The organism is Mycoplasma sp. 3686h (genome assembly GCF_056781225.1).
Map to the genome: position 1 here is coordinate 634388 of NZ_CM165562.1, position 57671 is coordinate 692058.

The following is a 57671-nucleotide window of genomic DNA, read 5'->3' on the forward strand; positions in this document are numbered from 1 at the left end:
TCAAGTGGAAAAATTTCTAGAAACTAATTCCAGATCTTCTTTGATGTTTTTCGAAAATCAAGCTCACATTTTAATGTCTTTGTTTGTGATTCGTTCTTTTCCTAAAACTCTAATTGCTTCAATTAAAACCGACAATTCTAATGAATGTGATTTGATGTACTTAGCTGGAGTGTGCTTAAATTGAATTTTTCGGTTTCGATATTGATATACTGAAGTTTTACCATCTGATATATACACATATTCACTAGGAACTTGAGTTGATACACCTGTGTAATTTAATGTAATTTGTCCTCCAGGAGCAATGGTTCAATCAAATTTTTCTGCTATTTTCTTTGCAACCTCTTTTACTGTAGGATAAAAATGTTGATTTAATTCTTTGATATATACAGGTTTAGTATATAAACCTTCCATAACTCTCACAATAACCCCTTTTTCTTTTAGTCTTTTTAAAATTGATTTGATGGTATTTTTAGTTGCTATTTCGTAAAAATCATTAATTGCGTAAATTTTTCCTGGATTGTTAATCATAATGTTTTCGATTGTACTAGTGATTGTTTGCATTATTCCTCCTTGCACCCAAAATTATACATTTTTAGTTGCAAATAATTAATATTTAGGTCTATAAAAACGATAATACTCAGCAATATGATAATAAAAAATCATCAATTTTATTCAAAAATGGACTTTTAACGAAAAAGTCCATTTTTTTAAACTCTGATAATGAATTTTTGTGAGAAAAATCTCACAAAATGAAATTTTTAAATAATAAAAAATATAATTTTATTATAAAGATTAATCTAAAGGAGAATATTATGAAAAAAATTCTAAATGATCCTAATCAAGTGGTTTCTGAAATGATACAAGGAATTACTTATGCAAATGCCAATGTTTATCAAGTTGAAAATTATAATGTAATTGCGCGTAAATCAATTGCTCCAAAGGTAGTATTAATCTCAGGTGGAGGAAGTGGTCATGAACCTGCACATGCAGGATTTGTGGGTTATGGTATGCTTGATGGTGCTGTATTAGGAGAAGTATTCACTTCCCCGTCAGTTGATCAAGTCTATGGAGCTATTAAAGCAATTAATCAAAATCACGGTGTTTTGCTCATTATTAAAAATTACACCGGTGATGTGCTCAATTTTGAAATGGCAGCTGAAATGGCTCTAGCTGAGGGAATTAATGTCAAAACAGTAATTGTTAATGATGATATTGCACTAGAAAATAGTTTATATACTATTGGACGCAGAGGGGTTGCTGGAACTGTGTTTGTGCACAAGATTGCTGGTAGTGCTGCTGAAAGCGGACATGAGTTAGATTATGTCCATGCTTTGGCTCAAAAAGTAGTTACAAACACCAAAACCTTAGGAATGAGTCTGGGTGGAGCTACCATTCCTGCCAGCGGAAAGAAAAGTTTTGAGCTTGCAGATAATGAAATTGAAATGGGTTTAGGAATTCATGGAGAACCTGGAACACACCGTGAAAAACTTTTAAGCGCTCATGAACATGTAGCTAATATGCTTGAAGCTCTGCTTAAGGAAAGCCAAATTCAAAATCAACCTATTGCTGTGTTAGTTAATGGTTTGGGTGCAACTACATTAATGGAATTGTATATTATTAATAAAGAAGTTAATGAACAATTACAAGTAAAAGGAATCAAAGTTCATAAATCCTTAGTCGGAAATTATATGACTTCGCTTGAAATGCCAGGTTTTTCGATTACATTAGTCAAATTAGATGAACAAATGATTAAATATTTAGACTTTGAAATTAAGAGTACCTTATTTTAAAGAGGACAAATGAAAACTGAATTAATTATTAAAATTATTAAACAAATTGCACAAGTAATTGATCAAAAAGCTGACGAACTTACTGAATTAGATCGTTTGATCGGAGATGGTGATCATGGGATTAATCTCAAACGAGGGTTTGATGCAATAATATTAACTATTGATGATTTTAAAGATAAATCAGCTAAAGAACTTTTAAATCATATTGCAATGACTTTAATGAGCAAAGTGGGTGGTTCTAGTGGTCCGTTGTTAGGGACTATCTTTTTAAAATTAGCTCAAAGTGAAAATTTTGCTCAAGGAATTTTACAAGCAGCTAATGGTGTCCAAATGCGTGGTAAAGCAAACGTGGGAGATAAAACAATGGTGGATGTATTAACTCCATTTGCAAACACTTACAATGAACAATTAGCAAACGGTATTGCAAATGAGCAAGCTTTACAAATAGCCCTTGAGCAGGCTCAAACTCATTTACATGAATCTAAAAATATAATCGCTAAAAAAGGACGAGCTTCATATTTAGGGGAAAGAAGTTTAGGAGTGACCGATCCAGGAACTCAAAGTATGTATTACATGCTTGAAATTGCAGTGAAGGAACTAATTAATAATCGTTAATTTTGTAGTTGTATCACATAGCAAAGCATTAGCACACGAAGCAATTAAATTAGCTCAACTTATGAAACATGCTAATTTTGAAATTATCAATGCTTCTGGGATTCCTCAAAGCCAAGAATTCGGGACGGATGTTTCTTATATTGTAAATGCAATTAAACGAGCTAACCATGGTGATGGAGTGATTGTCTTTTGTGAAATTGGTTCATCACTAATGAGTTCACAAATGGCTATAGAACTAATTAATGATCCTCAGGTAATTTTAGCAAACGCCCCTTTTGTTGAAGGACTTTGTGTAGCTACTTCGTCTAATTTTGAACATGCTACACTTGCTCATATTGTCGAGCAATTAAAGCAAGTGCAAAACTTTGATAAACAAATCGCTCGGTAAAACGTGTAAAAAAGTAGCAATAATTCGCTACTTTTTGGTTTGTGAATTTTGAATATTAAAATGCTGATGCGATTGCTCCAACAAAAATTGCTCCAAGAATTGGTGAAAGCACTGGAACTAATAAACCATATTTAAAGTCAGGTGAAACAATTTCTCCACTCATTTTTTGAGCTAATAATTTAACTGTTACTCAATAAACAAATCGAGGAGCTAAATCACGAGCAGGATTGATAGCATATCCGGTAACGCTACCAAGAGAAAGACCGATTCCCATAACAGCAAGCGAAACAATTCAGCCAGCTTCCATTTTAACAAGTGATCCAGCACCAAATACAACCGATAAGAGCACTATTGTCCCAACAATTTCATACGACATGCTATGTAATCATGATTCACGGTGAGTTGATCCGGTACAGCTTGAAGCTTTCAATAATCCTGAAGGATTTTCGATAATGTGTTTATAGTTAATAAAATTAAGAATGGTTTGACCTAAAGCTGCTCCAAGCAATTGAGCAATAATATACACAATTGCTAATCCAAAGTGTGATCCAGTAATTTGTGAACCATTTTTTAAGAAAACAGCAACAGTAACCGCTGGATTAAGATGTGAGAAACCCAAAAACGAATTTTCTCCAGCAATTGCTTTAAAAAGTGCTGACGAAACAACCACACCAACTAGAACAGCAATACCTCAACCCATAATAATAGCTACTCAATTCCCACCGACATTTTTAGCGTACATTTTTGGGTAATTAAGTGAAGCACAAACTCCATTACCGAGCAAAATTAAGAACATTGTTCCGATTAATTCACTGACAAAACCTGCTCCAAATTGAACTGAAACATCCATTATTGCACCTCTACTTCTTTAACTCAGTTGAATGTTCTCTTAACAGCTACATCTCATCCATGAGTAAGTTTTTGTACTTCTTGCTCGGGTAATTGAGGAGCGAATTCTTGATCTACTTCTAATGATTGTTCAATTTCATTGAGTGATTTTCAATATCCGCTTGCTAGTCCTGCTAAAAAGGTAGCTCCAAGAGCTGTGGTTTCTACGTTTTTTGGACGAATAACTTTTACACCTGAAATTGATGATTGGAATTGCATTAAATAATTTGAATTACTTGCTCCACCATCAACTTTGAGCACTTTAATTTTTTTATTTACATCATTTGACATAGCTTTAATTAAATCATTGCTTTGAAAGGCAATTGATTCAAGAGTTGCTTTAATAATGTGTTCTTTTTTTGTTCCACGTTCTAGTCCAAAAATAGCTCCGCGTGAATACGAATCTCAATAAGGAGCTCCAAGACCGGTAAATGAAGGAACTAGATAGACTTGGTGAGTGTTATCTTTGCTTGCTAAATTAGCGTAAAAATCTGATTCAGCAGCATTATAAATTAATCTAAGTCCATCTCTGATTCATTGAATTGCAGCTCCAGCAATAAACACAGATCCTTCAAGAGCATAAATTGGTTTTTCGTTTCCAAGTTGTCATGCAACTGTGGTAAGTAGTTTATTTTTAGATAAAATTGGTTTTTCACCAATGTTCATTAAAGTAAAGCAACCGGTTCCATAAGTATTTTTAACCATTCCTGGTTTGGTGCATAATTGGCCAAATAAAGCTGATTGTTGATCTCCAGCTACTCCAGTAATTGGGACTTTCCCAAGTGCTTTAAGCGACCAATGGTGTGGGTCGATAATTCCATATTCTTGTGAAGATGATTTAACTTGTGGAAGAATTTTAGCAGGGATTTCAAAAAGATCAAGTAATTCTTGGTCTCAAGACATTGTATTAATATTAAATAACAATGTTCTTGAAGCGTTAGAAACATCAGTAGCGTGAACTTGACCATTAGTTAATTTTCAAATTAATCATGTATCAATAGTTCCGGCAAGTAAATTTCCCTCTTTAAGCACTTTTTGTGCTTGTGGAACATTTTTTAGAATCCAACGAATTTTAGTTCCTGAAAAATAAGGATTAATAATAAGTCCAGTTTTTTCGCGTACTTTGTCTACATGTTGACTAAGAGTTTCGCAATATTCGCTGGTGCGACGATCTTGTCACACAATGGCATTGTAAACTGGAAGACCGGTTGATTTATCTCATAAAACTACGGTTTCGCGTTGGTTGGTAATTCCAACTGCTTGGACATCAGTAGATTTAATTCCAGCTTTATGTTTAGCAGCTTGCATAGTTGAAAGTTGGGTATTCCAAATTTCAAGGGCATCATGCTCAACTCAACCAGATTGTGGGTAATATTGTGTAAATTCAGATTGCGATGTTGCAACAATTCTTGCTTTATGGTCAAAGACGATAGTACGACAAGAGGTTGTTCCTTCATCAAGGGTGATAATATATTTATTTGAGTTCATGCTTTCTTTCTTTAAATAAAAGACTAAAATTGATAAGTTAAATCTTTAAGTTTTTAATTCAAGCAATGAAACTAATTTAAATTATTTAAAAGGTAAGGTTTTTATATATGTCAATGATTTAATTGTTTTCTAGTTCACGTCAACGATAATTAGTTTTTCCTAAGCTTTTTAATTCAGCTTTGTTTGATAAAAAGACAATTAATCCCGTGATTAGACCAATGAATGCAAAAGCAAGGGCAATTAAAATAATAATTTGATACCCAGTTACTGAAGCATGATCTGATTCTTTATATATTCTTCCAACATAACCTGAAATTTGGAAGAATCAAGCATCTGGAGAAAAAGCAATAAAGCTAATCAATCCAACTGATGAAGCATAAGTTTTTTTCTCGATATGTACTTCAGAAAGTTGAGTAAATCTCAGAGTTACAATTACTCAAGTGAGAACACCACCCAAGATAAAACAAATAGAGAAAATTGCTAGGAAGAAATATTTTAGTGCTGAATCTTGTGTAAAGTCAATTCCAAAAAATGGGAAAATGGCAAAGACTGCTAATGTACCCATTCCAATTATTAAAGTAAAAATGAGCAATAAAACAGTAGATTTGAATCGATCACCTAGGCGACCAATTGGACCTGAAACCATCATCCTTAAACCGTATGTTTTAAAACCGGTTAAAATAGAGACTAGGATTACAGGTGCAAAATAGATATTCTTCATCATATTTAGAATGTAATACCCTAAAACTGCTTGGAAAATGTAAGTTCCCATCACAAAGAATGCTAAAGCTCACAATTTTCAGTTTTGCATAGCTTTAAGAATACTAATCATATTCTTTTTAAGCTTATGAAACAAACCATCAAAAGTGATTTTTTCAGTGCTTTTAGTGTGCTTTTCTTTAACAAAGAAAAGCACCATAAAGCTAGTAACAACTAAAAATGTCGAAAGTAAAAATTGATATACTGCAAATGGTGTTTTATCATTTGAATCAACACGTGGAATTCACACAAAAGTGATAATTGCACCGATTAATCAGACGAAAAATCAACCAAGAAATCCATTTGCAGCACCCTCGATTCCATAAGCAAAGCCTTGATTTTCTTTTTTGGCTTGTTGAGAAACTAGTTTTCAAAGTGGAGTTCAAAAGATTAGTGTGGAACTAATTCCTCAAAGACCTCAAATAGCTTTATAAGTATTAACTAATGTTCCATGATTATTAAAACTTTGTTGTTCTAAGACAGTGATTCCAAATCAAAGTCCAAGTAATCCAGTTGATAAAACAGCTATAAAAAGTAATCACCGAGACGAAAACTTATTAGCTAGGAAACCCCCTGGGAGTTGAGTAGCCAATGCCACTCAGCCAATGACTGCTGTTATTTCAGCAAGTTCATCCTCTGAAACACCTAAATAACGATATAACTCTGGTATAACGTTTTTAATATAATAAGGGGCAGCGATAACAAAAACATCAGCTGCTCCTAATATAATTAACGCAAAGATTTGATTAAGAGTAAAACCTTTAGATGTTAATTTGGATGTTATTTTTTTAAACATACATTCCTTTTAAAAATTATAGTTTTTTGCAAAAACATTTTCGATTTTGCGAGTTTACTTAAATTAAATATTAAAATAGATTAAATCAATATTAGTTTGTATTTTTTTATAAGTTTTAAAATATTTTTCAACTAATGTTACTTTTACTTGCAAAATTTGTGCAAATTTAAAGTTTTAAATAACTTATTTTCTATATTTGTGATTGCTGATTTGAGCAAAAACTTTATCATCTTGTAGGTATTCTTTATATTTTTTGTCTGTATTTAATGTTCAAAGCATGAATGGCAACCCTAAAGTTTTATACTCATCTTTGTGTTTATCGTATAAAACAGTTCAAGGGTTTAGATATTGACAAACTTGCTTAATTCTTTGAGGAGAAATTTTCTTAAATTCTTTTTTCTTTCACCATAAGAAAGCAAGTTTGTACCTTGAATCTAAAGAGTGCATTTTTTCTAATGATTTAAAATTAAATGATGAATAAACTACTTTATCTAGAATTTGTGGATAAACGTCTTTAAGTTTGTCAATTTCTTCTTCAATTCCAGGGTAAAGTTTAACATCAGTTTTAATTTCTACATTAATAACCTTAAATTTATCTAAAAATAATTCAAAAAACTCATCAAGGGTTAAAATAGTTTGTTTTTGAACTTGGAAACGAAAGAAACTTGCATAATCGTCTTTTTTAAGTTGTTCTAAAGTTGATTTTTCAACGTCTCTTTTTGTCAAAGCAGTACGATCTGTGGTTTCATCATGAATAATGACCAAGTGTTTATCTTTGGTCATGTGAACATCAAGTTCAACACCATCAAAACCATACTGATAAGCTAAATCAAAAGCCATTTTGGTATTTTCAGGAGCAATTCCTGAATACCCACGATGAGCTAAAAGTAATTGTTTTTTTCTAGTCATTTTGCAATTCCCTTCAACGATAATCAGTTTTCCCTAATCTTTTTAGTTCGGCTCTATTTGATAAGAATACAATTAATCCAGCTAATAATCCAACAAGAGCAAACCCGATTGAAATTAAAATAATTAATTGATACCCAACAACAGAAGTATTTGAAGCTCCTGCTGGAGTGTAAACTCCTCCAATATATCCTGCAAGTTCATAGAATCAAGCATCTGGCGAAAAAGCAATAAAGCTAATTAATCCAATTGAAGAAGCGTAAGCTTTTTTCTCAATGTGTACTTCTGAAATTTGAGTAAATCTTAAAGTTACAATGGTTCATGTAACAATACCACCCAAGATAAAACAGATAGAAAGTATGATTAAGTAAAAGACCTTTAAGACTGAACTTTCAGCAAAATTACCTCCAAATGATGGTAAAACTGTAAAGACAATTAATGTTCCCATCCCAGCAGCTAAAGCAAATACTAATAAGAGAACGTATGATTTAAATTTATCAGCAAAACGACCAACAAATCCTGAGACAAGCATTCTGAGTCCGTATGTTCTTAAACCAGCTAAAATTGAGACTAAAATAACTGGAGCTAGATAAACATTTTCCATCATGTTAATAATGTAATACGCAAGGACTGATTGGAAAATATATGAACCCATAACAAAAATTGACATAGCTCATAATTTTCAATTTCCCATAGCCTTGAAAATACTAATTATGTTGGTTTTGAGTTTTTTAACTAAGTTATCAAAGGTTACTTTTTCAGAATCTTTAGTGTATTTTTCTTTAACAAAGAACAATACCATAAAACTTGTAGCAACTAAAAAACCAGAAAGTAAAAAGGCATACACGGCAAAAGGTGTTTTATCCTCTTTTGCAACTGCTGGAATTCATACATAAGTTACTATCACACCAATTAGATATACAAAAAATAATCCAATTAGTCCATTTGCAGAACCTTGAATTCCATAAGCAAAAGCTTGATTTTCTTTTTTAGCTTGTTGAGAAACTAGTTTTCAAAGTGGAGTTCAAAAGATTAGTGTGGAACTAATTCCTCAAAGACCTCAAATAGCTTTATATGTGTTAACTAAAGCAGGTTTTTCAAAACTTTGTTGTTCTAAGACAGTGATTCCAAATCAAAAACCGATTAATCCAGTTGATAAAACCGCCATGAAAAGTAACCAACGAGAGGGAAACTTATTGGCTAGGAATCCCCCTGGGAGCTGAGTAGCCAATGTCACTCAGCCAATGTCACTCAGCCAATGTCACTCAGCCAATGACTGCTGTTATTTTTGCTACATCATCTTCATGAACACCAAGATAATTGTGTAAATTTGGCACAATGTTCTTAATGTAATATGGTGCAGCGATAACAAAAACATCAGCAGCTGCTAAAATAATTAACGCAAAAATTTGACTTTTAGTAAAACCTTTTGCTTTTAATTTAGCACTTAGCTGTTTAAACATAAATACTCCTTTCAAAATATTTATTAAAGAACTTGTAATAGATTATTATTAATTAAAAAATTAAAATACATCAATTGAATATTTAGGATTGTAATTTGTTCGTGGTTTTAAATCTAATTCTAATAATTTGACGATTTCTTCAGCTATAGCAGGAGCTGAAGAAAGTGCAGGAGATTGCATCCCACCAGCAATAACAAAGTGCTTATTGTTTTGGGCTTGTTTAATAACAAAATCATTAGTTTTAATATCAATAGGACGCGAGCCAGAAATGGTCATTATTGTGCGTTCAAGTTTTAATGATGGAATTATTTGTTTTCCAATTTGACCAATGTAATCATATTTTTCTCGAGTCACTAATCGAGTATCTTCTTTTGCTACGTCTTCTTCAGCAGTGGGTCCAACCAAATAATGTCCATCTAATGTTGGAGCTACAATCACTCCTTTACCGTGAATTGTAGGTACTTTAAATAATACTGACGAAATTAAATGTGGATCATAATTATCTAAAATACGGTATTCTCCACGTCGAGTGGTTTGTTTAAAATTATCAAATCCATTTTCGTTTGCAATGGTATCTGCATAATGACCGGCAGCATCAACAACTTTAGTAGTATAAATTTTATTTGTATCATTAACTGTAATTTCAAATAAATTATCTTTGTACACAATTTTTGAGACTTTTGAATTCACAAATAATTCTGTCCCATTTTGTTTAGCAGCTCCAATCAGTGCTTTAGTTGCTTCTACAGGGTGAATTGCTGATGATGAGGTGCATAATAATGCTCCACAAACTTGAGGATTGACATTCGGTTCACGTTCTAGCACTTGTTCTCTAGTTAAAATTTTTAAATCTTTAGGATCAAGTTTATTTTCAATTCCACGATTATAAAGCATTTTGACATGCTCCATTTCTGCACCATTATCAAATGCTAGCACCATTGAGTCAATTTTAACTCTTGGAAATTGCAAATCTTTAAACCACTTATTGTGTCATTTTAAATTCCCTAAAAGATTTAATTTAGCTTCAACTTTATGTGGTTCAGGATCAAATCCACCGTGAATTAAACCCGAATTACCAAGCGAAGTTTCATTAGCGACCTTAGGATTGCGTTCTAAAATTACAACATCAAGTTGATATTGTGATAATTCATATGCAATTGAAGCACCAATGATCCCTGCTCCGATTATTGCAACGTCATATTTTTTCATTCTTCCTCCATAATTACTATCCTTATTTAATTATTCATTAAATATATTTTGAACAAGCTAAATAGATTAAAAAAGTTATAATAAATTTGAATAAATATTTTAAAGTGCTAAAAAAGAGATAATTTATTAGCTTTTATTTATGTAAATGTTTCCATTTTTAACTTAAAAAAATAAAATTTTTTTATTTTTTAGCAAAAAAAGTTATTACTAAAGCGTGGAGGAAACATGGAAAAGAAAACTTTTAATATTTTTGAAATTAATAAAGAACATACTAAAAAGATTAAGTATCTATTAACATTATTTGAGATTGATGATCGCATTTTCTTTATTGAATTAATTAATGATTTATCAAAACTTTCTGATCAAGAATATCAAGAAGCAATCAAATTATTTACCAAAGATAAAATGAATGATTTTTATTGCAATTTGGGTGCGATTTATATGTGTTCAAACAAAGAGTTTGAACAATTTACCACCAATGTCACTGATAAATTCATCAATGGACGAATTGATGATCTCTTTAGATTAAGAGTGCTAAATTTAATTAATGAAAACATTTCGCAAAACAATGAAAAAATTAATCTAATTTACTTAAGTAATAATGTTAACAATCAAAATAATAATATCAATAATTAATAAATGGTATAATTTCCATTATTAACTGACAAGATCGATTACACACTAAAAAAAGAGGAATTGAATATTCATTTTTCTCGAAAAAAACTTTTTTATCAAGTGTTACCAGTAGTGTAGCGTTCTTTGTTAGTTTTATTACTTTAATTATCTATACTCAACTAAGTCATCTAAAACTAGAGACTCGAATTATTTTCCTAATTATTTCGCTATTATCTTTACTCACTTCGTTTGTGTTATTGTGAAAAGATGCATATTTTTATTTAAGTAATATTAGGTTAAATAACCTGAAATTAATCGACCAAAGCAAGTATACGTATTATTGATTATTTTTAACAGGATTATTTTCACCAGTTTACTACTTTTTTGTACAAAAAAACATTATTGAGAATTTGATTTTAGCAAAAGCGTTTTACTGGAGTGAGAAAGACCAATTCGTTTATTTAACCGGAGTCTCTTCAAAATACACAGTCCAAAAACTGTCAAACTATAAAGAATTTTTTAAGCTCGATATTGTCGATATAGCTATTAGTGGTTTATTATTAGGACTTTATTTAATTGTTCATGCTACTGCAGGAAGAGCAGGATTATCGTTTGAATTTTTATTTTATATTGTTGTTTCATATTTTTTAAGGTACTTTAAAGCTGCTTTAGTGGGATTTTTAGCTGATTTTTTTGGGTTATTAATTAACGGAAGTATTGCAACATGGCATTGAGCATATGGAATTGTTCCAATTATTTCTACCTTTATCATGTCAATGTTTTTTGATTTGTTTGAAAGAAATAAAAAAGTAGCTGTGATTATATCTAATTTCTTTTTATGATTAGTTTTAGCACTAATGTTCATTGTTTTTTGATGACAAGTCAGTACAAAAGATTTAAATTCAATTAAAATTTCAGCAACTTTTGGATTTAAGCAAATTTCAATTACAACATTTGTTGTTATGGGGGTTTTTTCGGTAATTATTGCTGGAATAATGTCTTATTTAAGTTTTCAATATTTATTAACCAAGAAACAATCAATTGCAAAAAATAATTTATTAATTGCTCTAATGTCATTTGCTTCGGTTGTGATTATAATTGTTCTTTTTAGATGAATATGAGGTCCATTTGCTTATATCAGATGGAGAACTTGAATCAGTCCTAAATCCAAACTTTCTTTAGAACGTAGTTACGTTATTATTATGCTCCCAATTTTATTCCGTTCAATCATTAGCATTCCAATTTACACTATTATACTAGTAGCTCTAATGATTCCTCTTCTTCATTTAAGGAAGAAGTATATGGAGAAAAAAATTATTGGTAAATACTAAAAAGGCACAAAGTTAATTTGTGCCTTTTCGCTTGCAAAAATGTGTAAAAAATAAAAGAAAAAGTGCCCTTAAGACACTTGATATTTGAAGAAATTATTCCACTGAAACTTCAGCACCAGCTTCAACAAGAGCAGCTTTAATTTGTTCAGCTTCTTCGGGCTTGATGTTTTCTTTAATAACAGCAGGAAGGTTGTCAACGATTTTTTTTGCTTCCATAAGTGAGTTCCCAAGTAATTCTTTAACAGCTTTAATGATTTGAACTTTTTTACCATTATCAGCTTTAAGAACAACCTTTACGCTTGTTTTAGCTTCTTCTCCACCTTCAGCAGGAGCTGTAGCTACTGCAACAGCAGCACTTGGATCAATTCCAAACTCTTCTTTCATTGCGTCAACAAGTTCCATAACTTCTTTAATTGACATTTCTTTTAATGATTCAATAAATGTTTCTTTTGTTAATTTAGCCATGTTATACCTTTCTATGTATGTGTATAAAATTTAATTATTCTGATTTTTGTTCACTTAATAATTTAAGTGATAATGAGATTTGTTGTAATGGTGCCATAAGTGAACGCGCAAGAATTCCAAGTGCTTCTTCATAGGTTGGAAGTGATGCAACTTGTTTAACACCACTTGCATCGATAACTTGTCCTTCGTATGTTCCGGCTTTAATAACCATTAGTTTGTGAGTTTTAGCAAATTTAACCAGTAATTTTGCTGCAGACATATCATCTTGTTTTGAAAACGCAAAAATGTTTGGCCCTACTAAATGTTCAGCAAGGTTTTCAAATCCTGTTTTTGTTGCTGCTAATTTAAAAAGTCTATTTTTATAAACTTTAATTTCAACTCCAACTTGTTTTGCTTGGATTCTTAATTCTTTAAGATCAGCAACTGAAAGACCACGATATTCAGCAAAAGCAATGGCTCTTGATTCTTGAACTTTTTGTGCAATTTCATTAACTGTGTTTCTTTTTGCTATTTTGAAATTTGATTCAGACACTGTTATGCCTCCTTTCAAAAATAATGCAATACAAACTAACTTTAAAGAGATACACTCGGCAACATAATTAAGCTTAACGCCGTTGCTGTCTTTATGTATTGCCTTTTTATTTTATCAAATAAAATTATTTTTATAAATAAAAAAGACCGTATTTGGTCTTTTAATCTAAATATGACTTTTTAATTGGAAATTCTTGGGTTCAAGTTTTGATTTGAGCTAAAATTTGAGATTTTGCTTGTTTTGATTCACGCGTATTTGACTTGTAAAATTCATAATTTCGTAGAACTTGATCAATTAAACGAGCTAATTCTTTTCATTTAGTAAATCCACGACTAGTCATAGCGGCTGTTCCGAGTCTAATTCCACTGGTAATCATTGGTGAAAGACTGTCAAATGGAATTGAATTTTTGTTAATAGTAATATTAAATTGTTCTAATAAAGTTTCAGCTTGTTTCCCAGTGATTTTATATGTATCATGGACATTAACCAAAAATAAATGATTGTCAGTTCCACCTGAAATAATATTTGCTCCTAACTTTTTGAATTCATTGGCAAATTCTTGAGCATTTTTAACAATATTTTTAGCATATTGCTTGAACTGCGGTTGAAGTACTTCATAAAAAGCAACTGCCTTTCCAGCAATAGCGTGAAATAATGGTCCACCTTGATAACCCGGAAAGACTCAGCGATCAACTTTTTTTGCAATTTGTTCATCATTGGTCATAATTACTCCACCACGACCTCCACGAAGAGTTTTGTGAGTAGTTGAAGTAATAATATCTGCATACCCTACTGGTGAAGGGTGTACACCTCCAGCAATTAATCCAGCAATGTGAGCAATATCAGCTAGTAATTTAGCACCACATTTATCAGCAATTTCACGAAAACGTTTAAAATCGATAATACGAGGATATGCTGAATATCCACAAATTATCAAGTCAGGTTTTTCTCTCATTGCAATTTGTTCGATTTGATCATAATCCAAATATCCATTCGGACCAACATCATAAGTAATTGAATTGTAAAAAATTCCACTAAAAGAAATTTTATATCCGTGAGTTAAATGTCCCCCTGAAGAAAGGCTAAGTCCCATTACTTTTCCTCTTTCAGGAACTACTGAAGCAATGGCAGCAGCATTAGCTACAGACCCTGAATACGATTGTACGTTTGCATATTTAACCTTAAATATTTCTTTTAAACGTTCAATCGCTGCACTTTCAACTACATCAACATTTTCACAACTTCCGTAATATCTTTTTCCAGGGTATCCTTCACCATATTTGTTAGTTAAAACACTTCCTTGTGCTTTGAGTACTTGTTCTGAAACATAATTTTCTGATGCAATTAATTCAATGTGATCTTTTTGACGTTGCAATTCTTTATTAATTGCTTGCTGAACAATTTTATCTTGTAAAGTTATTTTTTTGTACATGTGGCCTACTTATTAAAATGATTATCAATGATTTGAATTTGTTCTGAATCTCCAATAATTCTTAAAGTTACAAAATGAGTATTAGTTTCTTTTTTATAAAAATCATCAATTTGCTTAATCTCAAACACTTCAGCTAGTTGATGAATTTGCTCAATTTTTGAACTAATATGTTCATTAAGTTTAAGTTCAAAAGTTAAATCTAAAGTCTTATATGGTTCAAGTAAAATTGGATCAAATTTTGCTCGTGAACTAAATGGGGTATCTAAAAATTCAGCATATAAAGCATTTGTGCTATCGAATTTAGGATGTAATTTTCCAATTCATCCAATCATTTTTCCTTCATGCATAATTTTAGCGCTTGTATTGTAGTGAATTTGTTCATTATCGCTAAAAGGAACTAATTGAGCTGGGTGGTTAATAATATCTAGTACATCGCTAGCAAATTGCTCAAACATTTTAGTTGTACTTGCCATTCCAATTACCGAAATGTTCTCATTAATCATCCCTTGCTCAAAAATATTAAGATGATTTAATTTTCTTTTTTGATTATATTCAACTACTTCACTAAGCGAACTAATAATTGAATTTCGAATCACTTCTCTTTCTTTGGAAACAAAAGTCATTAATGAAATATTTTGCTCAAAATTAAAAGGATTAAATGAAGCTTTTTCTTGTGAAACTAGTGTGAATGTTCTTGCTTCATCATACCCTTTAAAGGCAAGAATATTTTTGATATTATCTCTTGCTTGAGTTTTAATTGGTACGTTTTTAAACTTAGTTTCTTTAAAATTATCATATGAATAAAAACGGAATAATTCTTCAATAATATCAGCAAAAATAGTGACATCATAACGATAATTTGGAATTTTAATTATTTCATTACTAAATTCAAATCCTAATAAACTTAATTGTTTTTTTGCTGATTCAAAAATAGATAAATCACTCATTCCACTGTAGAGTTCAAGCATTTTGTCATCATTTACAATTTGTAATTTTTCAAGCTTATTAATTTCGTTAACAATGTTTGAATAACTTAAACCTTTGCATTTTCTTTGTAAATATTGCATTCCTCTTAATGCAATTTCTTTGCTAATTTTCCGTGATCCTTGGTTAGCTGAATTAGATAAAATCTTTACTTCTTTTGCACCATGACGGATTAATTGAGGATTAAAAACTCCTATTTCAAAAACAAACTGTTCATCCTCTTGATTTACTTTGTAATTTTCTAATCCCATTACACTAGCAAAAGAAATTGGTTGATGATCATCAAAAATAGTTAGAACATTTTCAACATTAATTTCTTTATTCCCTAAGATTACTTGTGTCCCTGTGTATAAACTTGCTTTCAAGTTTCCTTTGAGCTTATTACGTGGATATACGTGTGCAGGTGCTCCTGTTTCAAGTAAGCAAAGATTGGTTAAATTTATAGCTCAATTGAATTTAGAATCCATTCCGTGTTTAGCAAGTAGTAGTTTTTCTTGTAAGCTGGTTTGCTTTTTACCTAAAACTTCCAAAAACATCAACTCATCAGCTTGGTCTTTATTTACTATTAATTTTGAGCTAAATGATGGATTTATTTGCTCATCAGGTAAACATAATTTTGTTTGATAAAAAGCGGCTAATTCACTGGCAATTGTAAAGTACGAGTTAGCATCATTGCGGTTTGCTGTTGGACTAATTTCGATTAAATAATCATTTAAATTTAATTTTTCTTCAACATTGTCCTCAAGTGAAGCAAAATCACTCGGAAGAGTTAAAACTTGATCTTTATCAGTTAACAATGAATAGTCATATCCAATTTCACTCCAAGAAGCAAACATACCTTGTGAAATGATTCCGCTTAATTCAATTGGAGCAAATGTATGTTTTCCTTTAATTGAACCTGCAATAAAACAAATAGTTAAATCACCAGGTTTTAAGATTTTATTATTAGTTTGAATGGTTAGTTTTTGGTCAGATAATTCAAGTTTTACAACATCAAGTTTAGAGTTATTTGGATTTGATTGTACTTTAACAACTTTTGCAAACCTCAATCCCTTAACGTCAGAAAAAGGTTTAAATGATTCAACCTCAAAACCCAGTTCATTTAAATGCTTTTCAACTTGATTTGTCAATTTATATTCTGGCAAATACTTGTTTAAATGTTTTAACGATAGAATCATAATTATTTAACCTCTTTTAATTCTCAATTAATCGGACTGATGTTATTTTGTTTTAAAAGTTCATTGGCCTTAATAAAAATTCGCGATCCTAAGAATCCTTTGTTTGCGGAAAACGGACTTGGATGAGATGTTTTAATCACATATTGTGGGACTGGATGTAATTTTGCAATAAATTCTTGCGCATGTCTTCCTAAAGCTAGAAACACCACATTTGGATTTGATTGTACAATTTTCTCACAGACAACTTGAGCAAATTGCTCTCATCCTAAATGTTTGTGTTCAAGCGGTTTATTAATTACAGTGGTTAAATAGACATTGAGCAATAATACTCCTTGTTTGGCTCATGGAGTTAAATCATTACTATTTAAGCTAATATTTGGAAATTCATCACTTAATTCTTTGAAAATATTTTGTAAACTTGGTGGAGTTTTTTTTGAACGAGTCGAAAAAGCTAAACCATCAGCAACATTTTTACTATGATAAGGATCTTGACCAAGAATAATCACCTTAGTTTCGTGAACTTGAAAAAATTCAAAAGCTCTAAACATATCTATTTGATGCGGAACTATGTCAAAGGTGCTGTAATTTCTCAGTCCATTAATAATGTTTTCAAAATATGGTTTTTTACCTTCACTTTGGAGAATTTGTAAGAAACTATCTTTCATATTTAAATTGCTCCATAATTCTTAAATCATTTTTATATAAGTCCCTAATATCAGTAAATCCATATTTAATCATAGTGATTCGTTCCACTCCAATTCCAGCTGCAAATCCAGTAAAATCTGAATTAAATCCAGCCATTTTTAAAACATTAGGATGGAGCATTCCAGCACCTAAAATTTCAATTCATTTATTTTTATAAAACACATCCACTTCAACACTTGGTTCAGTAAATGGAAAATACGATGGACGCAAACGAATTTGTACTTGTTCCTCGAGCACATACGAAAGCATATCTTTGAGAGTTCAAATTAAATTAGGAAATGACACTTGACCCACTGAAACAAAATCAATTTGAGTAAATTGATGTGAGTGAGTGGCATCATCTTCATCGTTACGATACACTTTTCCAATTGCAAAAGTAGATACTTCTTTATTAGGGTTTTGCTCTAAAACGCTTGCAGTAACTCCGGTATTGTGAGTTCTTAATAATGTACTTGCGTTAATATAAAGCGAATCGTGCATAGCACGAGCTGGATGATCTTGAGGGATGTTTAAACGTTCAAAGTTATATAAATCTGAAACAATTTCTCCAGCTTTTTGCTCATAATATCCATGTCCATAAAATCAGTCTTTAAGTCTATTTTCAATGATTGTAATTGGATTTAATGAGCCTTTAGCTTTAAGCGGAATAGTCACATCAACAAATTCATTTTCCAGTCTTTGCTGAATTTGTAAATCTTGAATTTTACTTTCGGCTTGAGCAAAAAAAGCTTCATATTCTTTTTTTAGAACATTTATTTCTTGTCCAATAAACTTTTTTTGTTCAGCTGGAGCATTTTTAAGTTTTTGTTGTAATTGAAAAATTTCACCTTGCGAACCATAAAATTGATTTTTGGCTTTTTTCAGATCTTCAAGAGTTTTAATCTGATCTAGTGTTCATTTCATTGTTTACTCCTTTTTTAACTCTGTTCAATATTTATTAAGTGCTTGTTCTCTTTGATTTAATCCTGGTGTGTAAAAATGTTGATTGATTAACTCGTTTGGTAAGTATTGTTGCTTAACTCAATTATTGCGAAAATCGTGTGGATATGCATATCCAATTCCATCACCTAATTTACTAGCTGAAGCATAATGAGCATCTTTTAAATGCTTAGGAATAGTATAAATATGCCCTGAATTAATCAAATTTAAGACTTTATCACGTGCTTGAACAACTGAATTAGATTTAGGGGCTAGTGCTAGTTCAATTAATGCATAAGTAATTGGTAATAGACCCTCAGGTGCTCCCAAACGTTCATAAGCATTAATAGCATTATGAACCTTAAATTGAATACTTGAGGATGCTAATCCAATATCTTCATAAGCTACAGCTAGCATGCGACGAAATAATCCGTCAAAATCCCCACTTGTTGCTATAAGCATTCCGTAATATATTGAAGCATCAACATCACTTCCCCGAAGTGATTTATGCAAAGCTGATAAATTATTATAGTGTGCACTTCCTTTTGCATCAGAATAAAATTGTACATTAGGAACAATAATCTTAAGGTCAGCTTGAGTAACTGGGGTAGAATTATTTTTCAAAAATCCAAGCATTTGCAAATTATTTAAAGCAATTCGATAATCTCCACTGGACATAAATGCTAGTTGACTTAAAAGTTCATTAGATATGTTTAATTGCGAAAAATGTTTATCTATGGTGTTTCTTAATCCTTGAATAATTTGTTCATTACTTAGTTTGTAAAATTGTAAAATTTGCATTCTGCTTCGTAAGGCTGGATTGACCTTAAAATAGGGATTTTCAGTAGTAGTGGCATAAATAGTGATTTTATCAAACTCTAAATACGGGAGTAAAATATCTTGCTTATCCTTATTCAGTCGGTGAATTTCATCAATGATAATAATTTGACAAGTATTGAGTAATTCGCTGAGTTGTTTTTTTGAATCAATAGCAGCATTAAAGTATCCGTATTTTTTGTTTAATTCTTTAGCACAAGCAAAAGCAGCTGATGATTTTCCAATTCCGCTTTCGCCAAATAACAAAAAGCTAGTTGTTAAATTATGTTTAACAACTTCTTTAAACAAAAGTTTAATGTGTTCTTGTCCTACAATCTCATCAATTGTGTTTGGACGTAATTGATTAGCTAAATTTTTCATGCTTGCAAATATACTTTTAATTATACTTTTTTATTAATAAAACGCTTTTAAGTTTTAAAAAACATAGCCATTATGACTATGTTTGTGGAAGATTTAAATTATCTAACCCTCATATTTAGTAGCTTTGTGTTCTAAATATAAATATGAGAAAGCAAAGGCTCATGGAGTAATTGCTTCATCTCCTGGGGTATCAGTAAATTGTGAATCAAAGAACTTTTCAGTTTCTTTTTCACTTGGATTCCCTTTATCATCTTTAATTAATTGCCCTTGTAAAATTGAGTTAATATGTGAATCAAATACATGATGAGTGAGTAAATAATCAATAGTAAAAAGAAGAGTTGAAATAGCGTAAGTAAAACTTTTATCTTCTCGTGTTTCTAGTTTTGAGAGAACATTATACAGTGCAGGGATTTTGTTGCTAGTTGAGGGTATCAATTCAAAGAAATTGTTAATGATTCTTTCTCTTAAAGCTAAAAGTTGATTTTTAGCATTCTTTTGATTAATTGATAATTTTGATTCATCAACAGGATTTTCAAATTTAAATTCATGTGGAATTCAAACTGCTATTGTTTGTTCTCTAGGTTTTTCACCTTGTCTTGTAAAAGTTCCAAGTGTTTTAAGCACAACTCCTAGATTTGTATCGGTAGGGTTATAGCTATTAATTTTAGCTCTAATAAAGAATTTTCTTAAGAGCTTGAGTTGTTCTAAATTATTTATTCTTTGTGTGTAATCTAAAGAAACTTTTCTCAATTCTTTAACAAAATCATTTACAGATGTTCCTTCGTTCCAACCTACACGATCTAGTTGAAAAGTCCCTGTAGAGACTTTTCTAATTGGAAAAGCATCACCAGCAATAATTTCTGAATTAGTTTGATCTAATTCAGATTCAATTTCAGAATCTGATCCATTGTTACCAGGGTTATTATTTATTGGTTGTGATGGTTGTTCATTAACTGGTGTAACAGGAGTTGTATTATCTCCATTATTACCACCGATAGGACTAGAATCAATGTTATTTGGAGTACTTGAACATTGAGCAGCCAGAAAGGTCGGTGTTACCGCAGTACCTAAGAGAATAATCCATCGAGTAAGTTTGTTTTTCATTGTAATTTTAATAATTTCCTTTTTGTCAATTTTCTACTTCTTCAAGAGTTCCTAAAACATAGTGATCATCATTAATTTTAACTCATTGAGGTTGTATTTGATCATTATAATTATGCATTGCAGGATCGTAAACATAACCAATCAAACTTCCTTTTTCTGATTCAATTGAAGGAACAGCATCTAGAAGTGATTTAGTATATGGATGTAATGAACGATTCATAATTTCCTCAGTTTTACCAATTTCAAGTAAAGTTCCTTTATTCATAACCGCAATCCGGTCTGAAAGATATCCAACCATCCGTAAATCGTGAGCAATGAATAAAATAGTAAGATCAAATTTTTCTTTGAGTTCATTAAAGATATTAACCACTTGAGCTTGAATTGACACGTCAAGTGCTGAAATTGGCTCATCAGCAATTAGCAATTGTGGACGTAAGACCACTGCCCGAGAAATTCCAATCCGTTGTTGTTGTCCTCCTGAAAATTCAAGTGGGAAACGCCCAAGAACCGATTCATCAAGTCCAACACTTTTTAAAATTTCGCGAACAAGAATTTTTTTGCAATCTTTTTCTGAAAGCTTCATTTCAGTTTCGCGAGTTTGTTTAGTACTTAATAAGTATTCATAAGCTTGAGGTTCGTCTTTAAGCATTGGTTCAAGATCTTGATACAAGGCTTTATACCCTTCATACTCATTAATTGCTACTTGTTTATTTAGTTTGTCAAACAATTGTTCAGTAAAAGTAGATTGTTTACCTTGCTCAGAAATCTTAGCAAAGGTTTCTTTTAATACTTCTTGGTCAATGTTATATAAGTAAATTTCTTTAGCGTTTTTAGTATTTTCTAATCCTTCGGAAACTACTGCTTCCACATTAATGTGTGGGTTAAGTGAGTTAGCTGGATCTTGGAAAATCATTTGTACTTTGTTGGTTAAAAAGTTATCAATAGCTTTATATTCTTCGAGTGCTTTTCCGAATTTAAAACCTCTTTTAAGAACTTTGGGTAAGGTTTTATCCAGCAATTGGATTTGACCGTGTGAGTAAGGAACTAACCCGACTAATGCTTTACCAGTAGTGGATTTTCCTGAACCAGATTCACCAACTAGTCCTAAAACCTCACCTTTATAAATGTTTAATGATAAATCTTTAATTGCTCGAAATGATTTAGAACCGCTTCCATAGGTAATATCAACGTTTCTCATTTTAACCAGAATTTCTTCACCATGCTTAGGTTCAAGCATGTCTTCGGTTCCTTCTAAAATAGGACGATATGTGTGTCTTTTAAAAAAACCAAATCTAGTATAACTATCCACAATCACCCGTTTTGGGTTCATCGGTGTTCCATACACGGAATTTTCTGAATCTAAAGTGATAGTATTGTAATATTTTTTATTTTTCATAACTAATTTTTACTTTCAGCAAATTCCTTTCATAATTTTTGGATTAAGTGTGGTGGTTGATATTCTGGTGCACGTTCATCAAGCAGAGCTGATTTGACGCGATGAGTTTCTGACACTCAGTAAAATTGCGATTCTTGTACAAAATCAATATCTAAAGCATAATCATTTCTAACTGCAAAAGCTTCTCCAACAATGTTATTTAATGATGAAGGAACACTTCCACGAATAGTTGCAAGTCTTTCACCAGTATTAACATCAGGCATAGAAGCAATTAAACCTCAAGTATAAGGGTGTTGTGGGTTTTTCAAAATTTCTCTTGCAGTTCCTTCTTCAATTATTTGTCCAGCGTACATAATTGAAATGTAATCAGCAATTGAGGCTACAACTCCTAAATCGTGGGTAATAAAGACAACAGAGAGTTTAAGTTCATGTTGAAGTTCTTTAATAACATCAAGCACAAGAGCTTGAACAGTTGGGTCTAGAGCTGTAGTTGGTTCATCCATAACTAGAATTTTTGCTTCTAAAGCTACAATAGTAGCAATGACAACCCTTTGAATCATTCCTCCGGACATTTCGTGAGGATAAAGCTTCATAACAGCTTCTGGGTCGTTAATTTTGGTACGTCTTAAATAATCAACAGCACGTTCATAAGCTTCCTTTTTGGTTTGAACAATTTTATTAACCAACATCCCTTCCATGATTTGTTTTCCAACTTTCATGGTTGGGTTTAAGGTTGACATAGGATTTTGGAACACAGCTGAAACAGCTCTTCCACGGTACCCTGAGCGTTCTCAATCTTTAAAGCTAAATTTTTCAACATTATTATTATAAAGTTTGACTTGACCTGAATCAATCACTGCATTATCTCCGGTTAATCCGTATAAAAGTGAAGTCAGCACACTTTTTCCTGATCCTGATTCACCGATAATAGCGTGAACTTTCCCTTCATAAATTTGAATTGAAGGTCCCCTAAGCACAAGGTTTTTTTCTCCTGGACGTGCAGGGTTGGTAAAGCTTAAATAAAGATCATTAATTTCAGCTGCAATAGCTAATTTAGTTCCATCGCTAAAAGTTTTATATTGAACATTTTTATAAAAATCGTCTCAATTAAAACTTGTAAATCTATTTTTATTAAATGGTAGTTTATCGATTAATTTATGAAATAGACATGGTCTTTTTGGTTTTTCTTGGTCTTGGAAGGTTTCTTGGACTGATTCTTCCATTAATTGTGGATTTTCTTGAATTTGAGTCTCTGGTTGAACACTTTCAACTTGTGATAAAGTTTCTAATTGTTCAACTGGTTGTATTTCTTGGGGTTCTTGGGTTAGTTGAACTGGTTTTTCAACTTCTTTAACTGTAAGTATTGGTTGTTTAGCTTGCTCTACTTGTGCTTTGCACTTAATCATTGAGTGATTTTCTTGGTCTTTTGAAGTAATAAATCTAATTCTTCTTTTTAATTTATTAAACATTTTCAACCTCTTTCCTATCTTTGTCTTCTAAGCGAATCTTGCACGCTAGCTCCGATAAGCTGAATACTTGTAGTAATTAGAACAAGTACAGCTGATGGAACAAAGACATATCTTAAGTATTGTGGGAAGATTTTTTGACCATCTGAGATTAAGTTTCCAAGTGTAGCAGTGTTTTCAATATTTAAACCAATAAATGCAAGTGATGTTTCAGCAAGAATAACCCCAGGAATTGAGAATACCAGTTGAGTAATTAAAATGGGTAAAATTACAGGAACATAATTTTTAAGCACTTTTCAAGTTGGAGTCCCTAGTACCCTTGAAGCTGATACTCATTCAAAATTTTTCGCTCTTTTAACTTGAGCACGAATTTGATTTGCCATTCCTGTTCATGAAGTTAACGAAAGTGCAAAGACAATAACTCAAAAGCTTGGACTGATAACAACAGTCATAATAATAAGGATTAAAATGGTTGGAACAATTGAAAGAATTTTGATGAAAAAGGTCATAATTTTGTCAAAACGATCAAATTGACCCATCATAATTCCAATTGTTACCCCGATAATAACCTCAAAAAAGACAGTTACAATTGAAAGAGCAATTGAGTACCGTAATCCTCATCATAATCTAGCTCATAAGTCACGTCCTGATTGATCAGTTCCAAAGAAATGATAAATTCCTACATTATCAGTTTGTGCAAAACTCAAATTACGAGCATTAACATTAGGTAATAGTGGATCTAAAGTAAAAAAAGGAATAAATAAAGCTAAAATAACCAGAAAAACTAAAATTCAAAATCCAAAGACTCCCCCAGTATTTTGTGAGAATCTGTGAATAAATTCTTTAAAAGGTTTAGTTCCTTTTCCTAGAGTTTGTGATTCGGCATATTCAAACGCATCACCAATTAATTTTCACTTTTTATGATTAATTGGTTGCAATAAAGCATTTGGAGCAAGATCTAATGTTTCTCGATTAGTATTTGATAAAACTTGATTTTGTCTAAGTTTATGAATTTTTTGATTAACTTTATCTTTAAATTGATTTCAAAACTTAGCCATTATGCTCCTCTCCTTCTGATTCTTGGATCAATTGCCTCGTATAGTAAATCACGAGAAGCATACGATAAAATGGTTAAAATAGCAAAGATAATAATTAAGAACAAGATAACATTATAATCTTTTGATTGGATCGCTTGGAGTAAGGTTGCACCTGAACCAGCAATGTTAAAGATTTGTTCAATAAAGATACTTCCTAAGAATGAACCAAAAATAACTCCAGGGAAAAAGGTTGCAATTGGGAAAAGTGAAGGTTTAAGTGCGTGTTTTCACACAAAACGACTTTTCGAAACTCCTTTAAGGTATGCAAATTTAGCATGAACTGAATTAAGCTCACGGTTTAATTCAGTACGGATATATTTAATATAAACAATAATGCTTCCGAGCGAAAGAGCTAGACCTGGTAAAATGTAGGTTAATAAGTCAGTTTCATTAAATAAGTATGGGATTCCGGTCGCGCGTCCAATAAATACAAGCATAAGTGCAAAGACAATTGATGGGACTGAAGAAAATAATGAAACAATTACTGTTGAAACATTATCGATTAATTTTCCTGGATTTTTTCCAACTCAAATTCCCATCGGAATTCCGATAATAAGTGTTAAGAAAACACTGAAAATTCCAATATAAAACGATCTTAAGAACCTTGGACCAATTCAATCAGAAATTGGTTGCTGTGGGAATAGAGATAATGAAATTCCAAAGTCTAATCTAGTTAATCCAGCTAAATATCTTCCATAACGAGTAAAAATCGGTAAATCGAGTCCGTATTTAGCTTCAAGTGCTTTTCTTTGAGCTTCGTCTAATCCAGCAGTTAATGAATTAGAACCTGGAACTGCGTTAATTAGAAAGAAAGTAATACTAATAACAATAAATGCGATAATAAAAAACTCAATAATAATTTTAACAATTCTTGAAAGAGATTTTGCAACTGGGTGTTCTGCAAATGAGAAAATGTCTTTAAATGAGAATTCAACCTCACGTTTATTGGTAAAATAAACTTTATTTGAACTCTCACGACACAAAATTTTAGTTTGCGTTTGTGGGTTTAACTGTTCGTTCATTTATTTATCTCTCTTTCTAGGTAATCCTGGTTTTGGTGGGTTAGTTACATCATAAGCATATTGAAGCGAGAAGGTATATAGACTGTCAACTCCACCAATTTTTGTAATTTCTCAGTTAGTATCAACTTCCATAAGTGGAATGATTGGAGCTCCATCACGAACTACTTTTTCTAATAGTGCAATTAATCTAAAGGTTTCAACATCTGATCATCCTTGAGCAACTTGTTCCTCGGTAAAGTTACCGCTAAAGAAATCACTAATTCGATTTTGATATTCAATTCCTGTTTCACTTATTCCTGTATATTGACCTTTGTTATCTTTTTGATCCACATGCACAAGAGCTAAATCAATGAATTTAGATCAGTGTCTTAGTTCTTTGAGTTTAAAGTCAAAAAGTAAGCCAGTGGTTATTCTTTGATCATTATTAGCTTGAAGTGCATCAATAAAAATATCTTTCATTGGTTCAATATCGGTTTGTTCTTGTAATTTTGAGTTAAAATCTGCTTTTTGTGCATCTGTAAGGCGACTTAATCTACTGATTGCTTGTTTAAAGTAAGCAATTCTTTCAGAATAATCACTAAATGGAACAATCATTCCTTCTAATCTTTGAACTGTATCATAAGTAGCCAGTGCATATTTTTCACTTAATGAAAGATTGTAGCTTCTTCCAGTTTTTGGATCAAGTGGTAATGAGTCTGATTTTAGTGTTACGCTCATAGATTTAACTTGACCATCTTGTCCTTTTGAACCTTCAAAATCAACTTTAAATCCATTAAGAGCATCTAAACCATTAGTATCAATTAAATAATAAAAGTATGATTCAAGGATTTTTTGTAATCTTGAAGCTTTAATGTTTGGTTTTTTAACTACTATATACTCAAGCACATTTTTTGCAATGAAATTGTTTTTAAACATGCTAGTATAAATTAATTTATTTTTAATTTGCGAATCGTTTGCAACTGATTGAACAGCTTTTTGTTTGAATACTTGTAAAATTTTATTAATTCTAGCGGGAATATCGCTATCACTAGTAGCTTTAGCTAATTCATCTTTAATTTGTGGAGTTTGTTCATAAATTTGAGTTGCAATATTAATAAAATCTTTAACTTGATCAAGTTTAGCTTGTGAAAGATTTTGAATTTGATCATTATTTAAAATTCTTTGTAATAAGAGATTTGAAAGATAGGTTTGAAAAGTTCACGAACCAACTGGATTGTATTTAAGTCCAATGCTTTTTTGTGATAAAGAATCAATTTCATCAGTTTTAAAGAACGAAGACACATAATCTTCAGCAGTATTTCCACCAATGTAGTCATAATTACGGTAAATAATGTCGTATTGACCAGTTTCAATAAATGAAGCATAAGTGTTTTCAGGAAGGGCTTTAGTTTCAATATTAACAAAGCCATTCGAGTTTCTTTTTAAACGATCTTGTAAATCTAACCCAGCTTTTCTTTGTTCTTCTGATGAGTTATTCAAGTATTTAAGAGTAACACCTTTTAGACCTGGGTGTCTTTTCTTAAATCTTTCTAAATAAAACTGAGCAGTTTTTGGTGAATAAGTAATGTCTCTACGGTCAGTTCTTTCTAATTCGTATGATTTTCCAAGGTGAACTAAGAAATCATAGTTTTGAAGTGGGAATTCTTGTCCATTTTTAGCTTTGGATTCTTGTGAATCAAAGAACATTTCTAATGAACGTCCATCGTCAAGTTTATATTGACCAAATGAAGTTCAAGTGTTAACTGGGAATGAGAAATCTCAGTTAACAGTTTTTAATAAATCTCCACGATTTATCGAGTAATAAATATAGTTTCTTAAGTCTTGATCATTAATGTAACTATTTGCATTAGTTTCGGCATCAAGGTTAAATCCAAATGCAATAGTTCCAAATCCTTGGTTTTTATTTAAGTATTGTTTATACAATGGATTTGATCAGTATGAAACAATATTTTGAGCTTGAATATAAGTTTGTGAAATATATCCATCTTCAAATAAAGTTGAATTTGCAGTTTTATCGGTTGAAAAGTATATTTTAATTCGATTTGAAATGGTATTAGAAGCATCAAAATAATCTTGGTTTTTGGTAAGGATTATAAATCCTTGTGGTCCTAACACAACATCATTTGGGCTAGCGATTTTAAACGCTCCAGTGGTAAGGAATTTTGAAACTTCTGCTCCATATTTATCAATTCCACCAACTTCTGTTTCAATGTATCTACGGTTAATTGGATATAATGAAGTAAAAACATGTCCAAATAAATAATTTAAACCAGCACTTTTATTCGATTCAAAAATCAAAGTAAAAGCATATTCATTTCCGGAAAGAGTTCCAATTTTAGGTCTTAATTTATCAAATTGTTGGAGTGGGTTTACATATTCATTTTTAACTAGTCTAACTAAAACACCTTCTTTATCATCTTCTTTTAGTCTGATCTTGAAATCTTGAACTTCTTTGTTTGGATCAAATTCTTTGTTTAAATCCAAACTATTAATAATTTGTTCATTTCCAAAATCTAAATAAACTTGACCAGTGTAAAATCCAAATTTAAGAGCAGCTTTATGAATATTATCAACTTCTTGTTTATCTAAAAACTCACCAGTTTCAGTGTTTTTTTGTAGATATTGTCATACTTGATACTCTTTAGCAACTTCTTCTTCTTTTTTCCCTTGATAAATATCGGTAACTTTATCTAAAGCTTTATATCTGTTTTTTTCTTTATCTCCAGGTTGTGGAACGTATTGAATGTATTGTTTAATTTGTGAATCTCACACATATTTTCTACGTCCTCAAGGATTTGGGTATGGTTTATTAAATTTAGTAATGTAATCTTTTTGAGCATTAATAAATTCTTCTGAACCTCTAATTCCAAGTTTAAGGATTTTGTCAAGCTTTTGTGAACCAGTATTTAAGTCCAAAATATACTCAAGAAAATCACGCATATCTTGTGCTGAGACTGTGTCTCCGTTTGATCAAACATTATTTCCTTGGTTGAGCAATCCAGTAATAGCTGAATAATTATTTGGATTTAATGGGTTTGAAAAAGCATAAATAGATGATTGAGATTGAACATTATTTCCTGATGGTTTTCCAAGTCCTCCAAGAATTCCAAAGTCAACTAGATTATAGTAACGTCCTGGAACTTGACCAAATCCACCTTGTGCTTCATATTCTCTTCTGTTTTGATTAATATTATCATCAAAATTTGGAACTCTTCCTTGATTTGTTCCTGGTTCTACACGTGAAAAAATAAAACTAGGTACTGAAATAATTGATTTAAGCGATGCGGTTGGCCCTGATTTAGTAAACGATTCAACTAATGATGGAAGAACCCGATCAACCGAATTATATCTAACATAGTTCAAGTTGTTAAGTGGGTCAGTTGCTAAACCAAAGTCATAATTTTTATTAAAACGACTAGTTAAAGTTCCTTCGAGGTTTGGAACAGCTGAACAAGATAATGCTGTTGCTGTAAGTGCCCCTGAAAGAAGGGTTCCTGATAAAAGAAACGCTGTTTTTAAGTGTATTTTTCTTTTCATAATGCCCTCCTATATTATCTAATAACGTTAAATTGTAAGTCTACGTAAATTGTAGCTTTATCAATTTCTTTGTTGTTTTTGTCTAAACCTTTAGCAACGATTTTAATTGGTGCATTATCTTGGTCTTTCCCATTTTCTGAAAGACTTTTTCCTGTTCCTAAAGTGAATAATGATTTACCATTTGCATCAGTAAGTACTTTTTTATTTGCATCAACAAAATCAATTGTGTATGCGTATCCTGGGAATAATAATCCATCACGATATTTACCCATTAATGCATAATCTGAAATTCAGGTACTGTACCCTTCATCAGCAAGAGTTACCTTGTTTTCAGGTGAAGCATCACCTTGTTTTTTAAGGTAGAAAATATTGTTGGTTTTAGCAATGTTTACATCAAGGTATTTGACTTCTCCAGTATCAATATTAGTGAATTTAAGTTGTTTAATTTTAGCTGCATCTTCATTTTTAACATACCCATAAAGCGCTAGTGCATCAAATTTTTTGTTTCTATAAAGTCCTGAAACAGTTCGATCCCCGAGTCCAAAGTTATATAGTTGAGATAAGAAGAATGCTCTTGGACGTGAGGTAACTTTTTGTCCGTTTAAATCTAATAAACGAATGCTATCATCATGTACTGCTTCTCCAGTTTTTGGATCATATAAGTTAGTTCCAATGGTCTCTTTTTCTCATCTGTCTTTAAAATATCCATTGTTTTTAACATCTAATTTTCCAAAGTATGAAGAGTCAATTCTACTTTGGAGCTCTAAATTACTTTCGTCTAAATCATAGTTATAAATTTTCAACAATTCTGCCAATTCTTTATCTCTTTGTGTTTCAAAGGCTTTTTTCTCATTTTGGAGTTGGTTTAAACCAAAGATATATGTATCTATTTGAGCTTGAGTGATATTTGTTCCTTGTGGTTTGGTTTTGATAAATTCACTCATTCTTTGTTCAACATCCTCGAGGAAATCTTGAAATTTTTGTTGAATTTTTGATCTTTGAGCAAAATAATCTTTTGAATCGCTAGTTCTTTCCAATGTAAATAAGATTGGATTAACCATATCTTCTTTTTTAATTGTACGTTCTTTTCAAACTTCTAGTTCAGACATATCATTAATAAAATCTAATCCAGTGTTTCGTTCATTAACGTTTGATAGATAACTTGGTAAATTACCAAAATTTTGATTTGAAGGTACAAATGTAGTTTGTACATAATCTCTAGTTAATGTTTCAGGCATTGTGTAGACATAGTCAGTGAATTTATCTGCTAATTGTGGTTCGTTTTTAGTTGCAAAATAATTCTGAGCATCTCTAGTAGGAGTTCCATCGGTCATTTCGGCAACTATATATCTTTTAAATCTTTCAAAACTGTTATCAGCATATTTACTGTAATCATCACTATCTGGTTCAAGGTAATATACTAAACCTAATAGTACGAATAAATCGTTCAGAGAAAGGTTTTCAACAGCTTTTTGAGTTGAATCTTCAGGATATTTACCTGGTTCAAGTATCTTAAAGTAAGTGTCCATAAGTGAAGGTAAATATTCAACTAATTTTTTAGCGTTAAATTGAAAGTTTTCTAAAGGAGCTGTGGTACGAACATAACTTCTTCTAAAAGCTGGTAAGTAAAAATCTATTCCGTAATCAACACTAAAAATTGCTTTATTTTGTTCAAGATCTTTAAGTTTAAACTCTTTAATTGATATAAATAATCCTGAATGAATAAATCTTTTCATTGCTTCATTTGCAAGAGTTTGTTCATTTTGAACAATGAAATTTCTTTGTCGTGTTTGAGGTTCTTTAAGAATTTGAGCTTTAAATTTATCAAGATCGAATTTAGTTTTAACATAATCTATATTTCAGTTGTAAGCTTCTCTTTGATCATCACCTGAATATGTCGCTTTAGAATAATCTACTGAACCAAATTCCATGAAATCTTCAAAATTATTAAATACAGGGATTTGTTTATTGTTTACACTAATCAAACTGATTGTGCTAGCAAGAGATTGATCAAGTTTGGTGTTAGGTATATCAGCAAGAGTTTCTGAAAAGTAGTTATATCCTATTTTTGATACTTTATTGATTTTGCTATAATTAAGAATTGGTTTGTCATGTTCATCAAATCCAAGAAAGACTCTCAATTTATCATTTAATGATGTCTTATCATCATCGAAAACAAACGCAAGGTCCATTGTGGTAGCAACTGATAATTGTAACAAGCTTCCATCAATGTTTCTTCTTAAAAATCTCTTAAACAAAGAATCAAGTCCTGGGTTTGATTTGGAAGCCATAGCCTTAGATAGACCATAATTATGTCCTGAAGGAAAAACATAGTTATGTTTTTGATTTTTGCTCTTGTCTACAATTGAGAAAACTTTATTCTGATAGAATCAAGCTTCTCCAGTTCCTGAAAATTTTGCTCCTTCACGTTCTTTTTTTCCTCAGAAGGTTGACAAATACATTTTGTGAAGCACATCATAATTGCTAGTTGTGCTGTCGATTGCATAATAAAGATTTGATTTCCTGTCTTTATTAAATGGTTTTGGAGATGGATCATCTGGCCCTCCGTCAATTCCATTTAAATTTGGATTAAATTCATTTTCCTCATCATCTGAACGATAAAGAACACTTTCAAAGAAGGATTTAGGTTTAATCGGATCAGCAACTAAGTTATTTCAAAATAGCGAAGGTTTTCCACTAACTGATGTTGTAGGGGTATTTCATCCTGAATCAAAATCATCTAAGTTATAGATTCTTAAAATATTTCTATCAATTTGCTTTGTTTTAGTTTTTAAATATTTTTCTTCTTGTTCGCTTAAAGGTTGATTTAATGGTACTTTAATAACTGGAGAACCATCTTTGTTAAAAATGTTAAATTTAGTAACTACTAATTTACCATCCTTATCAACTTGACTATCAAAGAAATGTAATGAAGCAATTTGTTCAACTCTTTCAGTTCCACCACGTATAATTGTCCCGCTTAAACTTAAAGGATTTCCCATTCCGTCTTTAAATTGTGAAAACATTTCAGGAAGTGAAACGGTTTTAAAGATGGTTTGTCCGTTTTCAGTGGTAATTGCTTTTCCTTTTCCGAAAATAAATGGATTTAATGTTCCTGAATTTGAATCTAATGAGTTAGCAAGGAACAAATCTCCAAGACGAATATTTCTCTTTTGTGCACTTGCTTTGAGTCCGTCAAAAGTTTGAATGAATCTACGGTCTGGATTTTTAACAGTGTCTATAATTTTGTCACTTTTTGATCCTCAAACATCTTCGTAAGTTTCTCATCTAGTTTGAGTTCCATCGTTTTTAATGTATCCAAATTGTGTAAAGGTTCCTCTAGGATCTGGGTTTCCAAGAGCATCCACTCTACGCACCAAAAGATTAGTTCTAGCCTTAATGTAGTTTTCTAAAGCTTTGAATGAGTAGTATGAACTATCATTAGCTCCACCTCTAACATTAATTCCACCAACTAAAACAGCACTATCTTTTTCGTCAATAGCTGTTGATTTTTCTAATGTATAGTGGTGTCCATATTCGTGTGTTCCAACATATTTAAGGAAATCAGTTGAAATTCCTTGGAAGTTTTTCACACTATTAGCTAAAATAAGCGGAATTCCAATGTTATCATCAACTGAAAAAGCTGAATAATCACCTTCTTGAATTTCATATTGGTACACACCATTTTGGTCAATGGTTTTAACCAAGTGAGGTCCATTCTGTTTTTTGAGTAAGAATGGAAATTTTCTCGAGATTTGGTCTAAAAGTCCATTATATGAGTCAGTGTAAAATTGGAATTTTCTTGAATCAAGTCCTTTTAAAGGTTCTCCTTTTTTATCTTTAGCATTTAAATCTTCAGGAGTAGAGGTCATAGTTCTAGGAACAATTGCTCCGGCATAACCAATAGCATATTTAAATGAACTAAATAAAGGAAATTCTTGATCAGCTTGATTTGCATCAAATTTTTCAACTCTTGGATTATTATCTTTATCTTTAAAAGTAATTGAAAGAACTTTATTTTCCACTTGGAAGTTTTCAATAGTAAGTTCACTTAATTTAGACTCATCAAATTTATCTTCGCTATTTCTAGCTTCAACTGAGCTTGAGTAATAGGTTTTGATATTAGTGTTTTTATCTTCGTATAAGTACACTTTTTTGTTTAAGTACTGATCTATGTCATAAAAGTCAAGGAAGTTCTTAAGCGATGAATTTACCATTTTTTCTAGGACTTGTTCAGCATAGTATTGAGCAGGACTTGTTTCTGAATCAAAGAATGAAACAGCTAGTTCATCATTATCATTTTTTACATTTAAAGCTAAAAATGTTGCATTTGGAGAATTGTTATCATCAGCACCTTTTTCAGTTCCGGTACGTGCTTGAGTAATGGTGTACTCAACTAAATCTGAATATGAATAATCTTTATATTTATCACCAAATTCTTTAAGTTTGTCTTTAAATTCTTGCTCGGTTACATTCACTGGAAAAACAAGATTTTCAAATTTTGTTTGTTTAGGTTTTGGTAAATTACCAGCTCTTCTTTTGCTTTGGTCGTATTCTGTTAGTTTCTCGTTATATTCTTTAAGTTCATTAATATTGTTTTTGTTAATAAGAAGTTTTACTTTTTGTCCTTTAAGTTTTCCAACAAAGAAAATATTTTTAAAACTTCTTAAATTTTCATTTGCATAAAGAGCAACACCTTGAGAATCTAAAAGATTCTTAGCATTTTTAAGAATTGACATATTTACTAAATTTTTTAATACACCATCAGCCTGATATTTGTTCACTGGTGAAGCAAATACAGGTTCAGTTAATGAATCTTTAGCATTACCTTCTCCACCCGCACTTGAATAAATCGGAGCAACTCCAAAGAAACCATCTGGGAAGAATTTAATTTCACTTGATTCTTTGTGTAGAGTTGCGTGACTTCCTAAAACAATTGAGTTCCCGTTTCTTTCAACACCAGGAACAATTCTAAAGCTATCTAGTGTTAAAAGATCTGGCCCTCAAGCAACATTATCGATAAATCACTTGGTAAATTCTAAGAATTTTTCAGGTTTAACTGCAAGTACATATTCATTATAAAAGTTAAATGAACCATATGTAACTTGTTGAATAAAGCTTTCTTGATATTTTTCATAGTAAGCACTAAAAAATTCAGTAAAGTTCATTTTTTGATTTGGGTTACTTAAAAATCAATATTGTGAACCATCTTCAGACATTCCACCAATTTCTTTGGTTTTTAATGGGTCAACGATTGAAATCTTAGCTTCTAAGTTTCCCTTATCGTCTCTAATTGAACTATAATCATTTTTGAAAAGATTTTTGTTAAATGCTGAATATGAACCTTTAACTTCATCAGAGTTTGAGGCGTATCCAAGCATTGAACCAACGGTAATACCCGTACCAACAAGAATTGTAGAAACAGCCAAAAGCGTTTTCTGCAATAATGTTAATTTTCTTTTTAATTTCATAGTCGCCTTTCTTTATATATATTAAATATATAAGTGTATTTTACCACAATATTCGCATATTTCTAGTGGTGAAATAGTATAATATTAGAACGAATATGCACTTAAAAATATTTGAAAAGTGCATATTTTTTTCTTTTTAAACATAATTTTTTTTATTACTTAAGTGTTATGAAAAAAATTCTGTTTAAATATTGAAAAATAGCTTTGTTTGGGTTAAGTTTTGCTGCTGTAATTGGAGGAGGAGTTTATTATTTTCTCAGTCAAAAAACAAAAACTATTAATCAAAAGAAACAGGAATCTGGTAATCCAGAATCACAAGAACAAAATCCAGAACAAGGTGGAGAACAAGAAGGAGTAGACTCTCCACCAAAATCAAATCCAATTAATCAAGATCCACAAATTAAGCAAACAGTGGATGTTTTAAGTGTATTTGATAAATTTAAATCATCAGCACTTGAAAACTCAGATAATTTTCGAAAAATCGCTTTTCGTTACGATCTCATTAAAAACGATTTGTTATTAAATGATTTTTATAATAATCAAGATATTTGAGACGTTATTTACAATGATAAAACAATTTCTGAATACTTAATTACTACAATTTTAGGTGATGAAAATGCTTTGAACAATTTTGATTCTAATGATGACAAAATTGTTTCTAAAATTAAAATTACTAGTATTGTTGAAATTATTAATCATTTTGTTAAAGCATTTCGAAAACAAAATGAAACATTAATAAATTCAGTGAATATTCATTATTTTGAATTAGCAAATAATTACATAACAAATTATTTAAATGAATTTAATCAACAAACTAACTTTGGTGAGCAAGATGATTCATTAAATCAAGAAAATTTAGAAATACTTAATAAAAGTTTTATTAATTTAATTTTAAATTTAATCAAACTTAAATCTGTGCTTTTACAAATGGAGCAAAATCTCCGTTCGCTCACACAAATTGAGCGTAAAAGAATTTCTTTAGCACAAAACTTCATCAAAGACTATACATTTTATGTCTATGAAGATATTGATCTTTTATCCGAACAAAAAGCTAGTGAAATAGTTGAAAAAATCAATTTATTTAATGATTTAAAGACTCAAATTCAAACCCTAAAAAATGACCAAAGCGAATTATTGAAATCTAAAGCTTCTGTTTTGGAGCAAACTTCTATTATTAATTTTTTAAAGAGTGAATTTAATTTTGAATTAATTAGCAAAACCTTAAATTTAACAACTGAGCAGCAAAATACTTTTCAATTACTAATCAATCAACTAATTGAAAATAAACATTCTTTTATTACATTAGAGAGTAAGAAGTTTGATTATTTAGAGCAAAAAATTCAAAATACAATAAAACAAATATCCACAATTTACAATCAACTTGAAAGCTAATAATTGATTATTGAAAAATAATAAAAAGATGACTAAATAAACTCTTGTTTTAAGAATTTATTTAGTCATCAAATAAAAATTATAATTTTATTTTAAATTTGCAGCAGCAGCTACTTCTTCAGCAAAGTTAGATTGAGCTTTTTCAATTCCTTCTCCAACTTCAAATCTAATTGATTTTACTAAAGAACTTGAACTGTTAGCTAAGTATTTAGCTACAGTTACCCCATCATCCATAACAAAAGGTTGTTTTTCTAATACAAACTCTGATAATTGTTTGTTTAATTGACCTTCTAAAATCTTTTCTTGGACTTGTAATGTTTTTTTATCAAAATCCAATGGTTTTTCTAGACCATTTTGAATTTCTTCCATTCTTTCAGTCGGTACTTCTGAAGCAAGGGTATATTCTGGGTTCATTGCAGAAACATGCATTGCAACATTTCTAGCTGCTTCAACATTTTTACCATTTACAACCACAACAGCTGCAACTTGGTTATTTGTATGAACATAAATTCCTAAAACTTGATCATTTGAAGCATTAATATTCATAATCCGTCTAAGAGAAATCTTTTCTCCAATTACAGCGGTAGCATCAATAAGAGCTTCGTTAACTGTTTGACCATCATTTAATTTAACTGATAATGCTTCTTCAAGATTCCGAGCTCCGGCATTAAAAATAGCAGGAGTAATTTCGCTAACTAACTTCATAAATTTTTCGTTCTTAACCACAAAGTCAGTTTCTGAGTTAACTTCAACAAGAATTGCATTCTTTTCATTACCATAAGCATTTACAACACCTTCAGCGGCAATGCGACCTGCTTTTTTGGCCGCTTTAACAATTCCATTTTCCTTTAACCAGGCAATTGCAGCATCCATATTATAGTTGGTTGCTTCAAGAGCTTTACGTACATCAACAAGAGCAGAATTAGTTCTTGCTCTTAATTCTTTAATTTTTTCTAATTTTGAATCAGCCATGATTACTCCTTAGTGCTATTTTTGTGTATCTTTAATATTTTTAATTAGTTTGAACTAACTACTTCTTCAACTTTTTTAGGTTGAAATTCTGGTAAAACAACTTTTTCATCTGGTTGGTATGCATAAAGTTGTTCTTTGTTTTGAGCTTTAGCAATTGCATCAGCTAAAATTGTGATAATAAGTGTAATTGATTTTGCAGAATCATCATTTGCAGGAATTCCAAAATCAACCGAATCTGGATTTGCGTTTGAATCAAGAAGTGAAATAACTTTGATTTTCTTTCTTCTTGCTTCTTTAACCGCAATTGCATCCTCGATTGGGTCAGCCACAATCATAATTTGTGGTAATGACTTCATATTTTTAATCCCATCAAGGTTTTTATGAAGTTTTTCTAATTTTTTATCAAACTCAAGAGCTTCTTTTTTAGTGTAACCTTTGTATCCTTGTGCTTTTTTAGCTTCAAGTTCATCCATTGTTTTTACACTTGACATAATGGTACGATTGTTAGTTAATGTCCCACCAAGTCATCTTTCTGAAACATAATGTGCTCCAACTCTTTGAGCAGCTTCTTGGATTGCTTTTTTAGCTTGTTTTTTAGTCCCAACAAAAATAAATGAAGCGTTTTTTGAAGCTAATTTATTTACTAATGAATAAGCAAATTCTAAATATTTTTGGGTTTTAGTTAAATCAATAATGTGAGAACCCTTGTTTCTTTTATTAGGAACTAAGTATTCTTTCATTTTTGGATTTCAATCTTTCACTTTGTGTCCAAAGTAAGCTCCAGCTTCTAAAAGTTTATCTTTTGAAACGATAGGATTTTGTGGTTTAACTGGCTTTTCAGCAACAGTTTTTTTACTTTCTTTGTTTTCTTTGTTGTCCATATTGTCCTTTTAGTTTGTTATTGATTGATAATTGCTTCTAACACCTAGCACTCAAATTATTAGAGCACACCCAAGCGAATCCACAATTACATTTATGCGTTTAGTTTATATATGTTTTATTTTAAATAATAAAACTCTTTCATATTTTAGCACATAATTTGCAAGTTTAATGTAAAAAATTATTTTTTGCGTTCCTGTAAAACTTGCTTTTAATATAGAAAAATTATTTAATCCGATTGAATAAAATAATTGAATTTAATGTTTGAACTTTATCAAACTTGCTAAAATCACTGATTAATTCTAAGTTTATTTCTGATAGGTTTAAAGCTTGTAATACTTCTTGTGATTTTTCTTTTAAAACAACACTTAAATAAGTATTCACTGCATAAATTCCGTTTAAAAGTCTAATTAAAATTTGTTCTAATCTAGGTAAATCTTCTTTTAGAGTTCAAGGTTGAGTAAGATCAATATATTTGTTTAGTTCACTTGATAAATTTATTGCTACTTTTAAAGCTTTATCAGTTTGAAAATTCTCAAAATACTCTTGATAAGAATTTAGTGAACTTAATATTTGTGTTTCAATTTGTTGATCAAGCTCATTTTCTGTTATTTGATAAACTAAAGGTTGATCAAAACTATTACTAATCATTTTTAAAGTTCGTGATACTAAATTACCAAAATTATTAACTAAATCAGCATTAATTGTGTCAATAAATCTTTTTTCATCAAAAATGCCATCTTCTCCCAAACTGATTTGACTAACAAAAAAATATTTAATCATTTCTCTGTGATATTTACTCAATAAATCATAAGGATCAATGACATTGTTTTTAGATTTAGACATTTTTCCAGTAGGAGTAATAATTCAACCGTGTGATTGAATTTTGCTTGGTTGTTTAATATTTAACGCTCTAAGAAAAATAGGTCAATAAATCACGTGAAAACGAGCAATTTCTTTCCCGATTATATGCACAATTTGTGCGTTTTCGTTTACTCAATATTTTTCAAAGTTCTCACTTTGGTTTGATGAAAACGGTTCATAACCAAGAGCAGTAATATAGTTGCATAATGCATCTAATCACACGTATAAGGTGTGTTTAGGATCTTTATCAATCTTGATTCCTCATTGCACATTTGTTCGTGAAAGCGACAAATCTTCAAGTCCTTTGAGCAAAAAATTATTCTTAATTTCGCTTTTAATTTTTTCTGGTGCAACAAAATCTTTATTTGAGTCAATGTATTCTAAAAGCCATTGCTCAAACATACGCATTTTGAAAAAATAACTTTCTTCAGAAACTCACTCTAATTCATGATTGCTAGTTGGATGATAATATTTTCCATTTCGTTCTATTGCTTGTGTTGAAGTTAAAAATTCTTCATCACTAACCGAATATAAACCTTGGTATGAACCCTTGTAAATAAATCCTTTTTCTAAGAAATAATTAAAAATTGTTTGAACCTTTTGCTTATGTTGCTGATTAGTAGTTCGAGAATAAAAATCATATTCAATTCCAAAATCGTTCCACATTTTTTGGTATTGAACACATAATTCATCAACATATTGTTGTGGGGTTTTATTTGCTTGAAGAGCTTTTTGTTGAATTTTTAAACCATGCTCATCACTTCCGGTTAAAAATTTAACATCATATCCATTGAGCTTTTTGTAATTAGCAATTACCCAAGCTAATGTAGTAGTATACAAGTGTCCAATATGTAAATTTCCGCTGGCATAATAAATTGGAGTTGTAATAAAAAAAGTTTTTGACATATAAGCTCCTAAATTTTAATCGGTTTATACAATGCTTTAATTTCAGGTAAATATTCATGATCATTTTTATTGTTATGATCATGTAAATATAAATTAGGTAAAAAGTGCGAACCTCAACCAGCTTGATAACGGGCTTCTAAAAGCACAAATTTAGCTTTATCTTGAATTCTTGTGTAAATAAATTGAATTCTTTTCGGTTCGAATTTATATTTTCTTAATAATTCAAAAAGATCAACTAACCGTTCAATAGGCATTACTAAGGTTAAAAATCCTTTTTGTTCAATAATCTTGGAACATCCTTTAATGAGTTGTTCAAGGGTTAATTTAATTTCATGGGTTGCAATAAGTTTTTCGCTAGAAACTTTTTGTGAAACTTTGGTTTTATCAAAGTGATAAAAAGGAGGGTTACAAAAAATGCTTTGATATTTGGGGGCGACTTTTTGAGTTAATTGTTGATAAAAATCATTAAAATCTGCATGAATGACATTTATTTGTTCCTGCAAATTATTTTCTTGTACGTTAAATTGTGCAAGTTGTGCAGCTGAAGCTTGAATTTCAAGAGCATCAATTTTTAGGCACTCACTTCGTGAAGCGACAAAAATTGAGAGAGCTCCATTGTTAGTTCCAATTTCAAGAGCACGAGTGATTCTTGGATTTAAATAAATAAAATTACCAAGCAAAATTGTGTCAACTGAATAATTGAACATATCCTTGTCTTGGTAAACTCATAAATTTGCGTCAAACCCGAGTGAATTTTTAATTAGCTTTCTATTTGAGAACTTTTTTGGCAATTCTTTTATCACGTTCTTGCTTGTCCTTTTTGAGTTTATTTAAATATTGCTCATATTGGTCAGTTAGCACACAGTCTACTTTTCCTTCAACTAAATCAACATTAATCACGGTAACTTCAACAATATCTCCAATGGTGTATATTTTATTTTTTGAAACTAACTTAGTTGAATTCTCATTAACTTCAAAATCTCCATCAAATAAATTGCTTTTATGTACTAAACCACTTGCTTTAAAGTCAAATTCAACAAAAAATCCAAAATTTAACACACTAAAAATTTGAGCTTTATAGCTTTGTCCGATTTTTCCTTTTAAATATTCAGCGAACTTTAAATCATTCACTTTTCTTTCTACTTGAACTGCTTTTTGTTCGCTTGCAGTATTAAGGGTGGCAAAATGTTCTAATTTGGCAGTCAATTTTTCAAGATCAAGTGGTTTTCTATCAATAATATAGTCTCGAATAATGCGGTGAATGACCAAATCTGGATAACGACGGATTGGTGAAGTAAAATGACAATAAAAATCGCTTGCTAGTCCAAAGTGTTTAATATTATTGTGTGAATAAATAGCCTTTTGCATGGTTCGTAGAAAGAGTAATTTAACAAAATCATCATCACGATTACTTTTAACCTGTTCAACAAAATCAGCAAATAATTTAGGAGTGATTTGATAATGTTTAAATTCTGGAGTTGGTAAATTAACTACTTCAAGTGAATTTGCAAGGATGCTTAATTTCTCTTCGTTAGGAATTTCATGTACCCGATATAAAAGTGGTAGTTGAGCATTAAAAAGTGTTTGAGCTACTGTTTCATTTGCTCGCACCATAAAATCTTCAATTAGCACTTCACTAAATCCCCGTTTGTTAATGATAATATCGCTTACAAAACCGTGCTCATCAAGTTTAATTTTGGGTTCATCAATTTCAAAGTCAATGTATCCTTGCTTCATTTTTCAAGCATGAATGATTAAACTTAATTCTTTAGCTTGATTGAGCATATTTGTCAAATCTTCACTTAATTCGCTATGATTAGTCGTATCGATAAAACCATTTTGGTAAAAATAGTTTACTTTTTTATAAGTTAATCTGAATTTACTATTAATAATTGCAGGAAAAATTTTGCTATTAATATTTTGACCATTTTGATCAATTTCCACTTCACAAGCAAGTACAAAACGATCTTGATCTGGGTTAAGTGAGCAAATTCCATTTGAGAGTTTTTCAGGTAACATTGGGATGACGCGATCAACTAAATAAGTACTAGTTCCTCTTGAGAGTGCTTCACGATCAAGTAAAGTATCTTCTTTAACATAATAAGAAACATCTGCAATATAAACGCCTAGTTTTCAATTTCCATTTGGAAGTTTTTGCACATTTATTGCATCATCAAAGTCTTTAGTATCCTCACCATCAATTGTTACAATGAGTTCATTTCTTAAGTCAATGCGACCTGATAAATCCTCATTGTAAATATCATCAGGAATATGAGCAATTTCTTGTGCTAAGGATTCAGGAAAACCATCTGGTGATTTAATTGATTCTAAGTAGGCTTTAACAAAAACCATTGGATCGGCTTCATTGGTAATCACCTTATCTACTGCAATAAAAACATTTTTACCTTCATATTTAAGAATTTTCGCAAGCACTAGGTCATTTAATTTATATTCAGTGCTTGAAGGCATTAATGCTCAAGTACAATTTTTAAATCTTAAATCGGTTGGTAAAAAATAAAAGGTATTATTTTTTTGTTTGATAAATCCAATAATTGAATCGTTTTTACGCTCTAAAACGTGAGTAATTACTCCATAAGTTAAATTATGCTCATCATGAGGATTAACGTAAATATTTACCTGCACAATATCATTGGTAATCGCTCCATTAAAATTAAATGATTTAATAAAAACACTTTTTTTAGTTTTGTTTTCTTCGTCAATATCATAATCAACAAAACCATAATTCCCTTTGGGTGAAGCAAAAAAAACTCCTGAAGTAGTTAAAATTAATTCAGGAGCATAATATTCATCCTTTTCATTTCGAAAAACCTTGCAATCTTTTTGTAACACTCCCAGAATTTTATTTAATTCATGGTTATCTTTAGGTCTAATTTTAAAAAAGCGTGCTATTTCAAGAAAACTTTTGCTTTTAGAGTTTTTTATAAATTTATATATATCTTCAATCTTCATTTTTACTTAAAATAAACTCTAACAATAATCGAACCAATAAGCAAAATTGCTCCTAAGGTCATCATTGAATATTTTAGAATTTTCTTAACCCCTCTTTCTTTGGATACTTTAAATAATTCCAAATCACCTGAACCCACTAAAGCACCAGAAAAACCATTTGAATCTGGTGACATTAATAATGAAATGACAATAATAAAGAATGAAATAATAATTAATAAAATTGTTAAAACTCCCATAAATTGCTCCTTGAAATATTTTAAATAAATAATACCATTTTATTGGATAAATCCACTTTTTCTTTTCTGAATTAATAAAAAATGATACTTTAATAAAAGAAGGTATAAATTTGCTATAATTTATTAATTCAAAATAAACATTTTTAAAGTAAGGATACTTATGAAAGAATTAACAGTTACAATTACCGATCCTATTGGTTTACACGCGCGTCCAGCTTCAAACTTAGTAACAACTGCAACTAAATTCTCGTCAAATATTAAACTTGTTCACGGAGCAAAAGAAGCTAATTTAAAATCAATTATGAATGTAATGGCTTTAGGTGTAAAAAGCGGAGCTGAAGTCACATTTAAAGTTGATGGAGTTGACGAAGAAGCTGCTTTAAAAGCAATTGAAGAGGTAATTGAAAAAGAAAACATTGCTCAAAAATAAAGATCGCCTCAAAGCGGTTTTTTTGTAGAAAGATCAAATGAAAGCATTAAACATAGTACTAAAAAAAGGATTATGAGGACTTGTTTCTTTATTTTTAGTGCTAAGTCTTTCATTTTTTATTTTGTCTTTTATTATTCAACCGGTTGGTAATATATTAAGCAATTATTTTTCTTATCTTGGATCGATTTTTAGTTTTAAATTTGGCTGAATTATCAACCACAACAATGTTAATTCTTTTGATAATGTTTCATATTTTTATAACTTTTATTTCAGCAAGAGTTTGCTCTTAATTATCCCTTCATTTGTGGTTTGTCTTCTTTTTGGAATGCTTTTAGGAAGTTTAAGTGCTTATGTTAAAAATAAGTATTTAGATAATTTTATTGTCGCTACTTTGTATTTATTTTCTTCGCTTCCAATTTTTATTCTTGCTCCGGTTTTAATTATTTATTCTGAGCAAATTAATTGACCTTCGTTAATTATTGAACCAGGTGAATATGATTTTGGATCAGTCATTCAAAGTTTGTTTTTTCCTAATTTACTTATTTTTATTGTTTGCGCTTCTTTTTTTACACTTAAAGTCAAAGAATCGACTAGTCAAGTATTACAACAAACATATATTAAATTTGCTCGAGCCAAGGGAGAAAGTGAAATAAAAATTTTCTTTGCTCATGTGTTCAAAAATAGCTTTGTGAATTTTGCTTCTTCAATAAGTGTATTATATTCTTTTGTGCTTTCGTACTCAATAATTGTGGAAAGAGTGTTTCAATTACAAGGTCAAAGTATCATTTTAATTAATGCATTTAATCAAGGGGAAATTTTCTTAATTCTGTACTTTATTTTTTCAACCGTTATTTCAATTATTGTTTTTCAATTACTCATTGAAATGATTTTAATCTGAGCTAATCCTGTTTATAAAGATAATATTTATAAGAGTATTTTTAATTTCAAAAGGAGAAAGAATGCGTAATAAATTTACTTTTGTTTCGTTTGATAATGCTCCTAAACAAAACTTTGAACAAATAAAAAAATTAAACTATTCGCTCTGAAAAAAATTCATAAAAAACAAGCTCAATTTAACTTTAATTATTGTATTGTTCGTTTTGCTTTTGAGTATTTGAATCACAAATTTAGCATATCCAAATTCCAGTTATACTCCAGTACATGATAGTTTTTTAACTTACAATCTCCCTTCCTCGCTTGGTCCAATAACTAGCAAAACCTTTGATAAGGGAGCATTTACTGATTATTTATTCAAACTCCAAAATCAAGGAGTTATTAAGCTAGATGATATTAAAAACTATCAATCAACTTACACAATCACTTATAATCCGTACCAAGTCATTGAATCTATTACTGGTTTAAGATTGTTCTATTTACTTGGTACTAATCAAAATGGGGTTGATAATTTTGCAATTTTACTGAATTCATTTTCGTTAACCTTTTTAATATTGTTATTATCTGCACTAATTCAGGGTGTTTTAGGAATTTATATCGGGACAATTTTAGGATACTTTTACCAAGGTAAAACTTCGAAAATCTCTTTTTGAATGATTAGTGTTTTTATGATTATTCCCTTTTTGTTTCTTAATATTATTATTTTTAGTTTAACTGGATATTCATTTATTAATGCTGTTGTAATTTTAGGTTTAATTGGTTTTTTCCCTATTTTTTACTTTGCGTACAATAATACTGTGATTATTGTCCAAAAACAATACATTGTTGCGTATAAAGTACTAGGATTAAGTTCATGAAAAATTATTTATCGCATTGTAAAAGTTAATTTTTTTACTTGTTTACCACTCTTAGCTGAGCAATTATCATTAGGATTAATTGCACTTGCTTCGCTTGCTTTTTTTAATATTAAAAATATTTATCAGTATTCAAATATCGGAAATTTATACAAGCAAATAATTGATAATCCATCAAATATTGGATTGTTTGTTTGTACATTTACAATTTCGATTTTATTTATTATTTTATTAAAATTAATCGCAAACAAAATTGCTCAAAACTTTTGAAATAGATAGGAATTAATGAAACATAAGAAATTTTTTTGATTATTTTGTCCAGTTTTAATAACTCCTTTTTTAGTTGCGTGTACATCACCTTCACAAATTAAGGATAGACAAAACTATGTGCGAAATTATAATTATCCAAATACATACGCAAACGGAATTATTCCGATTTTTGAGCATAAAAAGTTTGAAAATGATATAGAAAAAGCTCTTTTTGCACCTTTATTAAAATACAATTCTTTTGATAATCTTATCGTTGATAAGGTTAATAATGTTATTACTCAATCTTCAAAAAATCGTCTATCATTTTACTTAGCTTCTTCAGTCAAATTAGAGTTTGAAAATGGTACTTCATTAACTTATACAAATGATAATTTTATTAATAACAATGAACTTTCAAACCAATATATTGTAAATCTTTTTTCCAAAGACATTACTTCAATTAATCATAATGATTTTTGAAGCAACATAAAAAGAGCAAATACTATAACTTTTACAATCAAAGATAATGTTTATTATTCAAAATATAATGGTCAAAAAAGTCAAATTAAATTATCAGCTCAAGATCTTTTGAATAACTTAACTCCACAAATTAAGCAAGGTTTTGTTAAAAATTATGGTGTAGAATTAAGTTCTAAAGATAATGAGTTAATAATAAAATCAACTAAAAAGTTAGCTGATGATTTTATTAAAAATGAATTAATGGAAGATATGATTTTCAATCCTGTTCCATCGTTAAATGTGCATAAAAGTAATTATAAAGACCAATTATACGTTTCTAAATACCTCCCTGATACTAACCAAATTAATTTAATTAAATTAATAAAAAATAAATTTTCTGCTGATAATAAATTTAATCAAGCTTTGAATACAATTGAACAAATTTCACTTAAATATAATCCTACTCCTTTAGATATTGAAACTTTTAGAATTCAACAATTGCGTTCGTTTCGTCAAAATCTAATTTCCGAAGCTTCATTTGCGATTTTTAATAATATTCAAAAAGATGATATTTTAAACCGTTCAAGTCAATATGGATTAAGAGAAATTTTTAAAAACAATAATTTACAAATTAATCAAAAATTTTACTTTACAAATTCATTTGACCCACAAAAAACAGACCATTTCAACCAAACTTTTAAAAATTTTTACTTTCAAAATAATCAAAATGCATATTTATTCCGTTATTATCTCAGTAGAATTTATTCGCTTTTTGCTAAAGCTATATACTTAGATAATGAATATTATTGAAATTCGCTTGCTCTTCCACTCACTAAACTTAGTAATAACACTAATGAACAAAGTAACATTACTACTTTAAGTGATGCATATAACCAAATTAATCTCCAGGATGTTTATTTATACTCACAAAATAAGCACGAAAAATTTAATTACTTTAATTTAAGAAATGATTATTTTCACAAAGATAAAGTTTTAGATTTTAATAAATCATTCCCTAGTATTGCATTTGAACAAATTAAAAAAGAACTAAATGTAATCATTAATCAATCTTTAAATAATTCTAATGAACAATTTATTTTTGATGTTCCGATTTTAGAAAGTGCATCTGAACGCGAAAATAGTTTATATGGATATTATGTAGATTTATTAAACACTATCTCTCCGAACTTAAAGGTTAATTTACATGTAACTAATGAACAAGACTTGAAGCAAAACAATTATTTGGTTTCATATCAAACCTTTGAATATGCAAATAATTCACTTGAAAGTTTCATTAACTTTATTTGAACAAACCCTATAACAAATGTATATTTAAATTCCCAATATGCATTTAATCAATTCCCAATTTTAAAATCAATTGATTTTAATTTGCAAAGAGCTCTTGAAATTATTGACACTAAGGATCTTAAAACTCAAATTGATTTAATTAATGAATTAAATAATCTAATTCCGCTTCCTTTTGATGTTCAAAACATTGATAATTCAAAAAGTTTATCAAAGCTTATTGTCCAAAATTATTACCAATTCCCACTATCTAACGATGGAATTATTAATTTTGAAGATATTACAATTAACTAATTTTACTTAATTAAAAACCTTATTTACTCAATAAATAAAGATATAATTTAAAATATGTTAAATAACTTTTTTTCAAAACAAAATAACAATCAAATTGAGTTTGTTAATTTATCACAACAACATAAAAAGTATTTTGCTTATACTTTTTTAACTTTTGCTATGAGCATTTTAATTTTTTCCTTGCTAACAATTGGAGAGTTCTTTCTTTTAACTTGGATTAACTATTATTACCCAGACACAATGTTTTGAGTTTACGTAGCTATGTTATTTGTGACCTTAGTTTATTTTGCTGTATCTATGAGTTATGGATTTTCAAGGCAACAAGGTCTTTTAATTACCTTTTTCTATTGGTTAGCAGTCCAAATTACTTTACCTCTTTTAATTTCTGTTGGTTTATTTTATTTATGACAAGTCGGAAATCTTAGTTATCAAGTTATTATTACTATTTTTGCAGTTCCTGCACTAATTATGATTGTAACTGGTGTGTTATCATACTTTGATTTAATAGACTTAACACAAATTCGTAAAGTTATCATGTTTTTGATTGCGATTATTATCATAACAGTATTAATTTCAATTGTTTTATACTTTACTTTATCAACTCAAGAAAAACAAACTTCAAGTTGATATAGAATAATTGATTTTGCAATCCCAGTGCTTTACACAGTCTTTTTATCTTTCTCTACTTTTTTTAGATGAAGAAAATTATTACAAAAATCCGAAAACATTGATGTAACTAATAATACTCAAATCTTTAAATCAGCATTTTCAAGTGGAGTTGATTTATTTGTTAATTTTGCTCTCCTTGTCTACTATGTGCTTATGATTTTTGCTCGCAAAAGATAATATAGTTAGAAAAAACGCTTTTTAAAAGCGTTTTTATTTCTTGAACTTGAGCGATAATCACACTGGTAAGTGGTCTGAGACTTTATTTTTAAACACATATCAAATACTATTAGAAGCTTTATCAGTTTTATTTCCTGTGTTAAGTGTTGAACCTCAAATTCGTTTATATTCACTGTTTACATAATTTTTAAACTCAGTTTTTTCCATATAGTTTTTAAAAATATCATACTTAAATAAATCGCGATTTTTAACATCCTGAGTTAAATTTGCAGTTTCAAAAAACATGCGATCATATGGTTGTGAATATGCACCATTATAATCTCTATTAACAACATTTGTCCGAATATTACCAGGTGTTCGTAAGGATGTGCTTGCTGAAGAATCATCACTTCAACCGTTTAAATAACCTGCTGTAATTAGATTAGTGAAAATGTCACCTTGATTAGCTTTAATGTTAGTGTCACCACCAAAAATAATGTTTTGGGCACCACTTTGTTTGAAAAAATTAAAGACTTTATCAAGATTGTATGCTTCAGCACCTTCTTGAGAACCCATTGTTTTACTGATACTTAAATGTTTTGGGAAATTGTATTTTAAATCAGTAAAACTCACTTCTCCTTCTTGATCTCCTTTACCTTCCTTTTTACCAGGAGAATCTAAATGATCAAAGATAGTTGTAAAGCTTCTTTGGGTGCCTTTGACATTAAACATAACACCAAATGGAGGACGCACATAAGTAGTGGTTGTTTTACGTTTATTAAGTGGGTAAGGGATTTCTTGATTAAACGATTTTCCAATACCACCTTGATTAAAAGAAACAGGTTCTAATTTATTACTATCATATAAAATTACTACAGATTCTTGAACATTACCCGAAGATTTTTGATTATATTGACTTTCAGGTTGATAAATCATCACATATTTACGAGATGAAAGTGAATTTAATTTTTCAACTATTAAATTAACTGATTGATATTTACCATTATTAATTTCAGTTAAACCAATAACATCTGGATCAATCTCAGAAAGAACTTTACTAATAACAGAAACCTTAAATTCATTGTCCTTTTTTATCGAATTTGGATAATTTAAAATATTTCAATGAACAATTTTTAATCCTTCAGCATCTTGAATTTGTGGAGAGTTAGGCTTTTTGTTATTTGTATTTTTAGGAGTAGAAGCATTTGAAACGGTACCTTGAATTTTTGGAGGGGTTTTAGTATTTGAAGAACCAGGTTTAGACTCAATTGGATTGTCAGTATTATTTGGTGTTGGGTTTGAATGTTTAGGTTTTGTTATTAAAACATTACCTTCACTTGGTTTAGTTTGATTATCTAAAGGTTTTTTTATTGGTGGAAATATTATGGTTGGATTTTCAAGAACTGGTGTATTGATTTTTTCAGGGGTATCATCTATTTTATTTTCTGGTGTATTAGACTTGTTTTTCTCAATATATTTCGAAATATTATCTTGAATTTGCTTTATAGCTTGATCAATAGATTTATTTAGCGCATCGGTATTTTTTGTATCTGAAACTGTTGTCTCACACGACACAGAAACAGGTACAGTTATTGCACTAGTAGAAAGAACACTTAACAACTTAAAACTCAAAAACTTTTTCATTATTTGTATTATATTTTTTATTTAAAATCAAACAATTAAAAATAATAAAATATTTTTAAAAAATATGGAAACTTAACCATATTTTTGTCTTATTTTCGAGGATTTGAATTCTATGTAATTATTAAACTTAAATCATGTAAAATTAAAATAGTTTAACTATTTAAAAAGAGGTTTTATGATTAATAAAGTTAAAGGAACTATTGATTATTCAATTGATCATTTTAATAAAAAAAGAAAAGTACTTTCATTATTTGAAAACTTAGTTGAATACTTTGGATTTTCGCTAATTGAGACTCCAATTATTGAATATTCTGAACTATTTCAACGAAGTAACCAAAATAGCGAAATGGTTCAAAAAGAAATGTTCATTTTCAAAGATAAAAGTGAACGAGAAATTGTTTTAAGACCTGAAGGTACTGCTTCGTTTGTGCGTGCTTTTATTGCTAATAAATGATACGCACAAACCGAAATTGATAAATTTGCTTATCACGGTCCAATGTTTCGTTATGAAAGACCACAAAATGGTCGCTATAGACAATTTTATCAAGCTGGAGTTGAGTTTGTCGGACCTAAAGCTCCCCTACGAGATGTTCATGTAATTTGTACTGCTTCATATTTCTTGGATTTTCTTGCTCTTCAAAAAGCAAATAAGATTGAACTTCACATTAATTCAATTGGAGATGAACAAACTCGAAGCAAATTCCAAGAAGCTTTAAGAGAATTTTTAATTCCGTATAAGGATCAACTTAGTGAAATTTCCCAAGAGAGATTAGAATCAAAAAACGTATTAAGAATTTTAGATGATAAGGTCGATTCTAAATTACCTTTCATGAAAAAAGCTCCTAAAATTTCTGATTTTTACTCAAAAAAATCAAAAAAATATTTTGAAACTGCCCTATCCTTGCTAGATATTTACAATATTGATTATGTAGTTGATCATAGTTTAGTACGCGGATTAGATTATTATGACGAAGTTGTTTTTGAGTTTGTCTACAAAAATAAAGATACCGAATCGACCTTAATTGGTGGAGGAAGATATTCAAATTTAATAGCTGAATTAAACGGACCAGAAATATCAAGTGTTGGGTTTGGATTTGGAGTTGACCGCTTTATTGACCTTTTAGGTTCAGAATTAGAAGAACCTGAAGAAATAGAAGATTCTCGGATTGTACCTAATATTGGAAGGGTTCCAAACCCACTTGTTTTAATGGGTGCTTCGGAAAAAATGAGCACACTGGAAAAACTTTATGAGTTATATTTATACTTTAACTTTGAAGGTGGAAGTGTTAAAATTAATTTTATTCCTGAGTTAACTAAAAGCAAAAAATTATTTGAATTGGCGAAAAAACAAAATGTTCGTTTTATGATTTATGAAGATCCAAAAATCGCAAATCCTGGAGTAGTTGTGTTTAAAAATATGCGTACAAACAAGAAAAAGAAAATTGATCTTTCTGACACTGTTTGAGGACATGATGAATTTTTAGAACTTTTAATGCCATATGATGATGAATTTTAAAGGGAATTATGAATAAAACTATTAAAAATAATCAATTAAGAATTTCTGATCAAGGTAAGGAAGTTACTTTATATGGTTGGGTTGCAAATAAAAGACGTTTTGGTGAGTTGAATTTTGTTGATTTAAGAGATAAGTATGGAATTACACAGTTAGTATTTAATCAACCTATTTCATTTTCAAAAGAAAGTGTTCTTGAAGTAACTGGAACTGTTGTAAAAAGAAAAGATCCTAATCCAAGCTTAAAAACTGGAGAAATTGAAATTAATGTTCAATCATACAAAGTTTTATCATCTTCAGCCGAATTACCTTTTAGCATTAAGGATGATTTAGAAACTAAAGAAGATTTACGTTTAAAGTATCGTTTTTTAGATCTTCGTCGTCCAATTATGCAAAAAACTCTAAAACTCAAAAATGATTTGTTTTTTGCAATTAGAGAATTCATGCACTCTAATGAATTCATGGAAATTGAAACTCCAATGCTTGCTAAAGCGACTCCCGAGGGTGCTAGAGATTTTTTAGTACCAACTCGAAATAAAAACGAGTTTTTCGCATTACCACAATCTCCTCAATTATTCAAACAATTATTAATGATTTCGGGATTTGAAAGATACTATCAATTTGCTCGTTGTTTTCGAGATGAAGATTCACGTAAAGATCGTCAACCAGAATTTACTCAACTTGATATTGAAACAAGTTTTTTAGATGTTCAAGCATTTATGAATATTATTGAAAACTTATTCAAACATTTCATGCAAAAAATAATGAACGTAAATATCACAATTCCATTCAAAAAATTAAAATTTGAGGATTGCATGCGAGATTATGGAACTGATAAGCCTGATTTAAGATTTGAAAATAAAATTACTGATATTAACGATTTTTGCAATGATTCAGATTTTGAAATCATTAAAAATGCTCCATCAAAAAGATTGCTTGTAATTGATGAAATCATTACTAAAAAAGACTTTAAAGGATTGGAAGAAATCGCTAAGAAAAATAAAGCAAATATTTTATTCTACTTCACCATAAAAAATGGTGAACTTATAGACACAAATTTTGCTAAAAAAGTACCAAATTCAGTCCAAAAATTAATCACTCAAATCAACAAACAAACCGGAACATATTTTATTGTTGCTAATGAATACGAAAACGCTTCTCAAGCACTTGGAGCACTAAGAGTTGAATTAAACGATAAATACAATTGAGCAAGAGATGAATATAATTTCTCATGAATTATTGATTGACCAATGTTTGAATATGATAAAGAAAGTAATACATGGGCAGCAGCTCATCATCCTTTTACTCAATTTGATAATACACTCGAAGAAATTGATACTTTACCAAAAAATGAGCTTAAAGCTAAAAGTTATGATTTAGTTTTAAACGGATTTGAACTTGGTTCAGGTTCTGCTCGTATTTATGATAGACAAATGCAAGAAAAAATGTTTCAACTTATCGGAATGGACAAACAAGCTCAAGAAAATAAATTTGGTTTTTTTCTTAAAGCTTTAGATTATGGGGTACCACCACACTGCGGAATTGGACTTGGAATTGATCGTTTAACTATGATTTTAGCTAAACATAAAACAATTCGAGATGTTATTGCATTCCCTAAAAACGCTAAAAGTCAAGATGTTTTTACCCAAGCTCCTTCAAATATTGAACAAGATCAATTAGATGAGTTGTTTCTTCAAATTAAGGATTAAATAATTCAAAAATTTACTCGCTAAATTAAATTTATCAGTTATAATTAAAAAGCATTTACAAAAACCACAATAAGGAGGGACCAAAATGGCTATAGTACCAAAAAGAAAGACATCTAAACAACGTAAACACAAAAGAAACAGTCACTCTGCTTTAGAAATGCCAAACCTTGTTTCATGTAAAAATTGTACACAAATGATCGAACAGCATGTTGTATGTAAATTTTGTGGTTTTTACAAAGGTAAAAAGGTTCAAGGATACGTTGCTCTTAACGACCGTATTCAATAATTAATTTTATATAGAAAATAACTGGAAAATTCTTTTTTCTAGTTATTTTTTTATTCTCTTTATTTCCTAATTGAAAAGAGGTTAAAATGTTACTTTATAAATTAGGTGAAATTGTATATAAAAAGAATAATAATTTGATTCTAGAATCTAAATCTGAAGGACATATTGTCGTTGTTTCGAATGAATCAAGATATCAAATTCACGATAAAATTAAAATGTATTTTTATGAATATAATACCGAATACAACAAAACTACATATGGTTTTAAAGATTTTAAGGAACGATTATTATTTATTGATTTAATTTCAATTGATAAAATTGGTCCAAAAATTGCAATGAACATTCTGGATAAAGGTTGAGAATATGTTGCTGAACTAATTTCTCAAGAAAACTGACAAGAGATTGCAAAATTTCCGTTTATTAGCGAAAAAACAGCTCGCTTTTTATGTGTTGAATTAGCAGGTAAATGAACCAAAATAATGAATCGACAAATTAAGGAAAATAGTGCTACTCAATCACAAATTAAGCAACTTACCGAAACACTAAACACCCTTGGATTTAAGAAAAAACAAATTGATTTTGCTGTTTCTAAAGTTGACACAACTCAAACACTTGAACAAATGATTGAACAAAGCATAGAAATCATTGCAACTAATCAAAATGAAATCAATCTTGCGTCCGCATAATTTCAAATCCTTTATTGGTCAGCGTAAATTAGTTAAAACTATTCATGCAATGATTGATAGTTCTAAAAAGCAAAATAAAATTTTAGATCATATTTTACTTCATGGTTTACCAGGGTTAGGTAAAACAACTTTAGCCACAATTATCGCAAATGAAACTCAAAAAAATATCCACTATATTCAGGGTGCAAATATTGAGAAAAAATCCGATATCATTTCGGTTCTTTCTTTAGTTAAAGAAGGGGATATTGTTTTTATTGATGAAATTCATAGCATTAATAAGGTTGTAGTTGAATTTCTTTATAATGCTATGGAAGATTTTGTTTTTGACTTAATTATTGGTGTTGATTCTAATGCTAAAGCAATTCGTATGAAAATTAAACCTTTTACTTTAATTGGAGCAACAACTAAATTAAACGAAATTTCTCAACCGTTAAAAGATCGTTTTGGTTTTATCGGAAGATTTGTCAATTATGACATTAACGATTTAATGCTAATTATCAAGAATTCAGCACAATCTTTGCAAATTGAAATTCCTGAAGCTCAAATTAAAACAATTGCTTCATACTCTAGATCGACCCCAAGAATTGCTAACCATTTATTAAGTAGAATTAAGGATTTTGCAATTTCTTTGAATAATGGAGTGATTGATAATAAAATTATCAAGAAAACATTCAATTTTCTCGAATTATATCCTCTTGGACTTTCCAAAGATCATATTGAGTATTTGCAAGTTCTCCGTGAAGGGTTTGATGAAAAAGCTGTTTCCCTTGATGTAATTACTGGACTTATCGCTGCAAGTAAGGACAATATTCTTAATGATATTGAACCAATTTTGCTTTATTTTAAATTAATCGAAAAGAATTCAAGAGGTCGCAGAATCACCTCAAAAGGAGTTGATTATTTAATTAATGAAAAACTTTCACACACTTAAAAGAAACATCTTAAAAATGAATGTTTTTGGTAAAATATTTAAATATGAAACGGATTAAAGAATTTTTCAAGTTAAAAAATTGGAAAAGAATTTTAATCAGTGTTTTAACTCTTACATCTGCAGCTGTTACAATTGGCTTTGGAAGTAAATATTATATTTCGCAAAATGTTAATAAATCTGTTGATTACGGTGGAGGAGTTGAAGTTGTTGTCCAAGTTAAATCAAACGGAAAAAACGCTGATAAAACTTTAACTGAAAATGTTAATAAATTTCTTTTCGATCGTTTAACAGGTGGTACTGCCTTAAATGGTGTTTCTGTAAGCACTGAAGGTGATGGAAAAATTAGAATCACCAAAAGTGGTCAATTAAACGATTCGCAAAGAGATCAATTTTTAAAAGAAATTACCAATAAACCGATTTTAACTTTTACCGATACAAATTTAAAACCATTGTTTTATAACGGTGTTTTTGATGAAAATGGTTCGTTAGACAAAGGGGAACCTGTTAATTGAATTCCTCCTTTTGCTCCAAATGAAGCTAGAAGTTTAATTCAACAAGATGGGAAAAATGTTGTTGAACTTAAATTGCTCAATCAAGACGCTGTGAAGCAATGAACAAGTGCAACTCGAAATATTTCGCAAAGATCTGATAAGAGAATTTTAATGTGATTAAACATTAAGGAATTAATTAATATAGCTCAAACTCGATTTCCTAATGAATGAGAAAAATCTCAAAAAAACTTGTGAAATTTTGTCCATGTTGGAGAAAAAGAATTCGAAGTAATAACAGATCCTGTGACCAAAATCCCAAGACCTGTTCAAAATCCATTGAGAAAACATCTTATAGACATTGAACGTTATTTAATTAGTTCTCCAAGAGTTGAAATTCCATTAAATTCAGAAAAAATCATTATTAGTGGTAATTTCACAAATAATCAAGCAAGAGAATTAGCAGATAGAATTAATTTTGGATTAAGTAATTACAATCTAACAGTTGTTTCAACACACTATTTAGATTCAACATTACAAAATCAGGCTTTCTATTATGCTATGATTGCTGGATTGTTAGTCTTTGTTGCTATCGCTGTCTTTATGATTATTAATTACGGTTTACTCGGAATAATTAGTGCATTTTCAATTGCATTATATATGTTCCTGGTCTTGCTAATTTTTACAGCAATTAAAGGTGAATATAGTCCTTCAACACTTGCTGCTTTAATCATTGGGATTGGAATTAGTGTCGATGCTAATGTTATTACCTTTGAACGGCTTAAGTCCGAGGTGTATTCAGGGGATTCACTCGATAAATCGTTTAAAACGTCCAATCGACTTTCACTTTCATCAATTATCGATGCAAATATAACAACGATTATTATTGGATTTATTTTATTCTACTTAGGAACTAAGGAAGTTAAAGGATTTGGAATTACACTGATTCTTTCAATTTTCTTTACTCTTGTAGTGATGCTTATCTTTACTCGATTCCTTGCAACAATGATTGTTGGAACCGGTTTCTTTGATAAGAGATTATGAGCTCTTGGAATTAGAAAAGGTAGAATCAAAAATCCTGGAAAAATAACAAATAAAATTGCTCAAATTAATTATTTAAATAAATCCAAATGGTTTGCTTTTGGTTCAGCAATATTTATATTAATTTCACTAATTGTTTTTGGAGCAATTGCTGGAGCGAATAAATCATTTTGAACTGGAATTAATCGTTCATTAGAGTTTAGTGGTGGAATTGATATCTCAATTTTAAGTCAAGGAACTTCTTTTGGAGATTTAACTAAATCCCAAGCTGAAGAAATTAAAAATTCAATAATTAAAAATTCATCAATCATTAATTTACATGATGCGGCCAAAATCATTTCAATTAATAAAGTAAGCTTGTCAAGTGAAAATTACATTGTAAGCATTAAAACATCACAGATACTCTCTCCTGAACAAATAAATCAAATCAGAGAATGAGCACAAAACATAAGAAGTGATGTTTCTTTATCAGAATTGCAAGTACTTCCTTCAGAAGCTTCAAAAATTGTGGTTAATGCATTAATTGCGATTGCCGTTGCTTTTGTCGGAATTATTATCTATACATTAATTAGAATGAACTGAACTTTTGCTATTGCAGCTGTCTTAGGTCTTTTACACGACTTTATTATTGTAGTAGCTTTTGTTATTATCACTAGATTACAAATTTCAACTATTATTGTGGCTGCAATGCTTTCAATTATTGGTCTATCAATTAATGACACTATTGTGACTTTTGATCGGATTAAAGAAAAAATTAACAATGAATTTCCAAATCAAATCCTTACCAAGGAAGATATCAAAACCATTGTTAACCAAGCAATTTCTGATACTTTAAAAAGAAGTTTATACACTTCTTTCTCAACAATTTTTGCAATATTAATTTTATTAACCTTTGGAAGTGCAACTAATTTAACATTTAATATTGTTATGTTGTTTGGGATTTCGATTGGAGTTTATTCGTCAATATTTATTTGTTCATGAATTTGATCAAAACTTGAATTATTCAAGCAAAAACGAATTCAAAAAAGAATTAATACAAGATATTGAGATATTTCTCACCCTGACGAACAAACATTTGCCGGAATTAATGAT

46 protein-coding genes (2 of these 46 running past the window's edge) are annotated in these 57671 nt (G+C 29.9%); 17 read left to right on the forward strand and 29 right to left on the reverse strand.

From position 1 onward, the window contains the following. Window positions 1-561, reverse strand: partial view of a DUF6088 family protein gene (locus AC1RP9_RS02600; RefSeq protein WP_481821889.1) — the 5' portion only. It extends 48 nt beyond the left edge of the window; the window shows 561 of its 609 coding nt (coding positions 1-561); the start codon lies at window positions 559-561; the stop codon falls past the left edge of the window. A 251-nt stretch (window positions 562-812) separates the two neighbouring features. Here AC1RP9_RS02600 and dhaK point away from each other — a divergent pair, with 251 nt between their 5' ends. The 3 genes from dhaK to dhaM are packed head-to-tail and all read left to right on the forward strand — an operon-like array spanning window position 813 to window position 2793. Continuing rightward, window positions 813-1790 (forward strand): dihydroxyacetone kinase subunit DhaK, encoded by a 978-nt coding sequence (gene dhaK / locus AC1RP9_RS02605; RefSeq protein WP_481821891.1) that lies wholly within the window; start codon window positions 813-815, stop codon window positions 1788-1790. Window positions 1791-1799: 9 nt separating this feature from the next. After that, window positions 1800-2405, forward strand: coding sequence for a dihydroxyacetone kinase subunit DhaL (gene dhaL / locus AC1RP9_RS02610; RefSeq protein ID WP_481821893.1), 606 nt, complete (start codon window positions 1800-1802; stop codon window positions 2403-2405). After that, window positions 2398-2793, forward strand: a complete 396-nt coding sequence (gene dhaM / locus AC1RP9_RS02615; RefSeq protein WP_481822744.1) for a dihydroxyacetone kinase phosphoryl donor subunit DhaM — start codon at window positions 2398-2400, stop codon at window positions 2791-2793. Before dhaL ends, dhaM begins: the two co-directional genes overlap by 8 nt. A 55-nt stretch (window positions 2794-2848) precedes the next feature. Here the strand turns inward: dhaM and AC1RP9_RS02620 are convergent, their stop codons facing one another. The 7 genes from AC1RP9_RS02620 to glpO all read right to left on the reverse strand — a co-directional run bounded on the left by AC1RP9_RS02620 (window position 2849) and on the right by glpO (window position 10302). Beyond that, on the reverse strand, window positions 2849-3643 hold the full coding sequence (locus tag AC1RP9_RS02620) for an MIP/aquaporin family protein (protein ID WP_481821895.1): 795 nt from the start codon (window positions 3641-3643) through the stop codon (window positions 2849-2851). Next, window positions 3643-5169 (reverse strand): glycerol kinase GlpK, encoded by a 1527-nt coding sequence (gene glpK / locus AC1RP9_RS02625; RefSeq protein WP_481821897.1) that lies wholly within the window; start codon window positions 5167-5169, stop codon window positions 3643-3645. Before glpK ends, AC1RP9_RS02620 begins: the two co-directional genes overlap by 1 nt. Before the next feature lie 118 nt (window positions 5170-5287). Continuing rightward, the gene (locus AC1RP9_RS02630) at window positions 5288-6724 is read right to left on the reverse strand and encodes an MFS transporter (RefSeq protein ID WP_481821899.1); all 1437 of its coding nucleotides are present in this window, start codon (window positions 6722-6724) and stop codon (window positions 5288-5290) included. A 183-nt stretch (window positions 6725-6907) separates the two neighbouring features. Then, on the reverse strand, window positions 6908-7633 hold the full coding sequence (locus AC1RP9_RS02635; RefSeq protein WP_481821901.1) for a glycerophosphodiester phosphodiesterase family protein: 726 nt from the start codon (window positions 7631-7633) through the stop codon (window positions 6908-6910). Continuing rightward, window positions 7626-8798: an MFS transporter gene (locus tag AC1RP9_RS02640; RefSeq protein ID WP_481821903.1), complete on the reverse strand. Its 1173-nt coding sequence runs from the start codon at window positions 8796-8798 to the stop codon at window positions 7626-7628. The genes AC1RP9_RS02635 and AC1RP9_RS02640 overlap by 8 nt, the downstream gene beginning before the upstream one ends. Before the next feature lie 25 nt (window positions 8799-8823). After that, window positions 8824-9093 carry a hypothetical protein gene (locus AC1RP9_RS02645; protein WP_481821905.1) on the reverse strand — a complete coding sequence of 90 codons (270 nt, stop codon included), beginning with the start codon at window positions 9091-9093 and terminating at the stop codon, window positions 8824-8826. Window positions 9094-9153: 60 nt separating this feature from the next. Next, a complete protein-coding gene (gene glpO, locus AC1RP9_RS02650; protein ID WP_481821907.1) occupies window positions 9154-10302 on the reverse strand; it encodes a type 2 glycerol-3-phosphate oxidase in 1149 nt (382 codons plus the stop codon). Between the two features lie 225 nt (window positions 10303-10527). Here glpO and AC1RP9_RS02655 point away from each other — a divergent pair, with 225 nt between their 5' ends. Next, window positions 10528-10938 (forward strand): hypothetical protein, encoded by a 411-nt coding sequence (locus AC1RP9_RS02655; protein ID WP_481821909.1) that lies wholly within the window; start codon window positions 10528-10530, stop codon window positions 10936-10938. A 389-nt stretch (window positions 10939-11327) separates the two neighbouring features. Further along, window positions 11328-12248, forward strand: a complete 921-nt coding sequence (locus AC1RP9_RS02660; RefSeq protein WP_481821911.1) for a hypothetical protein — start codon at window positions 11328-11330, stop codon at window positions 12246-12248. Window positions 12249-12341: 93 nt separating this feature from the next. On the opposite strand, the gene rplL is transcribed toward AC1RP9_RS02660, so the two are convergent. The 14 genes from rplL to AC1RP9_RS02730 all read right to left on the reverse strand — a co-directional run bounded on the left by rplL (window position 12342) and on the right by AC1RP9_RS02730 (window position 34752). Then, window positions 12342-12713, reverse strand: coding sequence for a 50S ribosomal protein L7/L12 (rplL, locus tag AC1RP9_RS02665; protein ID WP_481821913.1), 372 nt, complete (start codon window positions 12711-12713; stop codon window positions 12342-12344). A gap of 34 nt (window positions 12714-12747) precedes the next feature. After that, window positions 12748-13245, reverse strand: a complete 498-nt coding sequence (gene rplJ, locus AC1RP9_RS02670) for a 50S ribosomal protein L10 (protein WP_481821915.1) — start codon at window positions 13243-13245, stop codon at window positions 12748-12750. Between the two features lie 160 nt (window positions 13246-13405). Further along, window positions 13406-14677, reverse strand: coding sequence for a serine hydroxymethyltransferase (glyA, locus tag AC1RP9_RS02675; RefSeq protein ID WP_481821917.1), 1272 nt, complete (start codon window positions 14675-14677; stop codon window positions 13406-13408). Window positions 14678-14682: 5 nt separating this feature from the next. Continuing rightward, complete coding sequence (locus AC1RP9_RS02680) at window positions 14683-16839, reverse strand: phenylalanine--tRNA ligase subunit beta (RefSeq protein WP_481821919.1); 2157 nt, start codon at window positions 16837-16839, stop codon at window positions 14683-14685. 2 nt (window positions 16840-16841) lie between these two features. Next, window positions 16842-17504, reverse strand: coding sequence for a uracil-DNA glycosylase (locus AC1RP9_RS02685; RefSeq protein WP_481821921.1), 663 nt, complete (start codon window positions 17502-17504; stop codon window positions 16842-16844). After that, entirely contained in the window at window positions 17494-18447 is a 954-nt protein-coding gene (pheS, locus tag AC1RP9_RS02690) for a phenylalanine--tRNA ligase subunit alpha (protein ID WP_481821923.1), read from the reverse strand. The genes AC1RP9_RS02685 and pheS overlap by 11 nt, the downstream gene beginning before the upstream one ends. 3 nt (window positions 18448-18450) lie before the next feature. Continuing rightward, the gene (locus AC1RP9_RS02695; RefSeq protein WP_481821925.1) at window positions 18451-19659 is read right to left on the reverse strand and encodes a replication-associated recombination protein A; all 1209 of its coding nucleotides are present in this window, start codon (window positions 19657-19659) and stop codon (window positions 18451-18453) included. A 102-nt stretch (window positions 19660-19761) separates the two neighbouring features. Further along, window positions 19762-20763: a hypothetical protein gene (locus AC1RP9_RS02700; protein WP_481821927.1), complete on the reverse strand. Its 1002-nt coding sequence runs from the start codon at window positions 20761-20763 to the stop codon at window positions 19762-19764. 7 nt (window positions 20764-20770) lie between these two features. Then, a complete protein-coding gene (locus AC1RP9_RS02705; protein WP_481822745.1) occupies window positions 20771-22000 on the reverse strand; it encodes an ABC transporter ATP-binding protein in 1230 nt (409 codons plus the stop codon). Between the two features lie 161 nt (window positions 22001-22161). After that, window positions 22162-23382 (reverse strand): ABC transporter ATP-binding protein, encoded by a 1221-nt coding sequence (locus tag AC1RP9_RS02710; protein WP_481822746.1) that lies wholly within the window; start codon window positions 23380-23382, stop codon window positions 22162-22164. A 260-nt stretch (window positions 23383-23642) separates the two neighbouring features. Continuing rightward, complete coding sequence (locus AC1RP9_RS02715) at window positions 23643-24683, reverse strand: ABC transporter permease (protein ID WP_481821929.1); 1041 nt, start codon at window positions 24681-24683, stop codon at window positions 23643-23645. Further along, entirely contained in the window at window positions 24683-25744 is a 1062-nt protein-coding gene (locus AC1RP9_RS02720) for an ABC transporter permease (protein WP_481821931.1), read from the reverse strand. The genes AC1RP9_RS02715 and AC1RP9_RS02720 overlap by 1 nt, the downstream gene beginning before the upstream one ends. Continuing rightward, entirely contained in the window at window positions 25745-29281 is a 3537-nt protein-coding gene (locus AC1RP9_RS02725) for a periplasmic substrate-binding domain-containing protein (protein ID WP_481821933.1), read from the reverse strand. 14 nt (window positions 29282-29295) lie between these two features. After that, a complete protein-coding gene (locus AC1RP9_RS02730; protein ID WP_481821935.1) occupies window positions 29296-34752 on the reverse strand; it encodes a PDxFFG protein in 5457 nt (1818 codons plus the stop codon). A 168-nt stretch (window positions 34753-34920) separates the two neighbouring features. Between AC1RP9_RS02730 and AC1RP9_RS02735 the strand changes: the two genes are divergently transcribed. Then, window positions 34921-36144, forward strand: a complete 1224-nt coding sequence (locus tag AC1RP9_RS02735; RefSeq protein ID WP_481821936.1) for a hypothetical protein — start codon at window positions 34921-34923, stop codon at window positions 36142-36144. An 87-nt stretch (window positions 36145-36231) separates the two neighbouring features. On the opposite strand, the gene tsf is transcribed toward AC1RP9_RS02735, so the two are convergent. The 6 genes from tsf to secG all read right to left on the reverse strand — a co-directional run bounded on the left by tsf (window position 36232) and on the right by secG (window position 42971). Next, the gene (tsf, locus tag AC1RP9_RS02740; RefSeq protein ID WP_481821938.1) at window positions 36232-37116 is read right to left on the reverse strand and encodes a translation elongation factor Ts; all 885 of its coding nucleotides are present in this window, start codon (window positions 37114-37116) and stop codon (window positions 36232-36234) included. 44 nt (window positions 37117-37160) lie between these two features. Then, a complete protein-coding gene (gene rpsB / locus AC1RP9_RS02745) occupies window positions 37161-37997 on the reverse strand; it encodes a 30S ribosomal protein S2 (protein WP_481821940.1) in 837 nt (278 codons plus the stop codon). Window positions 37998-38220: 223 nt separating this feature from the next. Next, window positions 38221-39765, reverse strand: coding sequence for a methionine--tRNA ligase (gene metG, locus AC1RP9_RS02750; RefSeq protein ID WP_481821942.1), 1545 nt, complete (start codon window positions 39763-39765; stop codon window positions 38221-38223). A gap of 8 nt (window positions 39766-39773) precedes the next feature. After that, complete coding sequence (locus AC1RP9_RS02755; RefSeq protein WP_481821944.1) at window positions 39774-40568, reverse strand: tRNA1(Val) (adenine(37)-N6)-methyltransferase; 795 nt, start codon at window positions 40566-40568, stop codon at window positions 39774-39776. Continuing rightward, complete coding sequence (gene rnr / locus AC1RP9_RS02760; RefSeq protein ID WP_481821946.1) at window positions 40534-42735, reverse strand: ribonuclease R; 2202 nt, start codon at window positions 42733-42735, stop codon at window positions 40534-40536. The genes AC1RP9_RS02755 and rnr overlap by 35 nt, the downstream gene beginning before the upstream one ends. A 2-nt stretch (window positions 42736-42737) precedes the next feature. Next, entirely contained in the window at window positions 42738-42971 is a 234-nt protein-coding gene (gene secG, locus AC1RP9_RS02765) for a preprotein translocase subunit SecG (RefSeq protein ID WP_481821948.1), read from the reverse strand. A 160-nt stretch (window positions 42972-43131) separates the two neighbouring features. On the opposite strand from secG, the gene AC1RP9_RS02770 reads away from it, so the two are divergent. Genes AC1RP9_RS02770 through AC1RP9_RS02790 form a run of 5 tightly spaced genes read left to right on the forward strand, consistent with a single transcriptional unit; the run spans window position 43132 to window position 48302 of the window. Further along, on the forward strand, window positions 43132-43401 hold the full coding sequence (locus AC1RP9_RS02770; protein ID WP_481821950.1) for an HPr family phosphocarrier protein: 270 nt from the start codon (window positions 43132-43134) through the stop codon (window positions 43399-43401). Between the two features lie 37 nt (window positions 43402-43438). Then, window positions 43439-44368: an ABC transporter permease subunit gene (locus tag AC1RP9_RS02775; RefSeq protein ID WP_481821952.1), complete on the forward strand. Its 930-nt coding sequence runs from the start codon at window positions 43439-43441 to the stop codon at window positions 44366-44368. After that, window positions 44361-45428, forward strand: a complete 1068-nt coding sequence (locus AC1RP9_RS02780; RefSeq protein WP_481821954.1) for an ABC transporter permease — start codon at window positions 44361-44363, stop codon at window positions 45426-45428. The genes AC1RP9_RS02775 and AC1RP9_RS02780 overlap by 8 nt, the downstream gene beginning before the upstream one ends. Before the next feature lie 6 nt (window positions 45429-45434). Beyond that, window positions 45435-47456 (forward strand): OppA family ABC transporter substrate-binding lipoprotein, encoded by a 2022-nt coding sequence (locus tag AC1RP9_RS02785; protein ID WP_481821956.1) that lies wholly within the window; start codon window positions 45435-45437, stop codon window positions 47454-47456. Between the two features lie 54 nt (window positions 47457-47510). Continuing rightward, window positions 47511-48302 carry an MAG0110 family membrane protein gene (locus AC1RP9_RS02790; protein ID WP_481821958.1) on the forward strand — a complete coding sequence of 264 codons (792 nt, stop codon included), beginning with the start codon at window positions 47511-47513 and terminating at the stop codon, window positions 48300-48302. Window positions 48303-48335: 33 nt separating this feature from the next. Here AC1RP9_RS02790 and AC1RP9_RS02795 read toward each other — a convergent pair whose 3' ends face one another. Then, a complete protein-coding gene (locus tag AC1RP9_RS02795; RefSeq protein ID WP_481821960.1) occupies window positions 48336-49925 on the reverse strand; it encodes an MnuA family membrane nuclease in 1590 nt (529 codons plus the stop codon). 175 nt (window positions 49926-50100) lie between these two features. On the opposite strand from AC1RP9_RS02795, the gene hisS reads away from it, so the two are divergent. The 6 genes from hisS to secDF all read left to right on the forward strand — a co-directional run. Then, a complete protein-coding gene (hisS, locus tag AC1RP9_RS02800; RefSeq protein ID WP_481821962.1) occupies window positions 50101-51441 on the forward strand; it encodes a histidine--tRNA ligase in 1341 nt (446 codons plus the stop codon). Between the two features lie 8 nt (window positions 51442-51449). Further along, window positions 51450-53147 carry an aspartate--tRNA ligase gene (gene aspS, locus AC1RP9_RS02805; RefSeq protein ID WP_481821964.1) on the forward strand — a complete coding sequence of 566 codons (1698 nt, stop codon included), beginning with the start codon at window positions 51450-51452 and terminating at the stop codon, window positions 53145-53147. An 85-nt stretch (window positions 53148-53232) separates the two neighbouring features. Further along, window positions 53233-53433, forward strand: coding sequence for a 50S ribosomal protein L32 (rpmF, locus tag AC1RP9_RS02810; RefSeq protein ID WP_257043314.1), 201 nt, complete (start codon window positions 53233-53235; stop codon window positions 53431-53433). A gap of 86 nt (window positions 53434-53519) precedes the next feature. Beyond that, on the forward strand, window positions 53520-54119 hold the full coding sequence (gene ruvA, locus AC1RP9_RS02815; protein WP_481821966.1) for a Holliday junction branch migration protein RuvA: 600 nt from the start codon (window positions 53520-53522) through the stop codon (window positions 54117-54119). After that, window positions 54094-55050 (forward strand): Holliday junction branch migration DNA helicase RuvB, encoded by a 957-nt coding sequence (gene ruvB, locus AC1RP9_RS02820; RefSeq protein WP_481821968.1) that lies wholly within the window; start codon window positions 54094-54096, stop codon window positions 55048-55050. Before ruvA ends, ruvB begins: the two co-directional genes overlap by 26 nt. A 44-nt stretch (window positions 55051-55094) precedes the next feature. Next, on the forward strand, window positions 55095-57671 hold the 5' portion of the coding sequence (gene secDF, locus AC1RP9_RS02825; RefSeq protein ID WP_481821970.1) for a protein translocase subunit SecDF. It continues 12 nt past the right edge of the window; only the first 2577 of its 2589 coding nucleotides appear in the window; the start codon lies at window positions 55095-55097; its stop codon lies beyond the right edge, outside the window.